This is a genomic window from Phytoactinopolyspora halotolerans, from assembly GCF_010550675.1.
In the GTDB taxonomy this organism is placed as follows: Bacteria; Actinomycetota; Actinomycetes; order Jiangellales; family Jiangellaceae; genus Phytoactinopolyspora; species Phytoactinopolyspora halotolerans.
In genome coordinates this window covers 1-42517 of the sequence record NZ_JAAGOA010000036.1, presented here as the reverse complement: position 1 = coordinate 42517, position 42517 = coordinate 1, and the positions used below count along the sequence as shown (strand labels likewise).

General features: G+C 67.0%; 37 protein-coding genes and 2 pseudogenes. 26 read left to right on the top strand and 13 right to left on the bottom strand.

Features of this window, described 5'->3' with window-relative positions; translation table 11 throughout:
* Positions 1 to 168 precede the first annotated feature (168 nt).
* A complete protein-coding gene (locus tag G1H10_RS30805; protein ID WP_163745111.1) occupies positions 169 to 762 on the top strand; it encodes a TetR/AcrR family transcriptional regulator in 594 nt (197 codons plus the stop codon).
* Between the two features lie 93 nt (positions 763 to 855).
* Here the strand turns inward: G1H10_RS30805 and G1H10_RS30800 are convergent, their stop codons facing one another.
* The gene (locus tag G1H10_RS30800) at positions 856 to 2361 is read right to left on the bottom strand and encodes an MFS transporter (RefSeq protein WP_163745110.1); all 1506 of its coding nucleotides are present in this window, start codon (positions 2359 to 2361) and stop codon (positions 856 to 858) included.
* Positions 2362 to 2459: 98 nt separating this feature from the next.
* Here G1H10_RS30800 and G1H10_RS30795 point away from each other — a divergent pair, with 98 nt between their 5' ends.
* A complete protein-coding gene (locus G1H10_RS30795; RefSeq protein ID WP_163745109.1) occupies positions 2460 to 2933 on the top strand; it encodes a MarR family winged helix-turn-helix transcriptional regulator in 474 nt (157 codons plus the stop codon).
* A 133-nt stretch (positions 2934 to 3066) separates the two neighbouring features.
* Here G1H10_RS30795 and G1H10_RS30790 read toward each other — a convergent pair whose 3' ends face one another.
* The gene (locus tag G1H10_RS30790; RefSeq protein ID WP_163745108.1) at positions 3067 to 4089 is read right to left on the bottom strand and encodes a LacI family DNA-binding transcriptional regulator; all 1023 of its coding nucleotides are present in this window, start codon (positions 4087 to 4089) and stop codon (positions 3067 to 3069) included.
* 110 nt (positions 4090 to 4199) lie between these two features.
* On the bottom strand, positions 4200 to 6245 hold the full coding sequence (locus G1H10_RS30785; RefSeq protein WP_163745107.1) for an alpha-amylase family protein: 2046 nt from the start codon (positions 6243 to 6245) through the stop codon (positions 4200 to 4202).
* A gap of 165 nt (positions 6246 to 6410) precedes the next feature.
* Here G1H10_RS30785 and G1H10_RS30780 point away from each other — a divergent pair, with 165 nt between their 5' ends.
* From G1H10_RS30780 to G1H10_RS30735, 10 genes are all read left to right on the top strand, one after another.
* The gene (locus G1H10_RS30780; protein WP_163745106.1) at positions 6411 to 7439 is read left to right on the top strand and encodes a D-2-hydroxyacid dehydrogenase; all 1029 of its coding nucleotides are present in this window, start codon (positions 6411 to 6413) and stop codon (positions 7437 to 7439) included.
* A gap of 79 nt (positions 7440 to 7518) precedes the next feature.
* The gene (locus G1H10_RS30775; RefSeq protein WP_163745105.1) at positions 7519 to 9045 is read left to right on the top strand and encodes an ABC transporter substrate-binding protein; all 1527 of its coding nucleotides are present in this window, start codon (positions 7519 to 7521) and stop codon (positions 9043 to 9045) included.
* Positions 9046 to 9058: 13 nt separating this feature from the next.
* Positions 9059 to 9301 (top strand): hypothetical protein, encoded by a 243-nt coding sequence (locus G1H10_RS30770; protein ID WP_163745104.1) that lies wholly within the window; start codon positions 9059 to 9061, stop codon positions 9299 to 9301.
* A 72-nt stretch (positions 9302 to 9373) separates the two neighbouring features.
* The gene (locus tag G1H10_RS30765; protein ID WP_163745103.1) at positions 9374 to 10927 is read left to right on the top strand and encodes an ABC transporter substrate-binding protein; all 1554 of its coding nucleotides are present in this window, start codon (positions 9374 to 9376) and stop codon (positions 10925 to 10927) included.
* A gap of 82 nt (positions 10928 to 11009) precedes the next feature.
* Complete coding sequence (locus tag G1H10_RS30760) at positions 11010 to 11951, top strand: ABC transporter permease (protein WP_163745102.1); 942 nt, start codon at positions 11010 to 11012, stop codon at positions 11949 to 11951.
* A complete protein-coding gene (locus tag G1H10_RS30755; RefSeq protein WP_174264813.1) occupies positions 11948 to 13762 on the top strand; it encodes a dipeptide/oligopeptide/nickel ABC transporter permease/ATP-binding protein in 1815 nt (604 codons plus the stop codon). The genes G1H10_RS30760 and G1H10_RS30755 overlap by 4 nt, the downstream gene beginning before the upstream one ends.
* Entirely contained in the window at positions 13759 to 14586 is an 828-nt protein-coding gene (locus G1H10_RS30750; protein WP_163745101.1) for an ATP-binding cassette domain-containing protein, read from the top strand. Before G1H10_RS30755 ends, G1H10_RS30750 begins: the two co-directional genes overlap by 4 nt.
* A gap of 22 nt (positions 14587 to 14608) precedes the next feature.
* Positions 14609 to 15835, top strand: a complete 1227-nt coding sequence (locus G1H10_RS30745) for a glycoside hydrolase family 1 protein (protein WP_163745100.1) — start codon at positions 14609 to 14611, stop codon at positions 15833 to 15835.
* Positions 15836 to 15896: 61 nt separating this feature from the next.
* Positions 15897 to 17690 carry a beta-glucuronidase gene (gene uidA, locus G1H10_RS30740; RefSeq protein WP_163745099.1) on the top strand — a complete coding sequence of 598 codons (1794 nt, stop codon included), beginning with the start codon at positions 15897 to 15899 and terminating at the stop codon, positions 17688 to 17690.
* Complete coding sequence (locus G1H10_RS30735) at positions 17687 to 20338, top strand: hypothetical protein (RefSeq protein WP_163745098.1); 2652 nt, start codon at positions 17687 to 17689, stop codon at positions 20336 to 20338. Before uidA ends, G1H10_RS30735 begins: the two co-directional genes overlap by 4 nt.
* Positions 20339 to 20388: 50 nt before the next feature.
* Here the strand turns inward: G1H10_RS30735 and G1H10_RS30730 are convergent, their stop codons facing one another.
* The 4 genes from G1H10_RS30730 to aceB are packed head-to-tail and all read right to left on the bottom strand — an operon-like array spanning position 20389 to position 26089.
* On the bottom strand, positions 20389 to 21750 hold the full coding sequence (locus tag G1H10_RS30730; RefSeq protein ID WP_216853832.1) for a (Fe-S)-binding protein: 1362 nt from the start codon (positions 21748 to 21750) through the stop codon (positions 20389 to 20391).
* A complete protein-coding gene (locus G1H10_RS30725) occupies positions 21751 to 23016 on the bottom strand; it encodes an FAD-binding oxidoreductase (RefSeq protein ID WP_163745097.1) in 1266 nt (421 codons plus the stop codon).
* Positions 23016 to 24476 carry an FAD-linked oxidase C-terminal domain-containing protein gene (locus G1H10_RS30720; RefSeq protein ID WP_163745096.1) on the bottom strand — a complete coding sequence of 487 codons (1461 nt, stop codon included), beginning with the start codon at positions 24474 to 24476 and terminating at the stop codon, positions 23016 to 23018. Before G1H10_RS30720 ends, G1H10_RS30725 begins: the two co-directional genes overlap by 1 nt.
* A 5-nt stretch (positions 24477 to 24481) precedes the next feature.
* Entirely contained in the window at positions 24482 to 26089 is a 1608-nt protein-coding gene (gene aceB / locus G1H10_RS30715; RefSeq protein WP_163745095.1) for a malate synthase A, read from the bottom strand.
* 197 nt (positions 26090 to 26286) lie between these two features.
* On the opposite strand from aceB, the gene G1H10_RS30710 reads away from it, so the two are divergent.
* Positions 26287 to 27036 (top strand): IclR family transcriptional regulator, encoded by a 750-nt coding sequence (locus tag G1H10_RS30710; protein WP_163745094.1) that lies wholly within the window; start codon positions 26287 to 26289, stop codon positions 27034 to 27036.
* On the opposite strand, the gene G1H10_RS30705 is transcribed toward G1H10_RS30710, so the two are convergent.
* The gene (locus G1H10_RS30705) at positions 27037 to 28065 is read right to left on the bottom strand and encodes a LacI family DNA-binding transcriptional regulator (protein WP_163745093.1); all 1029 of its coding nucleotides are present in this window, start codon (positions 28063 to 28065) and stop codon (positions 27037 to 27039) included.
* 218 nt (positions 28066 to 28283) lie between these two features.
* Between G1H10_RS30705 and G1H10_RS30700 the strand changes: the two genes are divergently transcribed.
* The 7 genes from G1H10_RS30700 to G1H10_RS30670 all read left to right on the top strand — a co-directional run bounded on the left by G1H10_RS30700 (position 28284) and on the right by G1H10_RS30670 (position 35064).
* Positions 28284 to 29426 carry a PQQ-dependent sugar dehydrogenase gene (locus tag G1H10_RS30700; RefSeq protein ID WP_163745092.1) on the top strand — a complete coding sequence of 381 codons (1143 nt, stop codon included), beginning with the start codon at positions 28284 to 28286 and terminating at the stop codon, positions 29424 to 29426.
* Between the two features lie 372 nt (positions 29427 to 29798).
* Complete coding sequence (locus G1H10_RS30695) at positions 29799 to 30317, top strand: helix-turn-helix domain-containing protein (protein WP_216853830.1); 519 nt, start codon at positions 29799 to 29801, stop codon at positions 30315 to 30317.
* A complete protein-coding gene (locus G1H10_RS30690; protein ID WP_163745091.1) occupies positions 30317 to 30880 on the top strand; it encodes a DUF6036 family nucleotidyltransferase in 564 nt (187 codons plus the stop codon). The genes G1H10_RS30695 and G1H10_RS30690 overlap by 1 nt, the downstream gene beginning before the upstream one ends.
* A gap of 287 nt (positions 30881 to 31167) precedes the next feature.
* A complete protein-coding gene (locus G1H10_RS30685) occupies positions 31168 to 31695 on the top strand; it encodes a SigE family RNA polymerase sigma factor (RefSeq protein WP_216853829.1) in 528 nt (175 codons plus the stop codon).
* Positions 31692 to 32945 (top strand): hypothetical protein, encoded by a 1254-nt coding sequence (locus tag G1H10_RS30680; protein WP_163745089.1) that lies wholly within the window; start codon positions 31692 to 31694, stop codon positions 32943 to 32945. Before G1H10_RS30685 ends, G1H10_RS30680 begins: the two co-directional genes overlap by 4 nt.
* Before the next feature lie 557 nt (positions 32946 to 33502).
* A complete protein-coding gene (locus tag G1H10_RS30675; RefSeq protein WP_163745088.1) occupies positions 33503 to 34525 on the top strand; it encodes a hypothetical protein in 1023 nt (340 codons plus the stop codon).
* Positions 34522 to 35064, top strand: coding sequence for a SigE family RNA polymerase sigma factor (locus G1H10_RS30670; RefSeq protein ID WP_163745087.1), 543 nt, complete (start codon positions 34522 to 34524; stop codon positions 35062 to 35064). Before G1H10_RS30675 ends, G1H10_RS30670 begins: the two co-directional genes overlap by 4 nt.
* A gap of 43 nt (positions 35065 to 35107) precedes the next feature.
* On the opposite strand, the gene G1H10_RS30665 is transcribed toward G1H10_RS30670, so the two are convergent.
* Entirely contained in the window at positions 35108 to 35770 is a 663-nt protein-coding gene (locus tag G1H10_RS30665; RefSeq protein WP_163745086.1) for a sulfotransferase domain-containing protein, read from the bottom strand.
* A gap of 188 nt (positions 35771 to 35958) precedes the next feature.
* Here G1H10_RS30665 and G1H10_RS30660 point away from each other — a divergent pair, with 188 nt between their 5' ends.
* The 3 genes from G1H10_RS30660 to merA all read left to right on the top strand — a co-directional run bounded on the left by G1H10_RS30660 (position 35959) and on the right by merA (position 39214).
* Positions 35959 to 36963 carry an aldo/keto reductase gene (locus G1H10_RS30660; protein ID WP_216853828.1) on the top strand — a complete coding sequence of 335 codons (1005 nt, stop codon included), beginning with the start codon at positions 35959 to 35961 and terminating at the stop codon, positions 36961 to 36963.
* Positions 36964 to 37136: 173 nt separating this feature from the next.
* On the top strand, positions 37137 to 37778 hold the full coding sequence (merB, locus tag G1H10_RS30655) for an organomercurial lyase (protein ID WP_163745084.1): 642 nt from the start codon (positions 37137 to 37139) through the stop codon (positions 37776 to 37778).
* Positions 37778 to 39214, top strand: coding sequence for a mercury(II) reductase (gene merA / locus G1H10_RS30650; RefSeq protein ID WP_163745083.1), 1437 nt, complete (start codon positions 37778 to 37780; stop codon positions 39212 to 39214). Before merB ends, merA begins: the two co-directional genes overlap by 1 nt.
* Before the next feature lie 123 nt (positions 39215 to 39337).
* Here merA and G1H10_RS30645 read toward each other — a convergent pair whose 3' ends face one another.
* Positions 39338 to 39742 carry a heavy metal-responsive transcriptional regulator gene (locus tag G1H10_RS30645; protein ID WP_163745082.1) on the bottom strand — a complete coding sequence of 135 codons (405 nt, stop codon included), beginning with the start codon at positions 39740 to 39742 and terminating at the stop codon, positions 39338 to 39340.
* Positions 39743 to 39959: 217 nt separating this feature from the next.
* Here G1H10_RS30645 and G1H10_RS30640 point away from each other — a divergent pair, with 217 nt between their 5' ends.
* Both G1H10_RS30640 and arfB read left to right on the top strand, forming a co-directional pair.
* A complete protein-coding gene (locus G1H10_RS30640; protein WP_163745081.1) occupies positions 39960 to 40646 on the top strand; it encodes a B3/B4 domain-containing protein in 687 nt (228 codons plus the stop codon).
* 135 nt (positions 40647 to 40781) lie between these two features.
* Positions 40782 to 41207 carry an alternative ribosome rescue aminoacyl-tRNA hydrolase ArfB gene (gene arfB, locus G1H10_RS30635; protein WP_163745080.1) on the top strand — a complete coding sequence of 142 codons (426 nt, stop codon included), beginning with the start codon at positions 40782 to 40784 and terminating at the stop codon, positions 41205 to 41207.
* Here the strand turns inward: arfB and G1H10_RS32605 are convergent.
* Positions 41204 to 41407 (bottom strand): annotated as a pseudogene (locus G1H10_RS32605) (DUF1048 domain-containing protein); the annotation flags it as partial. The gene arfB and the pseudogene G1H10_RS32605 sit on opposite strands and share 4 nt — an antisense overlap.
* Before the next feature lie 87 nt (positions 41408 to 41494).
* On the opposite strand from G1H10_RS32605, the pseudogene G1H10_RS30625 reads away from it, so the two are divergent.
* Positions 41495 to 41696 (top strand): annotated as a pseudogene (locus G1H10_RS30625) (ISL3 family transposase); the annotation flags it as partial.
* Positions 41697 to 41745: 49 nt separating this feature from the next.
* On the opposite strand, the gene G1H10_RS30620 reads toward G1H10_RS30625, so the two are convergent.
* The gene (locus G1H10_RS30620; RefSeq protein WP_163745079.1) at positions 41746 to 42222 is read right to left on the bottom strand and encodes a DinB family protein; all 477 of its coding nucleotides are present in this window, start codon (positions 42220 to 42222) and stop codon (positions 41746 to 41748) included.
* A 41-nt stretch (positions 42223 to 42263) separates the two neighbouring features.
* On the bottom strand, positions 42264 to 42517 hold a 254-nt coding region (locus G1H10_RS30615), incomplete at its 5' end, for a transposase (protein ID WP_376778681.1).

The following is a 42517-nucleotide window of genomic DNA, read 5'->3' as shown; positions in this document are numbered from 1 at the left end:
GGGGGACAATGGGGCGCCTTTTGTCACAACACTGTGGGGTCCTGGCGGCGGCCCCCCCCCCCCCGGCACCCCCGCGGACTTGATGACTCCCTCAAACCGTACATCAATGTACGTTTCGTTCGCGCCGGATTCTCCTAGATCACTTGGGTCGGCCGCTATCCTCGGGACATGCCCGCGACATCCACTCGACGCGACGTGGCGCGCAACCACGAACGACTCGTCTCCGCCGCACGGGAGGTATTCGCCAGGCTCGGCCCGGATGCTCCGCTCGAAGAGATCGCACGTGCGGCAGATGTCAGCCGCACCACCTTGCACCGCCATTTCACCGACCGGGACGCTCTCGCCACGGCAGTGCTACAGGAGAACGTCGCGGACATCGAGGCCCGGGCCGCAGCTCTCGCCGACAGCGACGATGGCGCCGTAGAACTGTTCCACTACATGTTCGACGTGCAGCTGCGCGCCCCATGGCTCGCACGCGTGACCGCACGTCACGACAGAACCGACCTCGGCGAGCTTGCCCGCCGCACGACGGCGGCCATTGAGCCGCTCGTGGCCCGGGCGCGAGCGCGTGGCATTGTTCATGCATCGGTGACGACGGACGACGTCCTGCTGAGCCTTCCCATGGCCATGGCCGCACACGCGGCGGACGCTCTCGCAGCACGTCCGCATCGCCCGCGCCGGATCCGCGAAATCCTCCACCGGGGACTGTTCACCACTGATCCATCAGACAGGGCGATGCCCGCGCCCCCCGAAGAAGAATGACGTGGCCGGCACATCCTTTGTGGTCCGGGTTTGTGCCTGAGACCCGTGGCTCACGGTTCCTCAGAGTCGGTTTCTGATCCGCGCCGGCCTGGCTCAGTCCACGAGCACCGTTTCGTCCGATGATTCGCGTGCGTCGGCGGCGCCGTCGTCGGTCACGTCGTGGGTGTCGTCGTGTTTGTGTCGTGGGATGAGCAGCACGATGAGCGCGCCCGTGATGGCTGCGGCGGCTCCGATGATGAAGCAGAGCTGGAATGCGCCTTGGGTCGGCATAGCTGGGAGACTCGCGTTGAGTGTGGTGGTCTGGCTGGTGAGTGCGACGGCCATGACGGCGCCGGCGATGGTGGTGCCCATGGAGCGCATGAGACCGTTGAGGCCGACGCTGGCGGCCGATTCGCTGGGCGGGACGTTGGTGAGGATGAGCGTGGGCATGGCGGCGTAGCCGATGCCCACCCCGGCGGACGCGACGCAGGAGGCCAGCATGAGCTGCCATGGCGCGTTCATGAGGAATACGGCCACGGTGTAGCCGAGGGCGATGACGGCGGCCCCGGCGGCCAGGGTGATGCGGGCGCCGAGTTGGGTGAGCATCCTGGATGACACGGGCGTGAACAGCATCATCATGATGCCCGCCGGTGCCATCCAGAGTCCGGTTTGCATGATGGTCTGCCCGAGTCCGTGCCCGGTGGCTTCGGGCGTCTGTAGCAGCTGTGGGACGACGATGGATTGTGCCATCATGCCGAAGCCGATGAGCACGGCGGCGATGTTGGTGAGCAGGACGGGTGTGCGGGCGGTGGTGCGCAGGTCGATGAGCGGCTCACGATGGCGCAGCTCATACCAGCCCCACAGCAGGAGTACGAGGATGCCGCCGGAGATCATGCCGAGTGTGTTCGAGTCACCCCAGCCCCAGTCGTTGCCCTTGGTGACGCCGACCAGGACGCCGACGAGTCCGGCGGCCAGTCCGATTGCGCCGGCGATGTCGAGCCTGCCGGGGTGGGCGTCGCGCATCTGCGGGACGACGATGGCGGTGAGGGTGATCATGATCGCGGCGAGGGCGGCCGAGACCCAGAACAGCGCATGCCAGTCGAAGTCCTGGGCGATCCAGGCGGCGAGCGGGAGGCCGAGCGCGCCGCCAACGCCGAGGGTCGCGCTGACGCCGGCGACGGCGGTGTTGCGTAGGTGCGGTGGCGCGGTCTCGCGGACCATGCTGATGGCGACGGGTATGTAACCCATGGCCGTGCCCTGCAGCACGCGGCCGACGAGCATCGGTCCGACCGAGTCGGACATGGCGCAGATGAGCGAACCGACCAGAAGAATGGCGGCGGAGGCGATCAGGACGGGCTTCTTGCCGTACATGTCGGCCAGACGGCCGGTCACCGGCATGGCGACGGCCGCGCCGAGCAGGGTCGCGGTGACGACCCACGACGCGTTGGCGGCGGAGGTGCTCAGCAAGACGGGCAGTTCGCCCTGGATGGGGATCACGAGTGATTGCATCAGTGCCGCGCACAGGCTGCTGAAGCACAGTACGGCGACGGCCGCGACGGCGCGGCGCGTCGATCGAGGTGCCGCGGCACCGGGGGCGATGGAGGAACTGGAGGGTGTCATGGCGCTCCGACGACATGTGTATGGTACATACAATTTAAGGTGTGTATGCTACCTACATACGCTGTCCCTTCACAATCCGGGAGTCTCGGAGGTCTGTGATGTCGCCTGTGACACCGTCGTCCGCGGCGTCTGCGTCCGCCGTCGAGTCCGGGTTGACCAGCGGTCGCGCATTGGCAGGGTTGCTGATCCGCCTGGACGTCCACCGCCGTCTGGTCGAGTCCCGCAGCCCGCTTGGGATCGCCGATGCTCGGCTGCTGTGGCTGCTAGCGGACCGCGGTCCTCGCACGCTGCGGGAGATCGCCGACGCGCTCGGCTTGGAGCAGTCCACGGTCAACCGTCAGGTCAACGGCGCTCTCAAGGAAGGGCTCGTGCGTCGCATCGACGAGCCGGGCCGGCCCGCCCGGCTGATCGAGCCGACCGAGGACGGGCTATCCGCGCTCGAGGCGGCCACGTCTATGGTTCTCGGAACATACGAGGCCGGACTGGCGGCCCTCGGCGACCAGGACGTCACTCAGTTCCTCGAGCTTCTCGAACGGTTCGTCGAAGCCTACGGCGAGGCCGTCCGAGCATAGCGGCGGGCGCCGACAGTTGTCGGAGCGTGCCTTGATCTGCCGCCACGAGCGGTGTGTGTCTCTGCCTGGGTGACCGATGGCGTGGCAGGGTCTGTGCCGACTGACGCAATCCGCCGCCCGGTCGCCGTCGCGATCAGTGCGGGGCGGCGGTCGACTCGCGTACGACGATCTCTGTGGGCAGCGGGTCCGCCGCCGCGGGTTCAATTCCATCGAGCGTCGCGACGAGGCTGCGCACGGCCGCGTCGCCCGCACGGTCGAGAGGGCTGCGCACGGTCGTGAGGGCGGGCGTCGTGAGATCGGCGCCGAAGATGTCGTCGAAGCCCATGATGCTGAGATCGCCGGGCACGTCGATGCCCTCGGCGCGGCACGCACGGAGGAGGCCGATCGCCATGAGGTCGTTGTAGGCGAGCACGGCGCTCATACCGGACGCGTGCACGCGACGCAGCGCGGACTGGCCACCCACGAGATCGGGGGAGGTGGGGCCGATCTCCACGAAGATCATGCCGCGCGCGACGGCGTGCTCGAATACGCGTTCGCCGCGCTCGCGGGACATCCAGGAGATCGCCGGCCCCGCGAGGTAGGCGATCGATGTGTGCCCGAGGGTGGCGAGATGGTCGATGGCCTGCGCGACGCCGTCGTCGATGTCGGGCACGATGGCGGAGAGTTCGCCGACACGGCGGTTGATCAGTACGACGTCCGTCGACGCCGCGATCTGGTGGATCTGGTCGTCCTCGAGTCGCGCGGCCGCGAGCACCACGCCGTCGACCGCCGGGAGCAGCCGATCGAGTGTGCCGTACTCGAGCTCGCCCGACTCTTGCGATTCCGCGAGCACGAGCGTGTAACCGAGCTCGCTACATGCCTTCTCGGCGCCGCGCACAAGCCGGAAGAACACCGGGTTCGTCACGTCGGATACGACGAGCCCGAGCATGCGCGTACGCCCGGTCGGGAGCGAGCGCGCCATGGGGTTGCCGCGATAGCCGAGCTTCGCGGCCGCATCGCGGATTCGCCGCTCGGTCTTCGCCGCGATGCGGCCGGGCTTGTTAAGCGCTCGCGACACGGTGGAAGGGCTGAGCTCAAGTTCGCGCGCAATATCGTAGATCGTCGCGGATGGCTTGCGGTTGCCATTGGCACCGCCCCGCGACAGCTGCTCGGACACATGCACCCTCCTGAACTCCTGTGGCCTTCCATCCTTCCATATCGCAACCGATTGCCATGAGGCGCTGTCGAGACGGAAGTGACGCATGGCGACAAGCGAGCCGGTGGGCGCTATGCAAGCGACGCGGCTCCCCTGATGCGCAGAACCTCGAAGTCACGAAGCGTCCCGAGCTCGAGCACGCCGCCCACGCCGGCATCCAACGGCACACCTGCGACCAGGGCATCCGCTCGCAGATCGCGCGTTGTCTCAGGAAGCTCAACGCGCAGGCCCGTGACGGCGACCGGAGGGCGGAACCCACGCCGGCTCGCTCCCGTGAGGTTCACCAGGTGGATGATGAGATCGTCGCCTGCCGTGCCGACGATCGCCTCCACGTTCTCCGGCGCGTCGAAGCGCAGCCGCGGCGGAGCGGCGGCGTCGACGATACGGAGAAACATCTCCTGGGGCGGTGTGGTCTCGATCTCGCGGTACGACTGCCCGATCGTCCACGGTAGAACTGTGACGCTGCCGCCGCCCGGATCCGGGAGGCTGCCGTACGCGGGCTCCTCGGACGGGAGGTGGCCGTAAGCCTTCTCCGGCGGTCCGAAGGGGGCAGGGGGAAGCATGACTCCCTGCCGCAGGGTGCTGTCGGCCCACGCGCAGTCGTGCAGCTTTCCGAGCACGGGGACGATCGGTGCGTCGAAGTGGTGCGATGCGGCACGATCCTGCGGAGCCAGCGTCGCGTACGTCGACCACAGATCCTGCCCACATCGGATATCGCCGACGCGAGCGTGTGCGGGCGAGGTGCGCATTTCGGCGGTTCCGTCCTCGGTGAAGCCGGATGCCCCCGTGGTCAGGACGTTCCCGCCGGCGCGCACGTACGCGTCGAGGGCGGCCGCCTGGGATTCGAGGGCGCCGACATCGGGGAGGACGATGAGGTCGAATCGAGCCAGCCGACCCGCGGCCTCCAGCTGTGCGATCTGATCGAGCGGTATGACGTCGAAGGGGCGTTGCGCCCGCTGCAGCATCGAGTACGTCCCGTGGTACTCCTCGGATGCCGCCGAGCCGAGCTGTGCCGGCGGTGCCTTCACGAGAGCGATGCGTGCCGCCGGTGCGAGTCGTCCGTAGACGTCGTCCTCGTGGCGCCGGAAGAATCTCGTGATCTCGCCGGCGGCTTCCAGGGACGGGTAGGGGATGCGGCCGGGTGCTCCCATGATGTAGGTGGAGGGCATACCGCCGCGGGCGATTCCCTGGATGAGGTACTGGGCGAAATGCGACGGTTCCTCGCCCGCCATGCGGTACGGCATGTCGACGAAACTGACGCTGTTCACGAGGGCAGGGACAGGCGGCTCGTGATGCCGGAGCTCGCTGACATCCTCGCCTGTCCTGTGCGGCCAGAGGTCGCGGCCGAACATCTTGTTCGACTCCGCGTACCGCATGTGCGCCTGCTTTCCGAGGACGACGAGTACATCCTCGGCCCGGGCGTGGATGTGCGCCGTGATCCTTGTGTTGAGGTCGGCGAGCACCTCTGCCGTGAACCGGCTCCATGTGCGGATCTCGGCGCTTCGAGTGTCGACGGGCAACGACTCGCCGTGGCTCCATTGCCGGTACCGGCGCACGCACGCGGCGCAGTGGCACACGCCGTACAGCTTGCGGCTGTAGTCGATGATGTTGAAGTTGAACCAGTTGAAGAACACGCCATCGATCGGGTAGCGGTCGAGCACTTCGTCGATGATGTCGAAGGAGCGCTCCTGGTAGTACCCCGCGGACGGGCACATGCTCCATAGGTCGTTGTACACCTGCGGCTCGCCGTCGTGGGTACGGAAGCACCACTCCGGATGGGCGGCCGCGATCGGAGCGGCGACCTTTGAAAGATCGAATCGTGCGATGACACGTACGCCGCGTCGGTGTGCGGCCTCGACGGCGTCGCCGACAAGGTCGCCGGACGGCCTCTCCTCGAGGTGGGGATTGCGTGTCTGAAACGGGAGCTCCGTCGGAAAGTTGGAGATGATGCCGCCGGTGTTCAGCAACCAGGCGTTCGCACCGTGCGCCTGGATCGCGTCGAGAGCAGCCTCGACATCGAGACCGGCGTCTATCTCCTGGAGGTTGGTCTGGAAGACGGCGAACGGGTACGTCCACCACTTCGCCGTCGATGGGGTCTCGTCGAGCGTCGTGCTCACGTGCATGCCTCCTTGCATTGCAGCCAGTCTGGTCAGACCAATGCAGCCATCGCAAACCTTAGCGGGTTCTCCGGAAGGCCGCCATCGGCGGTAACCATTGACAATGCTCCGGCCGCGTGATTCTCTTGCCGTGCAAATTGGTCCGACCAGAGGGGAAATCAGGCGATGCCGAGCAACGGGCAGGGGCGTGAGATCGAGCGTGTGGTGATGTCGCTGCTCTGGGAGCCGGACGAGATCGAGCGGCTGCGAGGTGCCTTCGCTCCCGCGGATGTCGTGGCTTTGCATCCACGGGAGCAGGAGCAGTTCGATCGTGAGCTCGAGCGCGCCGACGTCGCCGTCATCTGGGGCGATATCGACGACCGGTTCCTTGAAGCGCCGAGTCTTACGTGGGTGCACTGTGACCATGCAGGGCTCACCCGTTCCGCGCGCCCCGAGGTGTTCGAGCGCGGCCTCATCGTGACGGGATCGGCCGGGCGATCCGCTCCCGCGCTCGCGCAGCATGCGTTCTACTTCGCCCTCGCGCTGACGTTCGATGCGCGACGACTCCTCGAGAAACAGGACGCGCACGAATGGGGTGGGATCTCGGGCTATGCCGACCGCTTGGCGTTGTGGGGGAAGACCCTCGGCATCATCGGTTACGGACATACAGGCCGCGAGATGGCCAAGCTCGGCAAGGCGTTCGGCATGCGTGTGGTCGCGTATCGCCGTCGGGCCGGGGAAGCGGGCGACGAGGTCGATCGACTCTATGCCGCGGACGCGGGTGACTCGGTCGATGCCATGCTTGAGCACACCGATGTCGTGATGCTCGCCGCCCATCTGAGCGACGAGACGTATCACATTCTGTCGCGAGAGCGCCTCGCTCGGCTGCGGCCGGGAGCCTACGTCATCAACCTCGGACGCGGCGGGCTGATCGACCAGGACGCGCTGGTAGATGCGCTGCACTCGGGGGTGGTGGCCGGCGCGGGACTCGATGTCACCGACCCCGAGCCGTTGCCTTCCGACGCGCCCCTGTGGGACGCGCCCAACGTGCTGATCACCCCTCATCAAACACCGAAGCTCCCCGATCGCACGCAGCGGTCCATCGACACGATCGTGGAGAACATCCGCCGCTACCGAGCGGGGGAGCAGCTTCTCAATCAGCTGAGCCCACGAGACATCTTCAGCGGCAGTATTCCGCCTCCTCGGAAGAGGTGAGCGCCATGCGCATCCGCGCGGTGCAGATCGGCGCGACGGGGACCGGGCCATCACCGACGACAGAGTCAAAGGAGACCTCATGCCGAAACGATCCGTTGGTCGCACCACCGGCAGCGCCCTGATGGTCGGAGCGCTGCTCGTGGCGAGCGCCTGCAGTTCTGAGGGAGGCGGGTCCGCGAGCCCGCAAGGGGACGCCACACTCGTGTTCGGGGTGCCGCAGCCGCCGAACTCCCTCGATCCCGCCGAACTTCACGACGGCGTCCAGCGGTACGTCTGGGGCGCGCTTTTCGATACCTTGCTGTACCTCGATCACGAGGGAGAGCTCCAGCCAGCAGCCGCCGAGAGCTGGGAGTACTCCGACGACGCGCTCACTCTGACGCTGCACCTCCGTGACGACCTGTCGTTCTCGGACTCAGAACCGGTCCGAGCCGAGGACGTGCGGGGGACGCTCGAACGGACGAGAACCACGCCCGGTCCCCAACAGGGAAACCTCTCGGCGATCGACTCGATCGAGGTGCCCGACGACCATACCGTCGTGCTGAACCTGAGCGAGCCCGACGACAACCTGCTCACCTCGCTCGCACAGGCCGCGGGTGTCGTCGGCGATCCCGAGACGCTCGACGATCCGCAGACCCAGCTCAACCCGGTGGGATCCGGGCCCTACACGCTCAACGCCGACCAGACCGACGACGGCGTCGTGTACGTGCTCGACCGCCGCGACGACCACTGGAACGCCGAGGAGTATCCGTTCGAGACGGTGACGGTGCGGCCGATCACGGACCAGACCGCGCGGTTCAACGCGATGATCGCGGGTGAGCTGGACGCGGCGACCGTCAACGGCGAACTGGCCGAGCGTGCGGTGGACGCCGGCCTGTCGCTGACCGAGGTCGAGGGCGCGAGCCTGGCGCAGATCGTGCTGGCGGACCGGGACGGCGAAGTCGTCCCCGCGCTCGGTGACGTGCGTGTGCGTCAGGCGATCAACATGGCGCTCGACCGGGCGGGGATGGTCGAGTCGTTGAACTACGGGTTCGGCGTGCCGACCGCACAGGTCTTCAATCCCCTGAGCTCCGCGTACCTGCCAGAGGGGGAGCAGGCGTATCCGTACGACGTCGAAGCGGCGCGTGAGCTGATGGCGGAAGCCGGCTACGGCGACGGGTTCACCCTCGCGATGCCCGCGAACGTGATGTCGATGCAGTTTCAGGCGACGCTCTCGCAGGCGTTCGCCGACATCGGGATCACGCTCCAGTGGGATCCAGTTCCAGCCCAGAGTTCCGGGCAGTCGACCGACTGGGCTGCCTACTGGAACATCGGGGGTGCGGCGCCGTCGTCTCGCGTGGTGGCCCAGTACTTTGCCCCGGAGGGATCGAACAACCCGTTCGGTTCCAGCGATCCCGAGCTCAACGAGCTCATCGAGGACGTCGCGGCCGAAGTCGACCTGGGCGAGGCCGACGAGTTGTACAGCCGGATCAACCAGTTCGGAATAGACAACGCGTGGTTCTCACCCGCGCTGTGGCTCGACACGATCTGGGCGACGGTTGAGGGCGTCGAGTATGTCGGGAGCGCCCTGTCCATGCAAGATCTGCGGGTGTTCGATGTCTCTGAGTGAGCTGCCTTACCCCATGGGTGGTGAAGCGAAGGGCTGCCGGCTGCCGATGATGTCCCTGTGGCAATCGATTGACATCCAGCCGGGTTCACGTGCAGTGTTCGCGCGCCAGATCCATGACGACGACCGTCCCTCCCGCGACGACCGCTCCCGCACCGATCCCATGTCTCTCCTCGTCAGCCACGGCGATGCCGAGTCAGCATCGCTCATTCATAACGAAGTTGGCAATCGATTGTCACCGGCGCTGGACACTGCTTAACTACTCGCAGGGCGACGCGGTGACCGGTGACATGCGCGACCGACCGAAGCCACCCATTCAAAGGAGAATGACATGTACTCGACTCGTCGGACCAAGCGCCGCGGAGCGTCTGCACTCGCGGCCACGGCCACCGCTCTCGCACTGGCCCTCGCCGGTTGCGGAGCAGATTCCGACACCGCTCCGCCGGACGGCGACCCGTCCGCTGACCGTAGCTTGACGATCGCGGTCCAGTCCGGCCCGAACTCCCTCGATCCTGCCCAGCTCATCGATGGGCAGCAGACGTTCGTATGGTCGGGGGTGCTGGACACGCTGCTGGCGCGCGACCCGGAAACGGGCGAGCTGATCCCGAACGCGGCCGAACGCTGGGAATACAACGAGGACGGCACACTGCTGACGCTCACCCTTCGGGACGGCATGACCTTCAGCGATGGCACGCCGGTCGACGCAGATGCGGTCGTCGCGTCGATGGAACGCACACGTGAGACGCCGGGTCCCGTCCAGTCGAAGTACTCCCAGGTCACAGACGTTACCGCCGTGGACCCGAGCACCGTCGAGGTGCACTTCGACAGTTTCGACCCGACGTTCCTCTCCAACATCGCGCTCGGGGCGGGCGCGATCGGCCACCCCGACACGCTCGACGACGAGCGCACGGCAACCGACCCGGTCGGGTCGGGACCGTTCGAGCTCGATGTCGCGAACACCGTGCCGGACAACACCTACGTCCTCAAGAAGCGCGAGGACTATTGGAACGCCGACGCGATCCCGGTCTCGACATTCACGGTGCGCGTGATGCCCGATCCCACCGCCCAGCTCAACGCACTTCAGGCCGGAGAGATCGACGCCGGTACCGTGCAGCAGCGAATGCTCGGCCAGCTCGACGAGAGCGCCTTCACCCTCAGCCAGATCGAGGCGAACGTCGTGTTCGTGCTGGAGATCCTCGATCGAGCGGGCGAGACGTGGCCCGCGCTCGGCGATGTGCGCGTTCGTCAGGCCCTGAACTACGCGATCGACCGCGAGGCGTTCGTCGAGGGATTGCTGGGCGGTCTCGGCTCCCCGACGGTGCAGATCTTCAATCCCCAAGGCGAGGTCTACGACCCGGCCCTGGAGGAACTCTACGAGTATGACCCCGAGCGTGGGCGCGAACTCGTCGAAGAAGCCGGATACGTGGGGGAGAGCTTCGAGATCCCGAGCACGTTCCTGTCGACCGCGTTCGAACCGACGATCTCGCAGGCCTTCTCCGATGTCGGCCTGAACCTTGAGTGGGTGTCCGTTCCGCCGCAGCAGGTGCAATCGGCCCACATGTCGGGCGACTATGGCCTGTCCTTCCAGGTAGCCGGGTTCAATTCCGATCCGTCGGACGCGTTCTCTCATTTCGTCCCCGGTGGTTTCTCGAACCCGCAGAACCATTCCGATCCGACCCTCGACGAATTGTTCGGCGTGATCAACACGACCGTCGACTACGAGGACGCGATACCGACGTACCGCGAGGTCAATGCATACGCGGTTGAGCAGGCGTTCGAGGTCCCGATCGCCTTCGGCGGCACGACGTGGGCAGCGCGCGACGGTATCACGTACTCGACCGTGGGTGGGCTGCCGCCGACCATCCGCGCATTCGGCTTCGAATAATGACCGACAGCACGGCCGGCCCACCGGAGGTCCAGCGGGCCGGCCGGCTCACTGGACCTCTCCGCCTCACGAGAGTATTGAGATGACCCTCTACATCCTCAGACGACTGGCAGCGGGCGTGATGCTCGCGCTCGTCATCCTGTTGATCGTCTTCCTGCTCATCAGCAGTTCATTCGACGACACCGCCCGCACGATGCTCGGCCAAGGGGCGACTCCCGAGTCCACCGCGGCGCTGGTGGAGGCGCGCGGATGGGACCGGCCGGTCATCGTGCAGTATGTCGAGTGGATCTGGCACGCCGTCCAGGGCGACCTCGGTCAGTCCGCGTTCACGTCGCTGCCTGTGCGCTCGGCCGTGGTCGACCGGCTCGCCGTCACCTTGTCGCTGATCGTTCCCGCGCTGCTGATCACGGCGATCTTGTCGGTGCTGCTCGGCGTGTGGGCTGCCTCGCACGGCGGTGTCATCGACCGCTTCGCCCAGGGGATCTCGCTGGTCGGACACATCTTCCCTGCGCTGCTGCTCGCGATCGGACTCGTCGTCCTCTTCGGCGTCGAGCTCGGCTGGCTCCCTGCGACGGGATACGTGCGGTTCGGCGACGACACCCTCGGGTGGCTGCGCAGTATCACGATCCCCGTGATCGTGCTGGTGATCCCCGGCGTCGCGAACATGTCGGCCCAGGTGCGCGGACGGATGATCGACGAGCTCAACCGCGACTATGTTCGCACGCTGCGCACACGAGGCATCTCGTCGAGATCGATCGTCTACAAGCATGCGCTGCGCAACGCCGGCAGCCCGGCCCTCACCGTGATGTCGCTGGAGTTCATCCAGATGTTCGGTGCGGCGCTCATCATCGAGAACGTGTTCGCGCTCCCTGGGTTCGGTAGCTACGCGTTCAACGCCTCTCTTCAGGGCGACATCCCCGTCATCCTCGGCATCTCCGTGTTCGGCGTGGCCCTCGTCACCGTGGTCCACCTCGTCACCGACATCCTCAACGGCTGGCTGAACCCGAAAGCGAGGGTCCATTGAGCACCTCCGACGACCCCACGACGCAGACCGTCCGGACACACAGCACCGAACACGTCATCACTGCGGGGGCGGACGCCTCCCAGCGGACGCCCACGTGGAAGAAGGTCATCCGGGACCCACAGGCGGCGATCACGATCGGTCTCCTCGCCGCGATCTTCCTCATAGGTGCTTTGACTCCGCTCATCGCGCCACACGGACCGAACGACGCCGACCTGAGCATGGTCAACGCGCCTGTCGGAACATCGGGCTACCTGCTCGGCGGCGACGAGTCCGGGCGTGACATCTTCAGCCGTCTTCTGCACTCCATCAACACGGCGGCGATCTCTGCCCTGATCGGAACGACGGTCGCGCTCATCGTCGGCGTCACGGGCGGCCTCGTCGGCGGGTACTTCAATCGCGCCACACAGTCCATCACGGAGTGGACCTTCGCCCTCCTCATGACGCTGCCCGGTGTGCTATTGCTCATCATCCTCATGCCCGTCACGGGGGGTGACTACCGCGCCACGATGTTCGTCTTCGGCTTCCTGCTGGCGCCAGGCATCTACCGCATCGTGCGCAACCTCGTGCTCGGTGTGAAGAACGAGCTGTACGTCGACGCCGCGCGAGTGTCGGGCCTCGGGAACGTCCGCATCCTCGGGCGCCACGTGCTCTCCATCGTCCGCGGCCCCATCATCATCGCCGCCGCGTTCATGGCCGGGTCGGCCATCGCCGTGCAGTCGGGCCTCGCCTTCCTGGGCGTCGGGTCCACCGAGATTCCGAGCTTCGGCGCGATGATCTCCTCCGGCTTCCGGAACCTCTACGTCGCGCCGGCCCAGTTCCTCTGGCCGAGCCTGCTCCTGGGAGTCATCACGGCATCGCTGGTGCTGCTCGGGAACGCGCTGCGCGACACGCTCGAGGGATCGAAGCCGAAGGCGAAGAAGGTCGGCGCCGGCCAACGCGTCGTGGCAGACGTCGAGCGGGACGGCCCGACCGATCCGGACGCGCTCCTGGTGATCCGCGACCTCGGCATCGCCTATCCGGGCGTCGACGGTGCGCCCAACGAAGTCGTGCGCGGAGTGAATCTGTCCCTCGCACCGGGAGACGTCTTGGGGCTCGTCGGCGAATCGGGATCCGGGAAGACCCAGACGGCATTCTCGACGCTCGGTGTCCTCCCGTCGGAGGCGGTCATCACGGGCGGGTCGATCCGCTTCGATGGGCGCGAGCTTCTCGGCCTCGATGACACGTCGATGGCTGCTCTTCGCGGTAGCGCGATCGCATACATCCCCCAGGAACCGATGTCGAATCTCGATCCGTCCTTCCGCGTCGGTTCGCAGCTGGTCGAGGGCCTGCGCGCGGCGACCAGCATGCCGAGGAAGGATGCGAAGGCGCGCGTGATCGCGCTGCTCGACAGGTGCGGCATCGTCGATCCGCAGCGCACCTTCGACGCGTATCCGCATGAGATCTCGGGCGGAATGGCGCAGCGCGTGCTCATCGCGGGCGCGGTCGCGAGCCGGCCGAAGCTCCTCATCGCCGACGAGCCGACGACCGCGCTCGACGTGACCGTACAGGCCGAGATCCTCGATCTGTTGCGTGATCTGCAGCATGAACTCGGCATGGCCGTGCTCCTGGTCACGCACAATTTCGGCGTCGTCGCCGACATCTGCGATCGGATCGCCGTCATGAAGGAGGGCGAGATCGTCGAGAACGGGGCGGCCGAGGAGATCTTCGGAGCCCCGCGACACGAGTACACGCGGATGCTGCTCGGCTCGATCCTCGACGAGGATGCGGTGCGCACAGACCCACCGGCCGCTGTCAAGGGAGTCGCATCATGAGCTTGCTGGAATTAGAAGACCTCCGCGTGAGTTATCCGGGCAGGGGTTTTCGAGCCAGGCACGTGGAGGTCCTGCACGGTGTCTCGCTTGACGTCGACCACGGCGAGACCGTCGGGCTGGTGGGAGAATCCGGTTCGGGTAAGACGACCATCGGCCGCGCGGTGCTCGGGCTCGTCCGCCCGTCGGGAGGATCGATCCGCTTCGCGAGCCAGGAGATCAGCGGCCTGCACGGACGTGCCCGGCGCGGCCTCGCGAGCCACATCCAGGTCGTGTTCCAGGACCCGTACACCTCGCTCAACCCGTCGATGACGATCGGAGACATCCTCGCCGAACCGCTTGTGGTGCACGGGGCGACGAGCCGGGACGCGCGTTCGCGGGTGCGCAGCCTGCTCGATCAGGTGGGCCTGCCGAACGACGCGATCGATCGCCTCCCTCGCGAATTCTCCGGCGGACAGCGTCAGCGTGTGGCGATCGCGAGGGCGCTCGCGCCGGGACCCCAGCTGATCGTGTGCGACGAGCCGGTCTCGGCGCTTGACCTGTCGACACAGGCGCGGGTGCTCGATCTGTTCGTCGACATCCAGCGCGAGACGGGCGTCTCCTATCTGTTCGTCTCGCATGACCTGGGCGTGGTCCGGCATATCAGCCACCGCGTCGCCGTGCTGTATCGCGGGGATCTCGTCGAGACCGGAGATGCCGCGACCGTGACATCGACGCCCGAGCACCCATATACCCAGCGACTTCTCCTGGCCGCCCCGGTCGCGGATCCGGCACGGCAGCGCGAGAAGCGCGAGGAGCGCAAGCGGCTGCTCGCCGCGCACGCATGACATCACGGAAGGCGGATCTACGATGACCGAGTTTCCCCCTGGCTTCCTCTGGGGAGCCTCGACGTCCGGCCACCAGATCGAAGGCGGCAACGTCAACAGCGACTGGTGGGCGAAGGAGCAGCGGACGCCGGGCATGGAGCTCTCGCTCGACGCGTGCGACAGCTACCACCGCTACCGCGAGGACATCGCGCTCCTCGCGAACGCGGGCCTCGACACCTACAGGTTCAGCCTGGAGTGGTCGCGCATCGAGCCGATCCCGGGGCACGTCTCCCGGGCCGCGCTCGCGCATTATCGGCGCGTCATCGACGCGTGTATCGAGCACGGTGTCACGCCGGTCGTGACACTGCAGCACTTCACGACGCCGCGGTGGTTCGCCGAGGCAGGGGGATGGACCGCGCCTGACGCGTCGGACCGGTTCGTGCGGTACGTGGCCGAGACGACGCGCATCCTCGACGGCGTCGAGTGGGTCGCGACGATGAACGAGCCGAACATGCAGGCGGCGATCATGACGGCGATGAAGCGGATGTCCGCCGGCACGGACGGCGAGTGGACGAGCCCGACCGTCGAGCGCGAGCAGTCCGAGGAAGAGCGAGAGCGCAACGCTCGCAACTTCTTGGCTTACGCGGACCCCGAGATCGGCCGGATGTTCGTCGGCGTCCACCACGCCGCGCGCGATGTCCTGCGGGAGCGCACGGACGCGAAGGTCGGCTGGACGGTCGCCGCCGGCGCTCTCACCGCCGCGCCGGGTGGTGAGGAGAAGCTCCTCGAGGTCCGGTACGGCAAGGAGGACGTGTACTGGGAGGGTAGCCGCGGCGACGACTGGGCAGGCGTACAGGCGTACTCCAGTCAGGAGGTCGACGCCGACGGTCCGGTTCCGCACCCGCCGCACCCCGACAACACCCTCGTCGGCACGGCGTATCGACCGGATTCGCTCGGGATCGCGGTGCGCCACGCCCACGAGGTGACCGGTGGCGTGCCGATCCTCGTCACCGAGAACGGCATCGCCACCAGCGACGACGAGCAGCGGATCCGGTACACGCGCGAGGCGCTCGAGGGACTTCGGGCGGCGATCTCCGACGGCGCCGATGTGCGCGGCTACCTGCACTGGTCGCTGCTGGACAACTTCGAATGGGGCCATTGGCGCCCGACCTTCGGCCTTATCGCCGTCGATCGCGAGACGTTCGTGCGCACTCCGAAACCGAGTCTCGGCTGGCTCGGAGAGGTCGCCCGCCGAAACGCCCTCGCGTGATGGCGGGTGGAGCACCCGTGCACATGGAACCAGGTAGTCCCGACGCGTAGGAAGGCGTTTCATGCTCAAGCCCATCCCCACCCCGACCCGCGAACTCGTCAATCTCGACGGCATCTGGCGATTCGCGATCGACTCGCGCGTGGGTGACGAGCCGTGGACGGGGCGGCTCCAGACGCCGCTGGAGGCTGCCGTGCCCGCGAGCTTCAACGATCTCTTCACCGATCCTGAGATCCGCGACCATGTCGGATGGGTCTATTACCAGCGCACCGTGCGCGTGCCGCGCGGGTGGGCGGGCGAACGGATCCTCCTCCGGTTCGATGCGGCGACGCATGCGGCGCGTGTGTACGTCGACGACGCGTTCATGGGGGAGCACGTCGGCGGCTACACACCGTTCGATATCGACCTGACCGACGTCGTGTCGGCCGGGGGTGAGTTCCGGCTCACGGTGGCCGTCAGCGGGGACCTCACGAACGAGACGATCCCGCCGGGGAAGATCGAGGTCGGCGTCACGGGCCGGAAGAAGCAGACGTACTTCCACGATTTCTACAACTACGCGGGACTCGCCCGATCCGTCTGGTTATACAGTACGCCGAAGCTGCGCATCGATGACGTCACGGTCGTGACGGGCTTCGAGGGGACCACAGGAACGGTCCGTTACGAGGTCAAGGCTGTCGGGGCCGGCGACGTACGCGTGCGGATCGCCGACGCCCAGGGTGAGGTCGTCGGCGCAGCGGAGGGTGCCGGCGGCCAGATCGAGATCCCCGAGGTCGTGCTGTGGAAGCCCGGCGCCGCTTACCTGTACGACCTCACGATCGAGCTGACAGACGGCGGCGAGGTCGTCGACAGCTACACCCTCCCGGTTGGCGTGCGGACGGTCGAGGTGCGCGGCTACGAGTTTCTCATCAACGGCGAGCCCTTCTACTTCACCGGTTTCGGCAAGCACGAGGACACCCCCGTCCGAGGCAAGGGCAGCGACGACGCGTACCTGGTCCACGACTTCCAGCTCCTCGACTGGATCGGCGCGAACTCGTTCCGCACGTCGCACTATCCGTACGCCGAGGAGGTCATCGAGTTCGCCGACCGGCACGGCATCGTCGTCATCGACGAGACGGCGGCGGTCGGGCTCAACATGGGCGTCGTGGGTGGAATGACCGGCAAGCCGCCCTTCCCGACGTTCTCCGAGCAGTACGCGAACGACCGCACGCGTGCCGCGCACGCGCAGCACCTGCGTGAGCTCATCGGACGCGACAAGAACCACCCCTCGGTCGTGATGTGGAGCATCGCCAACGAGCCCGCATCGAACGAAGACGGGGCGCGCGAGTACTTCGAGCCGCTGGTGACCCTCGCTCGCGAACTCGACCCGACGCGTCCTCTCACCTATGCGCTCGTGATGTTCGCGAACACGAAGAACGACCAGATCATCGACCTGTTCGACGTCGTCAGCCTGAACCGCTACTACGGCTGGTACGTCGCGACTGGGGAGCTCGACGTCGCGGAAGACTACCTCGAGCGCGACATCCAGAGCTGGGTCGAACGCACGGGCAAGCCGATCATGATGAGCGAGTACGGCGCCGATACTCAGCCGGGCCTGCATTCGGTGTGGGATCAGGCATGGACCGAGGAGTATCAGCGCGACTATCTGGTGATGCACCATCGCGTATTCGATCGTTTCCCGCAGTTCGTCGGCGAGCAGATCTGGAACTTCGCCGACTTCGCCACCTCGAACGGCGTACACCGCGTCGACGGCAACAAGAAAGGCATCTTCACGCGCGACCGCCGCCCGAAGAGTGCCGCCTTCGCCCTTCGCGACCGGTGGCGGGGCCTCGACGGCCGCAAGCCCGGGACCACGCAGTGACGGGGGTCGCCGTCGTCGGTCCGCCCGAGGTGCTCGCTCAGGCACCGGTACGCTGGGCGATCGGCCGTCTCGATGGTGCGGCGACGACTCATGGCGCGCACGTCGTAGTCGCCGATGACGTGCTGGCCGATGACCGAGAATGTGTGCTGACGGTGGCGCTGATCCGGGCGGAGGACTCGAGGTCCACGGTCGCGGCCGGACTCCGGGATATGCCGCACGAGCCCGAGTCGTACGCTCTGCGAATCGTCGCCGATGAGGCCGGCGGTCGGCGCGTAGTGGTCGCGGCGCCGGACGATGTGGGGTTCGCCTACGCCCTCACTGAGCTCTGCGGGCGCCTCGCCGCCGGCGGGCTCGGCGACTTCACACCGGGACCACAACTGACGCAGCGCCCAGCGGTTCCGGTACGCGGGATCCAGCGGATATTCGCCAGCGTCCACGAGGACTCCGCGTGGTTCCATGACCGGGCGTTCTGGACCGACTACCTCGACCACCTCGCGACCCAGCGGTTCAACCGCTTCCACTTGGCGTTCGGCATGCAGTACAACTACGGGACCGGCGTGGAGAGCCGCACGGCGAGCGACAACTACCTGTGCTTCGCATATCCCTTCCTGCTCGACGTTCCCGGCTTCCACGTGCGTGCTCAAGGGGTGACGGCGGCCGAACGTGAGCGCAATCTGGCTGCGCTCGCGCACATCGCACGAGAGACGCGCCGACGGGGAATGAGCTTCCAGCTGGGCCTGTGGAATCACGCCTACGACTACGGGTACGACTCGCGGCACTGGTATCCGATCCTCGGCATCAGCCCTGAGATCCATGCCGACTACTGCGCCGCCGCGGTCCGGATGCTGCTCGCCCGGATCCCGGAGATCGACGGGCTCACCTTCCGGGTGCACTACGAGGGCGGGATCCACGACCAAGGGCACGAGGTGTTCTGGGACAAGGTCTTCCACGCCGTGTCCGACGCCGGGCGGCCGATCGAGGTCGACATGCACGCCAAGGGCATCGACCAGGCCATCCTCGACGCCGTCGACAAGCCGGGAATCCGGCCGGTGATCTCCGGAAAGTACTGGGCCGAACACATGGGCGTCCCGTACCACCAGGCATCGATCCGGCGCCGTGAACTCGAGGGTGCGACGTGGCCCGGCTTCGACGCGGAGGTTGCAGGCGTGACCGATGTCGAGCGCCGGCTCACGCGTTACGGCTATGCGGACTTCCTGAGTGAGGGCCGTCCGGTCGAGTTCATGTTCCGGGTGTGGCCGGGAACCCAGAAGCTGCTGTTGTGGGGTGACCCGGAGATGGCGGGCGGCTTCGGACGCTTCGCGACCTTCGGCGGTTCACGTGGGGTCGAGTTCTGTGAGCCGTTGTCCTTCAAGGGCCGGAGGGGTACCGGTGAACCGGGCCGGCGCGATCCGTACCTGCGCGACGACCTCCGGCTCGGCGTCGCCGACTGGCGCAAGTACCGGTACACGTATCTGCTCTGGGGCCGGCTACTCTACGATCCCGACGCTCCGCCCGACACGTGGCGCCGCTTCCTGCGGGCCGAGTACGGTGCGGCGGCCGCTGAGATCGAGACGGCGCTCGCGTCGTTGAGCCGCATCCTCCCTCTGGTCACGGTGGTGCACGGGGTGAGTGGCGCGAACAATTTCTACTGGCCCGAGATGTACGTCGACCTGCCGATCTCGTACTGGCGCCAGTCGTCCCACTACGCCTTCGACACACCGGCACCCAGCACCTGGGAGGGTGTGTCGCCGTTCGACCCCACGATGTTCTACGCCGTCGGAGAGTACGCGGACGACGCGCTCGAGGGCACGCTGACCGGGAAGTACACGCCGCTGGAGGTGGCGTCATGGATCGAGCGGTGGGTGGCCGCGGGCGAAGCGGCGATCACCCGCGTGCGAGCTGGGCTCGATGAACCACCGGCGGCGCAGCTGCACCGGACGCTCGTCGACCTGGACGTCCTGACCCGGCTCGGCCGCTTCTTCGCCGGAAAGTTCCGTGCGGCGGTGCAGTACGCGCTGTTTCGCCGGACGGGTGATCCGACGGCCATCTCGGAGACGGTTCGGCTGCTGGAAGCGGCGCACGCGTCGTACGCGGCGATCGTGGATGTCGTCGCCGGCGTGTATCAGGAAGATCTTGCCTTCGGTGTGGGCGTCTCCGAGCGCGGTCACTGGGCGGATCGTCTCCCGGCGATGCGGGAAGATCTGTTCGCGCTCTCCCTGGAACGCGACGAGGCGCTGCGAAGAGAACCGCCGCCGACCGCGAAGACTCCGGTTGTCCGTGACGATCGCTGGCGGCTGGACGACGCGCGCTTCGTCGTGCCGGAACGATTCACCCGGGGTCAGCCGCTGGAGGTGCGGCTGGAGACCGGATCGCTCACACCGGCGGACGCCGCCGAGCTTCACTACCGGCACGTCGATCAGTCCGAGACGTTCCACCAGGTCGTGATGGACCGCCAGGGAACGTGTTTCTCGGCGTGGATTCCAGGTGAGTTCACGGCGTCGTCGTACCCGTTGATGTTCTTCGCCGAGGTACGACGGGCGGGGTATCAGCCGATCTTCGTCCCGGGCTTCAACGACACGCTGTCCAACCAGCCCTACGTGGTGCTGCACAGCACGGACTTGGTCGCGGTGACACAGCGCGGTGAGTGAACGGCGTTGTGGTCGCCACCGCGACCGCTATGCATGCTCGTTCCAGCGACTCATGCGATCCCGTCAGCTCTCGATGGCTGCACGAGTGTGGGCACACCGCGACCCCGCAGGGAGGCGTCGAGCACCAAGACCGTGTGCGCGGTGGGCATGTGAATGCCCTGGCGTTCGAGTGCGTTGGTGATCTGCAGCAGGCAGCCCGGGTTGGAGGTGACGAGTAATTCAGCCTTGGTCGCAGCGACGTTGGTCGCTTTGCGTTCGCCGAGCTCGCGGGCGGGTTCGGGGTTGAGCAGGTTGTACACGCCCGCCGATCCGCAGCACATGTCGCCCTCGGCGATCTCCCGGATCGTGAGCCCCGGGATATCGGTGAGCAGCCGGCGGGGCTGCGCCCGCACGCCTTGGGCATGGGAGAGGTGGCATGCGTCGTGGTACGCGATGGTGACCGGGAGCGGGTGGCGTTCGGCGACGGGCCCGAGCTCGACGAGGATCTCGGAGATGTCGCGGACCTTCTCGGAGAAGGCGCGGGCGCGCTCGGCGTAGCCGGGGTCGTCGGCGAGCAGGTCCGCGTAGTCCTTCATGGTGGATCCGCAGCCGGCGGAGTTCACGACGATGCGCTCGACGCCGGTGTCGGTGAAGGCGTCGATGAGAGTCCGGGCGTAGCGCAGTCCTTCGTCCTCACGCCCGGTGTGGACCGACAGCGCTCCGCAGCAGCCCTGGGCCGGGGGAGTGACGACGTCGCAGCCCTCCATGGCGAGCACGCGAACGGTGGCGGCGTTGACGTCGGGGTAGAACTCGCGCTGGACGCAGCCCAGTAGCAGTCCGACCGTCAGGCGGCGTTCACCACGTGCGGGCACCAGGGCGGGGATCCGGACCCGTCGCTGGACGGGCGGCGCGATGGCCTCCATGGTCGCCAGCGTCGGCGAGATCCTGTCGAGCACGCGCGAGCGACGTACCAGCCGGCTCAGACCGCTGCGCTGATAGAGAGCCAGCGGCCCGCGCAGGAGCCGGAGGCGTTTCGGGCGGGGGAAGAGCGCGAAGACGGCCTCGCGCAGCACGCGGCCGGCCCGCGAGCGGTGTTCGGTGCCGCGCCGTTCGACCTGCTGGCGGGTCGCCTCGATGAGCTTGTCGTACTGGACGCCGGAGGGACAGGCGGTCACGCACGCCATGCAGCCGAGGCAGGCGTCGACGTGCTGGACCATGGAGGCGGTCATGGGCTCGCCCTCCAGGCCCTGCTTCATGAGCTGGATGCGACCGCGAGGGGAGTCCATCTCCTCGCCCCAGAGCGTGTAGGTGGGGCATGCGGGGAGGCAGAAGCCGCAGTGCACGCAGTCGTCGATGAGTTCGCGCGACGGCGGGTGGTGGTCGTCGAAGGCGGCGATGCCGAGGACATCGGGCAGCTGGCTGTTGTCGTTCACTCAGATCCCTCCGACGAATCGGCCGGGTGCAAGGGTACGGCCGGGGTCGAGTCTGTTCTTGATGCCGCGCATGAGGTCCAGGCCGGCGACCGGACCCCACGGATCCAGGTCGGCTCGCATCTCGCTCGGCGCCTGCAGCACGGTGACGGTGCCCTCGCGTGGGCTGGGCGCGGCGGTGCGGAGCCGAGCGACGACGGCGGCGACGCCGTCGGCGGAGGAGGCGGTGATACCGGCGTGCAGGACTCCTGCGGCGGAACCGCGGATGGCGACCCCGGCGCCGTATCGTTGCTCGGCGTCCCGGGCCGCACTGAGGAGTTCGGTGACGCCGGTCAGCGTGGTGGTGGCCTTGGCGAGGACGTTGCCGCCGGGCAGGTGCCCCCACCACGACGGTGGGGATGTGAGTTCGCCGTCGAGGAGCGCCGCGGCCTCCTCGGCCCGGTGACGGACGGCTTCGGCGGTGCCTTCGAGCAGGACGGCCACGGTAGCCTCGTCGCTATCGGCCGGGCGGTCGATCTCGACGGCGGCTGGAGCGAGCTGCGAGGCCACGATCCGGCGGGCGAGAGCGGCGACGTCGGCCATCGGCCCTGCACGCTGCACCACCGCGCGTGCCGGTTGGACGGGGTGCAGGCGGAAGGCCGCGCGTACGATCACGCCGAGCGTGCCGAAGGAGCCGGTGACGAGTTTGGCGAGGTCATACCCGGCGACGTTCTTCACGACCTTGCCGCCTGAGGTCGCCACCGTACCGTCCGCGAGTACGACCGTCGTCCCGAGTACCAGGTCGCGTAGGGCGAGCCGTTGCAGGCGCCGGGGTCCGGAGGGTGCGGTGGCAAGCGTCCCGCCCACGGTGGAGCCGGCAGCGAGGCGCCCCGGTGGGATGTCGGCGACGAGCTCCTGCCCAGCGCGGCCTACCTCGCTCTGCAAGCTCTGCAGCGGCAGACCGGCTTCGGCGACGACGACCAGGTCGCCGGCCTCGTGTTCGATGAGCCGGTCGAGCCCGGTGGTGTCGAGGATCATGTCGACCTGCTCGGGTGGTGCGCCCCAGGCCAGTGCGGTGCCGGCCCCGCGTGCCACGGTGACGAGCCCTTGGCCGTGCGACTCACGCAATACGGCGGAGACGCCGGCCACGGACGTCGGGCGAGCCACGACCGAGGCTGGCACGCCGTCGATCGAGCCGGCAGGATCGCCGGGTTCGAGGGGCCGGACGTCGCCGTCGCCATCGAGGCTGCGAGCGAGCGCTCTGACGTCCGGATGGGTGGACGCCGCCATCAGAAGACCTCCGCGATGCCGGCCTCGTGCAGCGGGTGCGCGCCCTGGCGGCGTCCGGGCCGTTCCCCGCACAGCCGGGGTGTGGGAAAGATCTTGCCGGGGTTGGAGATGTTGTCCGGGTCGAAGGCGCAACGGACGGCCTGCATGGTGTCGAGGTCCTCTTCGGTGAACATCTTGGGCATGTAGGTGGCCTTGTCGGAGCCGACGCCGTGCTCACCGGTGATGGATCCGCCGTTGGCGATGCACAGCTCGAGGATTCTTCCGGCGACCTGTTCGGCGCGTTCGGCGGCGCCGTCCTCGGCGTCGTCGAACAGGACCAGAGGGTGCAGGTTGCCGTCGCCGGCGTGGAAGACGTTCGCGACGCGCACCCCGAGCTCGGCGCTGAGATCGGCGATCTGGCGCAGCACCTGCGGCAAGGCTGTCCGCGGGATCACGCCGTCTTGGACGATGTAATCCGGGCTGATCCGTCCCACGGCTGCGAAGGCGGACTTGCGGCCCTTCCAGATCAGGGACCGTTGGGCGTCGTCGGCCGCCACGCGCGTCTCGAACGCGCCGTTCTCCTCACAGTGGCGTAGCACGGCCTCGAACTCGCCGCTGACGTCCGCGGTGTGACCGTCGAGCTCGATGACGAGTACCGCGCCCGCGCCGGCCGGGTAGCCGCACCGCACGGCCTTCTCCGCGGCTTCGATCGCGAGCGCGTCCATCATCTCGATCGCCGCCGGGATGATGCCGGCGGCGATGATCGCCGACGTCGCCGCCCCGGCGTCGTCGACGGTGTGGAAGCCGGCCAGCAGCGTGCGGACGTCCTGCGGCAGGCGCGTCAGGCGCACCGTGACGGAGGTGACGATGCCCAGGGTTCCCTCGGAGCCGACGAGAGCACCGAGCAGGTCGTAGCCGGGCGGATCGGGCGCCTTGCCCCCGATCTCCACGAGCTCGCCGGCAGGGGTGACCAAGTCGATGCCGGTGACATGATTCGTGGTGAAACCGTACTTCAGGCAGTGTGCGCCGCCGGAGTTCTCCGCGACGTTACCGCCGATGGAGCAGACGGTCTGGCTGGACGGATCCGGCGCGAAGTAGTACCCGTCGGGGCTGGTCGCCTGGGTGAGGTGGAGGTTGATGACTCCGGGGTCGACGACGGCACGCTGGTTCTCGACGTCGATCTCGCGGATGTTCCGCATCTGTGACATGACGACGAGCACACCGTCGGAGTGGGGGAGCGCACCGCCGGACAGGCCGGTGCCGGACCCACGGGCGACGAACGGCACCCGGTGCGCGGCGCACACCTGCACCGCGGTCCGGACGTGCTCGGTGTGCTCGGCGAGCACGACCAGACCGGGCACCACTGTGTACTGGGCGAGGCCGTCGCATTCGTACGTTCGCAGCTGCTGCCGGTCGGTGATGACGCGGTCGGTTCCCAGGGCACGCTCCAGCTCCGCGGTGACGCGGCTCAGGGCGGACATGGACATCAGTCCATGCGCTCGTACGCCGGCAGCGTCAGGAAGTCGGCGTAGTCGTCGGCGACGGCGACCTCCAGGAAGGTCTGCTTCGCCTCCTCGTAGTCGGCCGCAGCACCGGGCAGCTTGGCGATCTCCTCGTCCACGATGCGGTCGATGAGGTCACGCGTGACCTTCTCACCGGTGTCGGCGAGCACGACGCCGTTGTGCAGCCACTGCCACACCTGGGACCGGGAGATCTCCGCGGTGGCCGCGTCCTCCATGAGATTGAAGATGGCGACCGCGCCGAGTCCGCCCAGCCAAGCCTGGAGGTATTGAACGCCGACCGAGATGTTGTTCCGCAGCCCCGCCTCGGTCACGTCGCCCGGGGTGGAGGCGACATCGAGGAGCTGGTCCGCGGTGACCTGCACGTCCTCGCGGGTGCGCTCGATCTGGTGGGGCCGATCGCCCAGGACGGAGGTGAAGACCTCTTTGCACAGCTCGACCATGCCCGGGTGGGCCACCCAGGAACCGTCGAACCCGTCGTTGGCCTCGCGGGTCTTGTCGTCGCGGACCTTGGCGAAGGCGGCTTCGTTGACGCTCTGGTCCCGGCTGGGGATGAAGGCGGCCATGCCGCCGATGGCGTGCGCGCCGCGCTTGTGGCAGGTGCGCACGAGCAGCTCGGTGTAGGCGCGCATGAAGGGCACGGTCATGGTGACGGCGTTGCGGTCGGGCAGCAGGAATTCCTGGCCGCGGGTCCGGAAGGACTTGATGACCGAGAACATGTAGTCCCACCGGCCCGCGTTCAGACCGGAGGAGTGTTCACGCAGTTCGTAGAGGATCTCCTCCATCTCGAAGGCCGCCGGGTACGTTTCGATGAGCACGGTGGCGCGGATCGTGCCACGGGGGATGCCGAGGAAGTCCTGTGCGATGAGGAAGGCCTCGTTCCACAGCCTCGCCTCGAGGTGGGACTCCAGCTTCGGCAGGTAGAAGTAGGGGCCGAAGCCCTTCTCGATCTGACGCAGGCCGGCGGTCGCCACATACAAGGCGAAGTCGACCAGTGAACCGGAGGCCTGCCGGCCGTCGACCAGGATGTGCTTCTCCGGCAGGTGCAAGCCGCGAGGCCGCACGATGATCGTGGCAAGCTCCTCGTCCGGCCGGAGAGTGTAGGACTTGCCGTTGTCCGCGGTGAAGTCGATGCTGCGGTTGATCGCGTCGAGCAGGTTCAACTGCCCGCCGACAACGGCCTCCCAACGCGGAGTGTTGGCGTCCTCGTGGTCGGCGAGCCATGCCTTGGCGCCGGAGTTCAGCGCGTTGATGGTCATCTTCCGATCGGTCGGGCCGGTGATCTCGACGCGGCGGTCCTCAAGCCCCGGCGCCGGTGGAGCGACGCGCCAGGAGTCGTCCTCACGGATGTGCCTGGTCTCGGGAAGGAAGTCGAGCGTGCCGCCGGCCGCCAGTTCATCGACGCGACGCCTGCGGGCCTCGAGCAACTCGAGCCGGCGGTCTTCGAGCCGCCGGTGGAGCGTGGCGACAAGCTCCAAGGCCTTCGGCGTGAGCACTTCATCGTCACGCTCGCCTATCGTGCCGGTGATCGTGATCCCGTCCAGAGTCGTCACGGTGATAGTCTCCACTTCCATAATGCGGAAAAGAATCTCTTCTATATGAAACTCTAGCTGAGCGTGGGGAAGAAGGCAACGACGAGGCGGCTACGCGATGGCGGATGGTCTGGGTGGCACCGATGTCGAGCAGGCGTCCCGCGCCCCGTTGCACCGACTTCCGTATTGTGGAAGACTAATTCCGTAGCGCATACTATGATGTGGCGAGGAGGTGTCGTGTGCCGGAGTCTGGTGGGGTCCAGTCCCTGGATCGAGCGATCGACCTGTTGGAGATCCTCACAGATCTCGGCGGTGATGCGGGACTGAGTGAGCTCGCTTCCCGCAGTGGGCTTGCTCTCCCGACGATTCACCGATTGCTACGCACTCTGGTCAACCGTGGGTATGTGCGGCAACTCCCCTCGCGCCGATACACGCTCGGGCCACGCGTTGTCCGGCTGGGTGAGGCGGCCGGGCGCCAGCTCGGCGTCGGCACCAAACCCCACCTGGAACGACTCGCGCACGAGCTCGGGGAAAGCGTCAATCTTGCGATCCTCGATGGTGACATGGTGGTCTACGTCGCCCAGGCAGCCTCGACTCGTTCGATGCGGATGTTCACCGAGGTGGGGCGGCGAGTGCATTGCCACAGCACCGGAGTCGGCAAGATGGTGCTGGCCCAGCTCGCCGACGACGACGTTCACAAGATCATCGCCAGCGCCGGCCTCCCTCCGGCGACGGAGCACTCGATCACCGACATCGAGGCGTTGTTCGCCGAACTAGACTCCATCCGCAAGCGCGGCCACGCGGTGGACGACGGCGAACAGGAGATCGGCGTCCGCTGCTTCGCCGTCCCGGTGTCAGGCACTCCGACCCCGGCGGCCCTGTCCGTATCTGGGCCTGCCGTGCGGGTCACCGACGAGTTCGGGGAGCGCGCCGTCCCGCTGTTGTGTGAGACGGCCGCAACAATCGGTGAGTTCCTGTCGGTCGGATGATCACGAGGGGAGTGACGTCGTCGACTCCCGCACGATCAGGCGCGTCGGCAGCTCGGGCGGCTCATACGCCGTCGTGCCGTCGACTTGGGCGAGGAGGCACGACATGGCGGCCGCACCGACCTTGCCCAGTGAGCTGTCGATAGTGGTCAGGCTTGGGCTGATCAGGTTCGCCCCATAGACGTCGTCGAATCCTACGATGCTCAGGCGCCCGGGAACGTCGACCCCCTCCTGTTTGCACTCTGAGATCAAACCGATGGCCATGAGATCGTTGTAAGCGACGATGGCGGTGACGCCGGAGGCGAGGATTCTGCGCAGTCTCGTCGCGCCGCCGTTCGGGACCGGATCGTCCGGGGGGATCTCGACGATCGACATGCCCTTCGCGACCGCGTGCTCGAGCAGGATGTTCCACCTGTTCCGGTTGGCCCAGAACGTCGTCGGCCCGGAGAGATAGCCGATCGAGCGGTGGCCGAGTTCCTGTAGGTGGTCCAGGGCCTGCACCAGTCCGGTCTCACTGTTCGGCACCACGTGCGGGATGCCGTCGACCCGGCGGAGCGCGATGACTATGGGCTTGGTCTCGCTCAGCTGTGCGATCTGTTCCTCGTCCAGGAGCGACGCGACCACGAGCACGCCGTCGACGGAGGGCTGCAAGCGCTCCACGGTGGCGAACTCGATGTCAGAGCGCCGGTGCGACTCGGCGAACACGAGCGTGTAGCCGGCGTCGGTGGCGACGTTCTCGGCACCTCGCACGATGTCGTAGAACACGGGATTCGTAATGTCGGAGACCAGCAGCGCCACCATGGCCGTCTTTCCGGTCAGGAGAGCACGTGCCATGGGATTGAGACGGTAACCAAGCGCCTCGGCAGCGTTGCGGATGCGTTCCTCGGTCTTGGCGTTGATGCGGCCCGGCTTGTTGAGCGCGCGCGAGACGGTGGACGGGCTGACACCGACCACCTCGGCCACGTCGTAAATAGTGGCGGCCGGCTTCCGGCTGCCAACGCGGTGCACCGCAGCCGGACTGTCGTCGCTCATCTACACCCTCACCGTAACCGCGTGACTGTTGCCAGATCCGTAGGGGCATTTTACATATCCCTAGCTCGGCGGCGAGGCAATCGGTTGACAGCGCCGGTGGTCGCACACCGGCTGTGAGCTTCTTCTGAGATTCGGAACGAACGATGGCGAAGTAGCCGATCGCCACCGGGCCTGCCGGTAGCGCGGCGGTCCACCGGCGAAAACGATGGGAGCCTTTCATGGCCACGAAGAAGCACGCCGCTGTCCCGGTCACCGTAGCCCTCGCCGCTGCGCTGCTCGCGGCATGTACCACCGCAGACGAGGAGACCAACCGAGCGGCGCCCGAGGCCTCGGAGGAGGCGAGCGCTGAAGAGCGGACGACGTCCGCCGAGGTAGCCGAGATCACCGATGTCACCGAGATCGCCACCGAAATCACCACCCCTTGGGGGCTGGCTTTCCTTCCGGACGGCTCGGCGCTGGTGTCCTCGCGCGACACCTACGAATTGCGTCGGGTCGATCCCGCGACCGGGGAACATGAGCCGGTCGGCATCGTTGAAGGCTCGCCGGCCGCGGGTGACAGCGGCCTCATGGGTCTGGCGGCCTCGCCGGAGATCGCCGATGACCGCACGGTCTTCGCCTATGTGACCGTCGGGGAGGTCAACCGGGTCGTCGCTCTCGAGTTCGACGCCGCCTTCGACTCGTTCGAGCAGACACGTGTCGTCCTCGACGGCATCCCGGCCGGCGGCAGCCGTCACAACGGGGGCCGCCTCGCGATCGACCCGGACGGGGCGCTGTGGATCACCACCGGCGATGCCGGCGAACCGTCCCGCGCGCCCGACCCGGAAAGCCTGAACGGCAAGATCCTGCGCATCCTGCCCGACGGCGGCATCCCGGACGACAATCCCGGCGACGGGCCGATCTTCAGCAGCGGCCACCGCAACGTCCAGGGCATCACGTTCGGACCCGACGGGACGGTGTACGCCTCCGAGTTCGGTGAGAACACTGAAGACGAGGTCAATGTGCTCCTCCTCGGCGCCGACTACGGGTGGCCGGACGCCGAGGGCACCACCGGCTCGGGGGGAGAGAGGCCGATCTTCACCTTTGCCACCGAGGACGCCTCGCCGGCCGGCCTCACCTACGCCGAAGGATCACTGTGGATGGCGGCCCTGCGCGGGCAGCGGCTGTGGCAACTACCGGTCGACGAAGGAGAGCCGACCGGCGAGCCGATCGCGCACCTGCAGGGCGAGTGGGGGCGTCTCCGCACGGTCGAGGTCGCACCGGATGGGTCACTGTGGGTCCTCACCTCGAACACCGAAGACGGCGGCGATGAGGCGGGAGAAGGGGACGACCGCATACTGCGCATCGAACTCGCTGTCGGATGACGGATTCGACGGGTGAGTCGGTGATGGAACAGGCGTGGCCGTGACCGATCTGTGGGTCATTGATCAGTCCGCCTACGTCCGTCTCCACGCATCACCGGACGCCGACCAGTGGCCGGACCAGATCAACCGAGGAGCACCGAGTGCTGCGCGCGAAGACTACGGTCAATCGCGTTGCGCAGCCATGGCGGCCAGGGCAACGGTTTGGATCCAGGATAGAGGCACGGGTATCGCTAAGGCGGGCTGATCACGGGAGTGTGCAGCGGTAGAGCTTTCCGGGACTGAAGCCTCAACCGTGCGGCAAGGAGGCTGTCAGCGATCGAGCAGTAGGTGGTGATCGTGGATGCCTATAGTAGGCAGCGCTATAGTTGTGGCATGTCTAGTCGGAGCGAAGTGCTGCGTCAGGTGATGCTCGAGACGAGCACCACCCAGTCAGACCTGTCCCGGGTGAGCGGCATCCGTCAATCCAGTATCAGCCAGTTCCTCTCCGGCAAGGTCAATCTGAGCGACGAGCAGCTTGACCGGTTGCTGTCGTGCATGGGTTACCGTCTCGAAGTTGTCCGTCGGCCTGTCGTGGCGGAGCTGACTCGTTCCGAGCGTCGCTCTTGGCGGTTACACCGTCAGCTCTCGACTCACCTGACGCGTTCGAGTCTGGAGGAGTGGCGCCCGCGCATCGAACGTAATTTGAGGCGGTTGCGTGAGAATGTGTCGGGCCAGCCCCATGTGCGTAACCTGGACCGGTGGCAGTCGCTGGTCGGCTCTGGGGACGTGCCCGGCCTGCACCGTGTGCTCACGGGACTTGACAGGGACTCGATTGAGATGCGCGAGATTTCCCCGATGGGCGGATTGCTCTCGCAGGACGAGCGTTCTGACGTGTTGCGGATGGCCGGTTGATGCGGCGCGCTCAGCTGGAGCATGCCATTCGGACTGCGTGCCAGATCATCGAGCGACCGGAAGTGATCGTAGTCGGATCACAGGCGATTCTTGGCACCTTCGGTGAGGATGAGCTTCCCGTTGACGCCACGTTGTCGGTGGAGGTCGACGTCTTGCCGATCGCTGACGACGATGATGAGACGGTAAGGCTCGCCGACCTCATCGAAGGTGTCGCGGGGGAGTTCTCTTCCTTCGAGGATTTGCACGGTTTCAGTATCGATGGCGTCGACATGAAGACCTCCGCGCTCCCGGAGGGTTGGCGGGATCGTCTGGTCAAGGTGCAGAACGCTAATACGGCGGCGCCGGCCGGTGAACCCCGGTTTACCGGCTGGTGCCTCGACAAGGAGGATCTGTGCGTTGCGAAGCTCTGTGCTTTCCGTGAGAAGGATCAGAACTTCGTCGCCGCCTTGTTGGATGCCCGCCTGGTTGACGCCGGTGTGATCGCCGATCGGATACCGACCGTTCCGACACGCTATGGATCTGCCGCGGAGCGCGCGCTCGCGTGGATCGCGTCTTGGAAGTAGCCGGTAGCCGCTCCGTGCTAGCGCACGCGGCGTCTGCTCGTTGATACGTTGACGTGGCTTGCCCTGTCTAAGCGGCGTGATAGGCAGCGCTGGATCGTCGCCCTTCGCGTCCTTATCCATCAGGGCGAGAAAGACCTCGTGGTTCGACTGCGTTGCGTCAGACGACTGAGATCCCGCTCGCAGGACAACGATCCGATGTGTGTGGTCGTCTTTGTCAATGACGGGACGCGTCCGGCGACCCGCAGGGCGGTAGGAGCACAGTGACAACCGAGGATGCGCTCGTTGTCGTGGCTGGCGAACGCCACCGCGCGCTGGTCGGGTATGCCTACCTGCTGACCGCGGACCTGGCAGAGGCCGAGGACCTGGTGCAGGAGGCGATCGTGCGGACGTTCGCCCGGTCGCTGCGTGGCTTGGATCTGCAGGACGCCGAGAGCTATGTGCGTCGTGCCGTCTTGCGCCTGTATGTCGACGGGCATAGGCGCTGGGGTCGCTGGCTGGGCATCCGGCATCTGGTGGCGACAGGCGGTGACGATCGCGGATCTGCGGCCGGTCCGGATCTGACTGATATTCAGATCGATGTGCGACGGGCGCTGGCCGATCTCCCTCGCCGGGAACGTGCCTGCGTCGTCCTTCGGTACTTCGACGACCTGACCGTCCCGCAGATCGCAGACCGATTGGGTGTCAGCGACGGCTCGGTGAAGCGGTACCTGAGCCAGGGTGTGGGGCGGCTGCGGACCGCGCTGGGCGCGGCGGTCTCCGTCGGCGACGACGGCGAGTCCGCGCCCGGCGGCATGGACACGAAAGGGCGACGATGAGCGACGAACTGAGGCAGCGGCTCCAGGAGATCGCAACCGCTGCGGGGAACGCCGCCCGCGACGGTGATGTCGCCGGTGTGCGGGCGAAGGTGCGCAAGGGCCGCCGGCGCCGGATGGTCGTGGCCACGGGTGTGGTCGTGATGGTTGCCGTGGCGAGCGTCGGCGTGGTCGTGGCGCTGGACGGTTCGCCCGATCCGTCGGTGGCTGGCGGGTCGTGGGAGGCGTGCGGGCAGGACGTTGAGACCGCCGCCGGGGCTGCGTTCGATGACGCCACCGTCTTCACCGACGACGGGCCGGTCGGCCTTCGACTCGATCCGCTCCACACGACAGACTCGGCGGAGGCTTATGTCGCCGCGGAGACGACGTACGCGGCCAGCGGCGTCGATCGCTTCGCTGTCGTGAACGTGGACGGATCCCCGCTGGCCCTGTGGGTGGTTGACGGCGACGGGCGCGTCGTCGGAACTGGCCGCCCGACCGGAGGCTACCCGGACGATCTGGTGGTGACGCCACCAGACTCCACCTGGATGGACGTCGGGTTCGAGGTGCGTTCGTGTGGCGACGTCGCTGGTACGTCACGCGGGGACGTGCTCCCACCTGGGGATTACGACATCGTGGCGGGAATCGGCGTCGCGCCGGCGCCTACCGGCCAGTCTGACCGGCCTGGACGGGCTGCGGCCGTCGTGCTCGCGTGGTCGGTACTCATCGTGGGGGAGGGGGACGACGCCCCGGCTGTTGATTCTCAGTGTGGCGCTGTGTGGCCGCAGGACGCCGTCACCTCCACCGGCGGTGACGAACTGGGCATCCGGCTTGACGGGCCTGCCGACCTCGGCGAGGTGGCACCCCAGGACCCCACCGATGGTGACCCGCCCGGTGCCGCGTTCACCGTGACCGCCGCCAACACGTCGGATGCCGAGCTAGAGGGCTGGACCGGGCACCCGTGGATCGTGGTGGTCCGTGACAGGACCATCGTCGGCACAACGGGCGGGATGGACGACGTCGGGCTGGATGCAACCATGGAGCCGGGCACATCCATGGACTACGACGCGTGGGTGCCGTTGCACGACTGCACGACGGTAGGGGTCGGCGAGCATGCCAACAGCGGCGGCGGTGATCCACTGGCCCCGGGCACCTACGAGCTGTATGCGGTGATGGAGTTCTTCTTCACCACTCCTGCCGGCGACGACGGACCTGGCCAGGACCGTACAGACGTCACTGCCGTCGGCGGGCCATGGACGGTCACCGTTCCCTGACTCTCCTGGCACGGAGGGAATGTCCTGCTACGTGGTGGTCGTGAGGATGACGAGCTGCTGGAAGCTACCGGGTGGCGCGGGTCATCGCGACGTAGCGGTCGACGGCTCCTGGGAGGCCCGTTGAGAACGGTTCCGGATCGTCGAGCATGAGAACGTCGAGGTTGTCCTGGTCGGGAGCTTCAAACGCCGCTAGCCGAATCGTTATCTCGGCTGACACAACCGCATCGGGCGCCCGGGACGTGTAAGGGGAACGACAGCGCATCGAGCGAGGGTGGGCGGTAGGGATGGATCGTTTTCGGCGAGAGCTTGAGAGTTTCCTGGATCAGCCTCTGGGAGATGTTGATTCCGGCCTGGCTATCGCGGCTGCTCGGCGACGGCGCGCACGTCGAGTGGCGGCCGTCGCTGGTGCGACGGCGATGTTAGTGGTGGGAGCGGTAGCGGTGACCGACGCTGTTGTCGGTCTTGGTGGCGGTCCGTCTTCGGGTGATCCCAGACCTGCCGGCTCTGACGACCCGTTCCCGGCGCCGACACAGACTGATCAGAGTTCGTCGTACAGCGTGACTGACTGGCTGCCCGAGCAGCCCATGCTGGGCAGGCCGCCCGAGGTTGGCACGTTGATCTACCGGACGTGCGCCGACGGCGATTGCGTGGTCAATCTGCTCACTCCGGACGGGGCGGAGTATGCGCTGGCGGAGATCAACCCGGATCTTGTGGCGAAGATCGAGCAATACGGGCTTGGCGGGGCGGCCCTCTCTCACGAGGGCAAGGAGATGGGTGTTCGGGTAGACGCGGGGTTCGAGGTGTACCAGATCGGGTTTAACAGCCCAATCGGCACGCTGCCGCGCGGTCCGGGCGGATCTCGGTGGGAGGTCATGGCATGGGGTGTGGGTTCATCGCAGTTGTGTCTCGCTCAGACAGTTGATGGGAAGGCCACGGCGTTCAGCCACAATGGCGTCATCTATGAGCTTGAGGACGATGCCGGCTTGCCGCCGATTCCCGCGGGGTCGGAATCCGCAGGGTGCGGGGTGCTCGCCGATCCGATCGATACGGCTGTTCCGCCAGAGAATCGGCAGCGCATCACCGAGCCGCTCGACACCACTCACGTGGCGGTCTTCGAGGCGGTAGACGGTGCGCCGCCGGGGACGGTGATTGACTTTGGTGATAGCGATTGGGGGACCGCTGAGGTTCTGCGTGATCGTGAGACTCTCGCTGGTCCGCGTGGGGTCCATGAAGAGGTGTGGCAGCCAGGTTCTGGTGTCGACGATGATCCACTCGCACGGCGGGGTTTCAAGGTGTTTACTCCGCATGGCGACGAGCTGAGAATGACCGCGGTGATCGCACAGGGTTACCACCTGGGGCCGGAATACGCGCGATTTGATCTGCCGGAGTCGACGCCGGAGGAGACGTGGGATTACCTGGCCCTGACTCATGATGGGGTTGCTGTTTCCAGAAAGTCCGCTCTCGAGGATGCAACTGATGTGTTTGTCCTTCCTGCTGACGGCGGCGAATCTCGGCTGCTGCATACCCTGCCAGTCGACGCGGAGATCGTCATGCCCGGCGCCGTTGTGAGCGACAAGTGAGTGGGCGGTCGGCGCACGGGGACACTGACGGGTTTACAGAGTTCGTGGCGAGCCGCGGGCCGGCCTTGTTGCGCATGGCGCTGGCCCTGACCGCGGACCGCGGGTTGGCCGAAGATCTTGTTCAAGAAGCGCTGACACGGGCGGTGAGCCGGTGGGGAAAGCTCATCCGCGACGGCGACCCGGAGCGATACATCCGAGCCCTCATGCTCAACGAGACGCGATCGCAATGGCGCCGACGTGCTCGGCGGCAAGAGGTGATCACTGACGAGGTGCCGGAGCCCGTTGCGTCCGGCGCCACTGAACACGGGGTAGCCCACCGAATCGACATGGCGGACATCCTCAAACACCTATCACCGCGCCAGCGCGCGATCATCTATTTGCGGTACTACGAAGACATGTCCGTGGCCGAAACAGCCACTCTGATGAGGTGCTCGCCGGGGACGGTCAAGCGACAGTCGTTTGACGCACTGAACCGTATCCGCCGTCTCGCACCCGAGCTGATGCCGGACAACGATGCGACCGAGCAAGAAGCGACATGATGACCTTCATCGCTGGCCGTGTGGGATAGCGGGACCATGATCGTCAGGGAGACCAGGTGACCCGACGAACCAGACGGTGGCAATGCGATCTGTGCAATCGTAACCGTGTCGCTCCAGATGGTCTGCGGCGTGCTCTTGGGGCTAGCGCTGGTAGCCCAGCAGCTGCATCGTGGTGGCGTTCGGCGTTGTCTGTTGCCGCCACCGCGGCTCGGACCGTGTCCAGTGGGTCGACGATGAGGTCGTCGTAGCGGATCCAGATCGGATCGGGAGCGGTCGACTGACGCCAGCTGAGTACGTTCTGCCCCCAATGGGCTGTGCCGCCTGACTGCCGGGTGATGATCGCTCGCGCCTCTGCTGCGAACAGGGTTTCATAATCGGGCTGGTCAACGTGGTGTGCGGTACGCAGCCGTGCCCAGGAGACCACGCAGTCGCGGCCGTCACGCACCAGGCAGATCGCTCGGTCCCGCTCGGACACCAGTGGGTCGGAGCGTTGCCGGTGGGTCTTGATGAAGAACACCTCTGACGACGTGCGTAGTTGGTCGAACGTGCCTGGGCGGGGCCGGAAGTCCATCAGGTCGGTTCCGATCTGGTCGGCCACACCGTCAACGTCGTAGACCACGTAGGTCGGGACTTGGTAGAGGCGGTGCAGCAGGATGCGGAAGAAGGTGTTGCCGGAACGTGGAAAAGATGCGACCCACACGATCATCGCGACAGCCTAGACGCACCGGTCTTGCGGTGCTAGAGCGGCCGATCAGCCGGGTCGTGGCCTACGTGTGGCGTGGCCATCACCGGTCCACGACCCTCCTTGCCTGGGGCAGCGACTTTGCCAGTGGGGCATGGATCAGGTGAAGTTGGGGCATGGATCATCACACACCGGACCAGAATCTGTACAACGTGCCGTTCCGCACCGACGACTTTGGCGGTATGCCCTATCGATACGTGGGGAGCAGTGGACTGCGCGCGTCGGCGATCGGCTTGGGGACCTGGAAGTTCGGTTATCCGGAGACAGGTGACGGGTCGCGGGTGGCCGAGGACGAGGCGCTGCCGCTGCTGAGTCGTGCAGTCGAGCTGGGCGTTACGTTCTGGGACACGGCGAACCGATACAACGCGGCGTCGGGCAACTCCGAGCGGATCATCGGCCGCTGGCTGAAGGACAACCCGGCGCGGCGGCGTGACGTGGTCGTGTCGACCAAGACCTTCGGGGGAATGGATGGGATCACGCCCAATCATTCCGGGCTTTCCCGGCTGCAGATCATTCAGTCGGTCAAGGCTTCGCTGGCGCGGTTGCGCACGGACTATCTCGATCTGCTGTGGTTCCACGGCTTCGACTCGCATGTGCCCGTCGCCGAAAGCCTCGAGACGGTGGAGGATCTGATCGGTCAAGGGCTCGTCAATTATCTGGCCGTGTCCAACGTGGAGCGGGATCAGCTGGAGGAATTGCTGACGGTGTCCGGCACCCTGTCCCGAAGAGTGCGACCGATCGCGGTGCAGAACCGGTTTGACCCGCTGAACGGTGAGTTCCGGCCAGGTGTGCTCGAACTCTGCAGGGCCGAAGGTGTCTCCTTTGTCCCGTATTCACCGCTGGCGCAGGGACTGCTGACCGATCGCTACCTCGACCCCGACCGGGCTGGCGCCGGTGATCGCCTCGTCGACGAAGGACTGTTGGCCGAACTGGCGACCGAGAGCAACCTCAAGAAGCTCAGGCGCCTCGGTGAGCTCGCGTCGCAATGGGATACGCGCGTGTCGACGCTCGTACTCGGCTACCTTCTCGCGCTGCCCGGCATGGGGCCGCAGATCCCGGCCAGTTCGACCGCCGCGCAATTGGAAGCCAACGCGGCCGCGGGCAGATTGCATCTCGACACCAGCCAGATCAGCGAGATTGCGGACGTCTTTCGCTGACTAGAGACGTCTGGCCAGCGCTAGTGAAATCCTGGCACAGTGGCTCGCGCCAGAGGACCGTGAGATGGCCGACAACCTGTGCCGAACCCGAGCGCCTTTCGGCCGTCATCGCGCCGTGATAGGCCGCGTTCGCCTTGACATTCCAGTGCACTGTAACGTCTACGGTGGCGGCCATGGACACACCCAGTGTTGCAGACCTGCGGACCACCTGGAGCCGTCGAGAGTACTCCACGACGAGCGTGAGCAGCGCGGCAATCAACATCATCGCGGACGGGACGCCCGCCACGCCGAGCGCGTTGGCGGGGGCGACGGGCTTGGGCATCGACGAGGTGACGGTGCACATCGAACGGGCCCGCAGGGCAGGTGCCGAGGTTGAGGACGGGGCGATCGTCGGCAGTGCGCTGTCGCTGCGTCCGACTCAGCATCGGTTCCGGGTCCGGGGCAACGACCTGTACACATGGTGCGGGTTCGACGCGCTGTTCGTGCCGATCATCGTCGGCGAACGTGCGGAGGTGACCTCGGCCTGCGCGGTGACGGGCGCTGAGATCCGGCTGACCGTGGAGGCAGATGGCACTGTCTCTGACGCGTCACCCACCGGCGTCGTCGTCGCCATCGTCGGTACGGACGTCACGTCCTGTTGCCCGGTGGCTGGTCCACAGTCGCGGATCTGCACGCAGATGCCGTTCTTCGCTTCCCGCACGGCCGGCGAGGAGTGGCTCTCCGACCATCCCGGCGTCGCGATCGTCGATCTGGGCGACGCGCGGGCGGTGGCACGCGCCTATGTCGAGGATTGCGTGTCGGGAGGCGGACTCTGATGGCGATGCCGAACGAGGGGACACGACGTCGTGGTGGCGGCGACGGCTACGACCTGGTGATCGTGGGATCTGGATCGGCGGCGTTCGCCGCGGCGATCCGCGCCCGTGACCTGGGCGCGCGGGTGGCGATGGTGGAGCGCTCGACGGTCGGTGGAACGTGCGTGAACGTGGGTTGTGTGCCGTCGAAGACGCTACTGCGCGCGGGGGAAGTGCGGCGCAGGGCAGAGCTTCATCCGTTCGACGGCATCGAGACCCGTGCCGGGGCGGTGGATCTACGTGCGCTGGTGGCGCAGAAGGACGAGCTTGTCGCCATGCTGCGCGCGCAGAAGTACGAGGACCTCATCGAGTACTACGGCATCGACCTGATCCGTGGTTCGGCTCGCTTCACCGAAGCCGGCGGCGTGGACGTCGACGGCGAGGTGCTCCAAGGCAGTGCGTATCTGATCAGCACCGGAGCGGCGCCTGCCGTTCCGGCGGTACCCGGCCTGACGGAGGCCGGCTACCTGACGTCGGCCAGCGCACTCGACATCACGGCGGTCCCTGGCTCGCTCGCGGTCTTCGGTGCCGGCGCCATCGGCCTCGAGCTCGGCCAGTTCTTCCTCGAGATGGGCGCGGACGTCACGCTTCTGGACATTCTCGACCGTGTGGCGCCCTACGAGGAACCCGAGATATCCGAGGCGATGGCGACGATACTGCGCGAGCAAGGCGCGGAGATACATGCAGCGGCACGGATAGTCCGGGTGGAGCGCGATGGACATCGTCGCATGGTGGTCGCCGTCGTCGGTGGCGAGGAGATCACGCTGACGGTCGACGAGATCCTCATCGCAACCGGCCGTCGAGCCGACACGGCGCACATCGGTGCCGAGGCTGCGGGGATCGAGCTGGACGAGCGGGGCGCGGTAGTCGTCGACGCGTACCTGCGAACCAGCAATCCGCACGTGTACGCCGCCGGCGATGTCACCTCCGCACCGCAGTACGTTTACCTCGCCGCACAGCAGGGCGCGCTGGCGGCGGAGAACGCTCTCACCGGCGTCGACGCGCGGATGGACATGACGGCTCTTCCGCGGGTGACCTTCACTACTCCGCAGATCGCCGCGGCCGGGCTGGGCGAGCATGCCGCAATAGCGGCGGGGCATCAGGTGAAGACCAGTGTGCTTCCACTGTCCGCGGTGCCGCGGGCGCTGGTGAACCGGGACACGCGTGGCCTGGTGAAGATCGTCGCCGACACGGACACCGACAACGTTCTCGGCGTGCACGTGCTCGCCGATGGAGCCGGCGAGGTGATCCAGGCCGCGGTCTATGCGATCGCGTTCGGCCTGACGACCGCCGATCTCGCTCGCACGTGGTCGCCTTACCTGACGATGGCCGAGGGCCTGAAGCTCGCTGCGCAGACATTCTCGCGTGATGTCGCGAAGCTGTCGTGCTGCGCGGCCTGACGGGCGGTCGCCGGTTCGGCGGTGGTTCGCCGATGTGTGATCGTCGCAGCGGAGACCGGGACCGACCGGAGAAGCATGGCCAAACCGGGTGGTCCACCCACCGGACCCCACTCGGGGGCCAGGTCAATCAGCGGCGGCCGGTCTTTGGATGATGTCGCAGTATCCGCCGCAGTCCGCGGGATCGAGCGTGCTGGCTCGCCCGGCGAGCTCCAGAAGGCGGGATCGGGTCTGTTCCAGTTCAGAGATGCGACGCTGGACGTCGGCGAGCCGGTCGCCTATGAGCTGACCGGCGTGCTCGCACGGTGGTTGGCCGCCGTCGCGGATGGCCAGGATCTCGCGGATCTGCCGGAGCGTCAGACCGGCGGTCTGAGCGTCGCGGATGAAGACCACGCGATCGAGCAGCTCGGCGGGGTAATCGCGGTAACCAGACGCGGTCCGGCCGGGATCGGGAAGCAACCCCTCGTCTTCATAGAACCGCAGTGTCTTGGCCGTGGTCCCCGCCCGGCGCGCCAGCTCACCGATCAGCACGACGTCCCTCCTGGTCGCTCTCACCTCTCAACGTACGCCGTAGCTCGATCGTCGTGCTTGCGTTGTCCGGCTGACCGGGGCGAAGAGTGTGGCGTTTGGCGCAGTGCGGTGGACGCAGCGACGATGCCAGGGGTGCTGGGACGAGATTGGTATCGTGCGCGCCATGTCCATGTTCATGTCCATGGACATGGCCGTGTCGACGGATGGGACGTAGCGGATGTGGTTTCAGCACTCGCCGGGTATCCGGCGCGAGTTTCCGGAGCTTGCTGCCGGTGCGTTGGTGGCGAACGGCATCACGTCCAGCGCAGACGTCAAGATCGACCATCTGCTGGCTGAGGCGCGGTTACGCCTGCGCGATCATTCGCCCGCCGAGCTCGACGAAATCCAAGCGTGGCGACGGACGTTCGCGGCCATGGGCCTCAAGCCGACGCAGTATCGCTCTGCGGCCGAATCGTTGCTCCGACGGTTCGCCAAGGAGGGCGAGTTGCCGCGGATTCACCCGTTGATCGACCTGTGCAACGCCGCCTCATTGGCGTGGGCGGTGCCCATCGCCGTCATAGATGTGGGCCGGGTCGCGGCCTGGTTGGAGGTGCGGCACGCCGACGGGACCGAGAGGTATGAGACTTTCGGCGGCGAGACCGAGCACCCTGCCGTAGGAGAGGTGATCTTCGCCGACGCCGACGGTTACGCGCATGCCCGTCGTTGGTGTCATCGGCAGAGTGGCCGTTCGGCCGTGCGGGAAGGAACCACCGACGTCCTTATCGTGGCCGAAGCTCTGCACGAATCCGCCGCCGCCGACGTCGCCAGCCTTCTCACCACCCTGAGCGACGCCGTGGAGACGGCGTGGTCACCGCCTGCCCAGGCTGCCCTGCTCACCGCGACCGAACCACGGATCGAGTTCTGACCCGAAGATCAGCGGTTGTATAGAACTCTATAGAACGCCGGCTGGCGATAGCGCACCCACGCAGGGGAGCGATGCCGGAAGGGGTGTGGCAGCCGTCCTCGAGCGCGGCGATGCCTGTCTGGCAAGATGGGTGACATGCCAGGTCCGCTGCGCGTTCGTGGATCGGTCGTCATCCCGGAGGCGGAGCTGCGGTGGCGCTTCTCTCGTTCGTCGGGGCCGGGCGGTCAGTCGGTGAACACCACGGACAGCAGGGTGGAACTCAGTTACGACGTGGCCGCGTCGGCGGCGCTGGACCCGGCCCTGAAGGAGCGCGCACTGCAGCGGCTGGCGGACCGACTCACCGACGGGGTGATCACGGTCGCCGCCTCAGAGCACCGCTCGCAGTTGCGCAACCGGGAGGCGGCAGAGGCGCGCCTCGTGCAGATATTGAATCAGGCTCTCGCTCCCGCGCCGCGTGCGCGTCGACGGACCAAGCCCAGCCGCGGCTCGGTTGAACGTCGGCTGGCGGCCAAGCGTCGGCGCAGTGAGACGAAGCGTCGGCGCCGGGCTACCGATGACTAGCCGGTGCTGCGCTTCTCGGCCGTGCCGCTTTCGCGGCTGATGGAGTCCTGATAGATGTCCGCGTAGGTGCGCGAGTCCTTCACCAGATCGTCGCAGAAGGCAACCACGTCGGTGCCGATCAATTCCAGGACTCCCTTGCCGTCCGCGGCCCCATGCTCGAAGAAATCGACAAGGTCCGACAGCAGGGACCCGTCGGTCAAGCGGCTCTTCGCAGTTGAGGGTGTAGTCCGGTCGGCGCGTCGGTGGCCGGGTAGGGGTCGAGGTCTCCCGAGGATGGAGGTGACTATGATCTCGGGCTCGAAGTGCTCGGGCAGCGGTTGGAGCCCGATCGGGCGATTCTCCGGTGCCGGGCTGTCCAGCCCGACAGATGGTGTCGTCGCTGCGGATGCCAGGGCGCGGCCAGGGACACGGTGGTCCGGCGGTTGGCGCACGAGCCGTTCGGGTGGCGGCCCACGGTGTTGGAGGTCAGCCTCCGCCGATACCGGTGTAACGCCGCCTCCGACGATCGGAACACGGACCGACGACGCGCCGCGAGCCGTCAGTCGCCGACGCTGCCGTCGATCATCTCGCGCAGGATGTCCGCGTGGCCCGCGTGCCGGCCGGTCTCCAGGATCACGTGCAGGTACACCCACCGCAACGTCAGCTCCCTGCCCCGCGGTGCGTAGTCGAGGCTGTGCTGGGCGGCGATCTCGCGGGAGCGGTCGCACTCCGCCTGGTAGGCGCCGATGACGTCGTCGAGCTTCTCGTTCGGCTCCAGCCGCAGGTCGGCCTCCGGGTCTGCGTCGGTCCACGGCGGCGTGGGCAGCTCCGCGGCGGGGATCTGCCCGATCTGCTCGGCGAACCCGCCCAGTTCCACCCACCGCAGGTGTTTGATCAGGCCGCCGAGGTTGGTGCCGGTCGGCACCGGGCTGCGCCGGGCGTCCTCCTCCGACACCCCGCGGGCCTTGCGCACGACGGCGTCGCGCAGGTAATCCAGGAACGTCTCGAGCTGCTCGCGCTCGCTGGCGGCGACCACGCTGCCGAGGATCTCACTGGGTCTAGGGCGTGTCTCCTAATTCATGGCCGGGCGAGGATGATGGTGGCGGCCAGGAGGATGCCGCCGTGGTAGGTGCGGGCGTACTTGTCGTATCTGGTGGCGATCCCGCGCCATTGCTTGAACCGGCCGAAGCCGCGCTCAACCGTGTTGCGCAGCTTGTAGCGCTCGGGATCAAACGATGGTGGCCGCCCACCGGCCGATCCTTTGGCCTGTCGGCGCTTGACCTGGTCACGGCGTTCGGGAATGGTGTGGCCAACGCGGCGGCGGCGAAGCT

What these genes read in the sequence shown, in the direction of transcription:
- G1H10_RS30765 (WP_163745103.1), top strand. Translation starts at nt 9,374, where the DNA reads ATGTACTCGACTCGTCGGACCAAGCGCCGCGGAGCGTCTGCACTCGCG.
- G1H10_RS30720 (WP_163745096.1), bottom strand. Translation starts at nt 24,476, where the DNA reads ATGTCCGCCCTGAGCCGCGTCACCGCGGAGCTGGAGCGTGCCCTGGGA.
- merB (WP_163745084.1), top strand. Translation starts at nt 37,137, where the DNA reads ATGGACACACCCAGTGTTGCAGACCTGCGGACCACCTGGAGCCGTCGA.
- G1H10_RS30680 (WP_163745089.1), top strand. Translation starts at nt 31,692, where the DNA reads ATGAGCGACGAACTGAGGCAGCGGCTCCAGGAGATCGCAACCGCTGCG.
- G1H10_RS30800 (WP_163745110.1), bottom strand. Translation starts at nt 2,361, where the DNA reads ATGACACCCTCCAGTTCCTCCATCGCCCCCGGTGCCGCGGCACCTCGA.
- G1H10_RS30805 (WP_163745111.1), top strand. Translation starts at nt 169, where the DNA reads ATGCCCGCGACATCCACTCGACGCGACGTGGCGCGCAACCACGAACGA.
- G1H10_RS30770 (WP_163745104.1), top strand. Translation starts at nt 9,059, where the DNA reads ATGGGTGGTGAAGCGAAGGGCTGCCGGCTGCCGATGATGTCCCTGTGG.
- G1H10_RS30745 (WP_163745100.1), top strand. Translation starts at nt 14,609, where the DNA reads ATGACCGAGTTTCCCCCTGGCTTCCTCTGGGGAGCCTCGACGTCCGGC.
- G1H10_RS30760 (WP_163745102.1), top strand. Translation starts at nt 11,010, where the DNA reads ATGACCCTCTACATCCTCAGACGACTGGCAGCGGGCGTGATGCTCGCG.
- G1H10_RS30700 (WP_163745092.1), top strand. Translation starts at nt 28,284, where the DNA reads ATGGCCACGAAGAAGCACGCCGCTGTCCCGGTCACCGTAGCCCTCGCC.
- G1H10_RS30690 (WP_163745091.1), top strand. Translation starts at nt 30,317, where the DNA reads ATGCGGCGCGCTCAGCTGGAGCATGCCATTCGGACTGCGTGCCAGATC.
- G1H10_RS30640 (WP_163745081.1), top strand. Translation starts at nt 39,960, where the DNA reads ATGTGGTTTCAGCACTCGCCGGGTATCCGGCGCGAGTTTCCGGAGCTT.
- merA (WP_163745083.1), top strand. Translation starts at nt 37,778, where the DNA reads ATGGCGATGCCGAACGAGGGGACACGACGTCGTGGTGGCGGCGACGGC.
- G1H10_RS30750 (WP_163745101.1), top strand. Translation starts at nt 13,759, where the DNA reads ATGAGCTTGCTGGAATTAGAAGACCTCCGCGTGAGTTATCCGGGCAGG.
- aceB (WP_163745095.1), bottom strand. Translation starts at nt 26,089, where the DNA reads ATGGAAGTGGAGACTATCACCGTGACGACTCTGGACGGGATCACGATC.
- G1H10_RS30665 (WP_163745086.1), bottom strand. Translation starts at nt 35,770, where the DNA reads ATGATCGTGTGGGTCGCATCTTTTCCACGTTCCGGCAACACCTTCTTC.
- G1H10_RS30775 (WP_163745105.1), top strand. Translation starts at nt 7,519, where the DNA reads ATGCCGAAACGATCCGTTGGTCGCACCACCGGCAGCGCCCTGATGGTC.
- G1H10_RS30725 (WP_163745097.1), bottom strand. Translation starts at nt 23,016, where the DNA reads ATGGCGGCGTCCACCCATCCGGACGTCAGAGCGCTCGCTCGCAGCCTC.
- G1H10_RS30705 (WP_163745093.1), bottom strand. Translation starts at nt 28,065, where the DNA reads ATGAGCGACGACAGTCCGGCTGCGGTGCACCGCGTTGGCAGCCGGAAG.
- G1H10_RS30695 (WP_216853830.1), top strand. Translation starts at nt 29,799, where the DNA reads ATGTCTAGTCGGAGCGAAGTGCTGCGTCAGGTGATGCTCGAGACGAGC.
- G1H10_RS30795 (WP_163745109.1), top strand. Translation starts at nt 2,460, where the DNA reads ATGTCGCCTGTGACACCGTCGTCCGCGGCGTCTGCGTCCGCCGTCGAG.
- uidA (WP_163745099.1), top strand. Translation starts at nt 15,897, where the DNA reads ATGCTCAAGCCCATCCCCACCCCGACCCGCGAACTCGTCAATCTCGAC.
- G1H10_RS30780 (WP_163745106.1), top strand. Translation starts at nt 6,411, where the DNA reads ATGCCGAGCAACGGGCAGGGGCGTGAGATCGAGCGTGTGGTGATGTCG.
- arfB (WP_163745080.1), top strand. Translation starts at nt 40,782, where the DNA reads ATGCCAGGTCCGCTGCGCGTTCGTGGATCGGTCGTCATCCCGGAGGCG.